The organism is Micromonospora sp. NPDC005172 (assembly GCF_040608555.1).
Classification (GTDB): domain Bacteria; phylum Actinomycetota; class Actinomycetes; order Mycobacteriales; family Micromonosporaceae; genus Micromonospora.
The window spans coordinates 120726-176686 of the sequence record NZ_JBEXIL010000005.1 but is presented as its reverse complement, the minus strand read 5'-3'; the positions used below and the strand labels follow the sequence as shown (position 1 = coordinate 176686).

Here is a 55961-nt window from a genome sequence, read left to right as displayed (position 1 = left end):
CCAGTTTTCCCTGGTCGTCACCCCGCTCGGGGTAACGCAAAGTGAACGGATAAGCACCGAACACGTGCGTTATCATGCTCGCGATCAAGTGCAGATGCAATAGCAGATGCACGTGCAGCACGGCCCAATGTTGATACCGCACCCCTCGCCGTCACCGCTCCTCCCACGGCCACCGGCGGGCTCGTGAGCAGAAAGACGCCTCCCATGCAGCAGCCACCCAATGGCGTTCCGATTACTCAGTTGCCCCCGTTGAGCTGGCAGAAGAGCCGCCGCAGCAACCCGAGCGGCAACTGTGTCGAACTCGCCGAACTGCCCGGGGGCGCCGGCATCGCCGTCCGCAACTCGCGTCACCCGGAGGGGCCGGCGCTGATCTACACAGTGGACGAAATCGCCGCCTTCGTCCTCGGGGCCCGGGACGGGGACTTCGATCACCTGATCGACTGACCGGTCGCGCAGGGATGTCCCGGCGATGGGACTGAATCGCCGGTCCGGAGGAGTTCACCTCACTGTCGGTCCATGGCATGCTTACACGTCGGTCGGGCTCGGTGCCCGATCGCGTCGTCGGTATCCGGAGGTCCGCACGTGACGATGGTTCCCGCCGAGGGCGGCCCGACAACCGGGCCCACGGTGCTGCGCATCCTGCTCGGCGCCCAGCTACGTCGGCTGCGGGAGTCCAGCGGTGTGACCCGGGAGGGCGCCGGGTGGGAGATCCGCTCCTCCGAGTCGAAGATCAGTCGCATGGAGCTGGGCCGGGTCGGCTTCAAGGAACGCGACGTCGCCGACCTGCTCACCCTCTACGGCGTCAGCGACGAAAAAGAGCGCGAGGCGCTGCTCAAGCTCGCGCGGGACGCCAACAGCCCCGGCTGGTGGCACCGGTACGGCGACGTGCTGCCGAGCTGGTTCCAGTCGTACCTGGGCCTGGAAGCCGCAGCGGCGTTGATCCGCAGCTACGAGGTGCAGTTCGTCCCCGGCCTGTTGCAGACCCGGGAGTACGCCCGGGCGGTCGTGCTGCTCGGGCACGGCGCGGCCGGCGCCGCCGAGATCGACCGCCGGGTGGCATTGCGGATGCAGCGCCAGCAACTGCTGCACCGGGACAACCCTCCGCTGCTCTGGGCCGTGGTGGACGAGGCGGCGCTGCGCCGTCCGATCGGCGGGTCCGAGGTGATGCGGGGCCAGCTCACCGCACTCATCGAGGCGACCAAGTCGCCCACCATCCGACTCCAGGTCATCCCCTTCGCCGCCGGTGGTCACGCGGCGGCGGGCGGCGCCTTCACCATCCTGCGCTTCGGTGACCAGGAGCTGCCCGACATCGTCTACATCGAGCAGTTGACCAGCGCCCTCTACCTGGACAAGCGCGACGACCTCGACAACTACGCCGTGGCCATGGAGCGGCTGTGCGTCGAGGCCGAGCCGCCGGAGCGTACGCCGGAGATCCTGGGTCGGCTGCTGGAGGAGACCTACCCGCACTGAGCATGGCCGGAGGCTCGCGGGTTCGTCGCGGAGGGGATCACCGCCCATTCCGGCACTTCGGGGACGAACAGTGCTGGTCCGGGCACGCAGAGTGGTCGAGTTGCTTCTGACCAGGCAGACTGGTCTGGCCATGTCACCCTTCACGCCCACCCTCCGCCTCCACGACCGCTACGTCCTGCACGAGCGGATCGGTCTCGGCGGCATGTCCGAGGTGTGGCGGGCCGACGACGAGGTCCTGGGCCGTCCGGTGGCGATCAAGGTGCTCGCCGGACAGCTCGCCGCCGACCCGCACCTGCGGGCCACCATCCAGCGCGAGGCCCGCGCGGCCGCCCGGCTGACCCACCCACACGTCACCCAGGTGTACGACTACGCCGAGGCGACCCTGGCCGATGGCGTCGTCGTCCCGTACCTGGTGATGGAGCTGGTCGAGGGCCACAACCTGGCCGACCGGCTGCGCTCCGGCCCGCTGCCCTGGCCGGAGGCGGTGCGTGTGGCCGGGCACATCGCCGCCGCGCTGGCCGCCGCGCACCGCATCGGGGTGGTGCACCGCGACGTGAAACCGGGCAACGTCATGCTCACCGACACCGGTGCCAAGGTGCTCGACTTCGGCATCGCCGCGCTCGGTGGGCTCGACAGCCAGTCCGGCGAGCCGCTGATGGGCACACCCGCCTACTTCGCCCCGGAACGTCTCGCCGCCGGCCCGCCCGACCCGGCCAGCGACGTGTACGCCCTCGGCGCGCTGCTCTACCGCACGCTCACCGGGGCGGCGCCGCTGCCCGTGCAGAGCTGGGAGGACGCCCTCGAGGTGCACCGGCGCGGCACACCGGTGCCGCCGCTGCGCGTGACCGGCCTGCCCGCCGACATCGCCGAGCTGACCCTCGCCTGCCTTGCCGCCGACCCGGGCAGACGGCCCAGCGCGGCGCAACTCGCCCGCCGGTTCGGCGCGGGTCAGCCCGTCGAGCCACCCACCGAGCTGCTGCGAATCGTCCCGCCGACACCGGCGTTCCATCCGCCCACCCTGATCGACCGCTCGGCCGCCCGCCCGGCACCGGTAGCGGCCACGCCGGCCCGACGCCGCTCGCGCCGGCCCCTGGCGCTCGTCGTGGCGGCCGGCCTCGCCGTGCTGGTGGGCCTCGGCGCGCTGCTCACGCAGGGCTTCGGGGCGCCCGACACCCCCGGCCCCGGGTCCGTCGCGGCGTCGCCGTCGCGCTCCACACCGGCGCCACCGCCCCGCACGCAGTCACCGAAGCCGACGCCGCCGGCCTCCCCGTCGCCCAGGGTCAGCAGCGCCGCCCCGTCCACCGTCGGCCAGCAGGTACCGGTCAGCTTCCAGCAGGTCAGCGACGAGTTCACGCAGGTGCTCGCCGCGGCGGTGGCCCGCGGCGACGTCGACCGCAGGACCGCCGAGGACCTTCGCGACGATCTCGCCGACGTGAACCGACGGTCCCGGGACCGCGAGCGGCGTATCGCCGACCTGCGGCGCACGATCACCGAACTGGTGGACCGTAACCGGCTGCCGCAGCAGATCGGGGCCCAGCTCGACGCGCTGCTATACCAGACCCGTGGGCTGTCCGCCGGACACGCCGACGACTGAGGGCATCTGTCGTGGTCCCACCCGTCGTAGTCTCACCCGAATGACGACGAAGCAGACGCACCACCTTGCCGTACCCGGCGTCGACCTGGTCTACGACGTCCGCGGTCCGCTGCCCCCGGCCGACGGGCGTCCCGCGCTGCTCATGATCGGTCAGCCGATGACGGCGGAGGGCTTCGACGCGCTCGCCCCGCACTTCACGGACCGGACCGTCGTCACGTACGACCCGCGCGGTCTCGGCCGCAGCGTCCGCACCGACGGCCGGTCCGACCACACGCCGCAGCAGCAGGCGGCAGACCTGCACCTGCTCATCGAGACGCTCGACGCCGGCCCGGTGGACGTGCTCGCCAGCAGCGGCGGCGCGGTGACCGCACTCGAACTCGTCGCGACCCACCCCGCTGACGTCGTCACGCTGGTGGCGCACGAGCCGCCGATCAACGCGGTGCTCCCGGACGCGACGGCGGCCGAACGCGCTCGTGCCGGCTTCTACGACGCGTACCAGGCGAAGGGTTTCGGCCACGGCATGGCCGCGTTCATCGCGATGACGTCGTGGCAGGGCGAGTTCACCGACGCCTACTTCGCCCAGCCCGCGCCCGACCCCGCCATGGTCGGCATGCCCACCGACGACGACGGCAGCCGCGACAATCCACTGCTGTCCAAGAGTTCGTGGGCGATCACCGACTACCGCCCCGACGCGGGCGTTCTCACGGCGGCGTCGACCCGGATCGTGATCGCGGTCGGCGTGGAGTCGACGGGCACCTACACCGCGCGTACGGCTCTTGGCACGGCGGCGCTGCTCGGCCAGGAGGCCGTGGTGTTCCCGAGTCACCACGGCGGCTTCCTCGGCGGGGAGTTCGGGTACGCGGGCCAGCCCGAGCAGTTCGCCGCACGACTGCGCGAGGTCCTGGCCGCCGGTTGAGGGCCGTCGTCTCGTCCGGACGGCTGATCTGTCCGCGGGCGTCGCTGGCATGATGGGCCGATGCGAACACGGCTGATCTTCGTGCGTCACGGTGAGTCGGTCCACCAGGTCGACGGGATCGTGGGCGGCCCGCACGGGTGCCGCGGGCTGACGTCGCTCGGCTACGACCAGGCCGACCGGCTGGCCAAGCGGCTCGTCGACGACTATGCCGTCGAGGGGCCGGTGGCGGTGTACTCGTCCGTGCTGCGCCGGGCCGTCGAGACGGCGCAGCCCATCGCCGCGGCGTTCGGCGTCCGGCCGCTGGCCGACTGCGGCCTCTGCACCTGGCACACCCCGCCCTACGCCGACGGGCTGCCGGTCGCCCGCTTCCGTACCGAGCACGCGGTGCCCGGTGGGGGAGTGTTCCGCCCGTTCGAGGACGGCAACGAGAGCTGGGCCGAACTGGTCGTACGCGTCAGCCGCGCGATCATGGAGATCGCGCATCGGCACCGGGGCGGCACCGTGGTCCTGGTCGGCCACAGCGAGACCGTGGAGAGCGCCTTCCACGCGCTGGCCGCGCAGCCGATCTTCCGGGCGTTCGACCTGGACGTGCCCCCGGCGTCGATAAGCGAGTGGGTCACCGACCACGACACCGGCGGCTGGCCGCCGGCCCGCTGGACCCTGCGCCGCTTCGGCGACACCGTCCAGGGTCGGCTGGCGCTCTGATCCGTCCAGTTCGGACCGTCGGCGCCGCACCGCCGCCGCACCGACCTGCGCGGGAGCGCGTCAGTCGCGCAGGATCTGCTCGCGCAGGATCTCCGCGTGCCCACAGTGCTGTGCCAGCTCCCGCAGCACGTGCAGGTAGACCCAGCGCAGCGGCAGCGGGCCGCGTCGGTTGCCGCGCAGCACGTCGTCCAGGCCCAACGACGCCGTCGCGCGGCGCGACGCCTCGCACGCCTCGCGGTGGGCTTGCTGGACGCCGGCGATCGTGTCGCCGTCGTCGAGGATGAACGACTCGTCCGGCGTCGCCGGGATGCCGATCTCGGCGCGCGACCGGCACGTGACGGCCTCGTCGAACCAGACCTTCTCCACGAAGGCCGCGTGCTTCACCAGACCCAGCAGCGTCGTCCGCGACGGCACCAGGGAGCGGCGTGCCTGCTCCTCGGTCAGCCCGTCCAGGGCCTCGTCCAGAACGCGGCGGTGCTCGTCGATGAAGGCCTCGAACTGCTCCTTGGCTGGCTGATCGACGACGTCGTCGGCGAAGGTCGGCGGGAAGATGGTCATGGACCGAAGCATGCCAAGGCCCTCGCCCGGGGGCAACCACGGCACGGCTCACCCGCCGAAGGAGACCAGGGCGCCCCGTTCGTCGAAGACAGCCGTGCCCGCCCAGGCGATCTCCCACCGGTTGCCCTCCGGGTCGGCGATGTACGCCGAGCGGCCACCCCACGAACGATCGGTCGGCTCCGCCACGACCGCCGCACCCACCGCGACGGCCGCCGCGAAAGCCGCGTCGACCTCCGCGCGGCCGTCGACGTTGCAGGCCAGCGTCACACCGGACCAGCCGCCGGCCGGATCGGTGACGCCAGGTGCCGCCTCGGCCGCCAGGTCCGTCAGCGGATAGAGGGCGAGCAGGACGCCGCCGAGCAGGAACGCCGACCAGCCGTCGTCGCTGGCCGGCAGTTCGGGCCAGCCCAGGGAGCGGTAGAAGGACCGCAGCCGGCCCAGGTCACGGGCACCCAGGGTGACCACCGACAGTCGAGGGGGGATCGCGCTCATGGCCCGATCCTGCCGCACCGGTACGACAAGACGTCCCGGTGTCCTCAGGAGATCGTCGTCGCCGCCCACTCGCCCGGCGTGGTGCCCGCCCGGGCGGCCACGTCACCTCCCGGCGTCCACACGGCCGACCCCCCCGCCGCCTCGGTGTAGCCGCCGCCGGTGGACCCGGCGAAGCTCGCCACCGCCACCCAGACCCGGTGCGTCGTGGCGATCCGGTGTGCCCGCTCGTCCGGCACGGAGGCGTCCCGGGCCGACTCCAGCACGCCTGCGGCGTACACGTCGATTCCGAGCGCCGCCGTCGACGCCGCGTGCGCGGCGACGCCGGTGTCCCTGCAGACGGCCAACCCGATCCGCCACCCGTCCACATCGAGCACGCCAGGTGTGTCCCCCGGCCGGAACCGCTGGGCCTCCACGCCGCCCAGCCACATCTTTCGGTACGCCACGGTCACCCCGTCGCCGGTCACCGCCAGCACCCCGATGTGGTCCCCGGCCACCGGCGCGCCGGCCAGCGCCAGCGTGCCCGCCTCGGCGCACGCGTCGACCAGCGGCGTCAACCGCGGGTCGTCCACCGCCACGGTCGGGCCCCGCAACTCGTACCCCGTCAGGGAGAGCTCCGGAAAGACCACCACCCGGGCGCGCGCCGCGCGGACCGCGTCGGCGTGCGCCCGCGCGTTCTGCGCGACATCCAGGGGTACGCACGGCGGCTGCGCCACCGCGAGCCGCAGCGGGGTGCGGTTTTCCACACCCCCGCCGGTGGGGGCGACCCGCGGGGTCGGACGGTCCGCCTCATGGTCGACTCTCAGGATCGGTTCGTAGCGTGGGGACATGATTCGAACGTCGCACGCCGTCCTCGCCACCGGAACCCCCACCGCCGCGGCCGAACCACCGCAGGGCGGAATCGTCGGCTACGTCAGCGATCTGGTGGAACGGCTCGGCGGGCCGGGCGCGGGCCTGGCGGTGGCGCTGGAGAACCTGTTTCCGCCGATCCCCAGCGAGGTCATCCTGCCGCTGGCCGGCTTCGTGGCCGCGCAGGGCCGGATCAGCCTGGCCGGCGCGATCTTCTGGACCACGCTGGGTTCGGTGCTGGGCGCGCTGGCGCTCTACCTGATCGGCGCGTCCCTGGGCCGCGACCGGATGCGCGCCATCGTCTCCCGACTGCCCCTGGTGAAGCTCAGCGACGTCGACCGGACCGAGGCGTGGTTTCTCCGGCACGGCGTGAAGGCGGTGTTCTTCGGCCGGATGATCCCGATCTTCCGGAGCCTGATCTCCATCCCGGCCGGGGTGGAGCGGATGCCGGTGCGGACCTTCCTGCTCTACACGACGCTGGGCAGCCTGATCTGGAACACCACCTTCGTCCTCGCCGGCTACCTGCTCGGTGACAACTGGCACCTCGTCGAGGGCTACGTCGGCACCCTCCAGAACGTCGTGATCGTCGTCTGCGTCGCGGCCGTCGCCTGGTTCGTCGGCTCGCGGGTGCTGAGGGCCCGTCGCGCCGCCCGAAAGCCCGGATCGGACTCGGATTTCTCCCGCCGCGATGCGCCACCGGCGGCAACGCCAGATCCCGATGGTCGGGGCACCCTCTACCGGGGTGCCTCCTGGGCCTCGGACGAGCGCTAGCTAGCCCGCCGCCTGCCATCTTCGACAAGCTCGGCCTCGCCCACACGACGGGCTACAGCCGCCGTATCCTCGCGGTCCTGCGCTACCTGGGCACGCCCTAGGGCCGGAATGTCCCCATCACTCGGGGCCAGGCGGTATCGGCCGGCCCGGGCGGATCGTCACCCTCCGCACCCGGAGGGTGATGGTCGTCGGGCGTGGTGTCCGGTTGTGGGCGGTCTGAGGTGTGACCGGGTGCACCGCAGGGCCGGAATCGTGGCCGCCCCGGGGTCGTTACACACCCTGACGATCGCAGGACCACGGCCACCCCGCCCGCTCGACGGGCATGGGAATGGCCGGCCTGGCCAGGTCGTTGCAGACCCCCGAACGACCGCAGGCCCGCCCCCGGGTCCGCTTCCGGGTCCCGCTGAGGGCTCGGGAATGACCCCGGACCGGCGGTCGTTCCACACGGTCCCGGTGCCCCGAGCGACACCTCCGCCCGTGGGCCGCCGCCCCGAAAGCTTCCCCCGTGTTATGTGCAGCGCCGGACGAGGTGCTCACATCCGCGTCACCGGTTCCCCTGTGGTGAGGCGGGTGTTTCCTACCCCCGAAGGAGCTACCCCCATGAACACGATCTTCCGTAAGAGCATGCTGTCCGTTGCCGGTCTCGCGTTCGCCGGTGGTGTCTTCGCCGGCCCGATCGCCCATGTCGCCGCCCCGAGCACCGATCCTCGGCCGGTCGCCGTGGTGCAGGCCGACAAGCCCGACACGAGCAAGCTGATCCCGCACGGCACCCAGGGCGAGCAGTCGCACATCGACCTGAACGACGAGCAGACCGACAACGCCAAGGCCATCATCGCGGCCACGAAGAAGGCCGGCCTGCCCGAGCGGGCAGCGGTCATCTCCATCGCGACGAGCCTGCAGGAGTCGAAGCTGGAGAACCTGGGCCACCTCGGGGACATGAACGACCACGACTCGCTGGGTCTGTTCCAGCAGCGCCCGTCCAGTGGTTGGGGCACGCCGGAGCAGATCACCGATCCGGAGTACTCGACGACCGCGTTCCTCAAGGGCCTTCGTCAGGTTGACGGCTGGCAGGACATGCCGCTGACCGACGCCGCGCAGACCGTGCAGGTCTCCGCGTACCCCGACGCGTACGCCCAGTGGGAGCAGCAGGCCGCCGACCTGGTTGGCCAGTACTGGAACAGCTGACCCATCGCACGACCCGACCGATGGCCGGCACCCGATGGGGTGCCGGCCATCGGCATCCCCACCCGGGAACACCGGGCGGCGTCGGCTGGTTGTAACCGGTGTCGGTGTGACTCAGTGTCCCCGGGCCTCACCTACATAGCCCTCGCGGAATACCGTTCGGCTGGAGCCGCGTCGCGCCACTCGCCGAGAGGCGACCTGCACACCGACACCGGCGCCGCCCCCGACCCACGTGGTCGGGGGCGGCGCTTTTCTGTGCCCACCGGGCACGACGGCCTGCCCCCGGTCGCGGCACAATGTGCCGGTGACCGCCGCGCAGACCTGGTCGGAGCAGTCGGGGATGCTCGTCCTGCCGAGCGGTACGGTGGTGCGTGGACGCCGCATCGCCGCGACCGCCTCGTCGGCCGACTTCGCGCTGCTGTTGGCGCCCGGCCCGGAGCCGGCCTGGCCGCACCGGCGGATCAGGTGGCCCGACTTCTGGATTCCGCTCGACCGGGCGGACGCACTCGACGCGTTGCGCGCGGCGCTGCGGAGGGCACGCGACGGCGAGCGCGTGGAGGTGGCCTGCCGGGGCGGAGTCGGCCGCACGGGAACGGCGTTGGCCGCGCTGGCGATCCTCGACGGCTTGCCGGCCGAGCGGGCGGTGTCGTGGGTCCGGGCGGGCTACCACCCGAAGGCGGTCGAGACGCCCTGGCAGCGGCGCTGGCTGCGCCACATCGTCTGACCACAGGTGTCGCCCGGCCAGGCGAGAGGGCCGGCACGCGCACCGACCGTAGGGCCGGCCGAACGGGCCGTCGGTCCGTCGCCGGATGGTCCAGCGGCCAACAGCCTCCGCCGGGCGATCTTGTTGTCTAGGGTCGGGCACATGAGAGCTGCGCTGCTGGCGGTCACGGCGTCCGCCATCCTGCTCGCTGCCGCGCCGGTCACGGCCGCCGCGGCGGACCCCACGCCCGTCGCCGCGACGGAAGCCGCCGCCACGGGTGCGGTTGCCGCCGGGCCGGCCGTGCGGTGCCCACGGACGCCGGCGCCGGCGGTGTCCCGGCCGCCGCGGCCGTCACCCCCGCCCGCCGTGCCGGAGGCGCGGGTGGTCGGGGGCGCCGGGCTGGCGACGAGCGGCCTGGTCGTGCCGGCCGGTGTGGGCGCGCCACCGGCGATCACCGCCACGTCGTGGCTGGTCGCGGACCTGGACTCCGGTCAGGTGCTCGGGGGCTGCGGCCCGCACGAGTACGGCACCCCGGCGAGCGTCCAGAAGCTGCTGCTGGTGGCCACGATGATGCCCCGGCTCGACCCGACCGAGACGGTGACGGTCACCGAGGCGGACATGAACATCGAGCCCGGCTCCTCCGCGGTCGGCCTGGTCGAGGGTGGCCGCTACACGATCGAGACGATCTGGCTGGGACTGTTGCTGAACTCCGGCAACGAGGCGGCGAACGCGCTGGCCCGGCTGGGCGGCGGCCCCGATGGAGCCGCCGGGGGAGTGCGCGCCATGAACCAGCGGGCACACGACCTCGGTGCGCTCCAGACGCACGCCGTCACCCCGTCCGGTCTGGACGGCAAGGGACAGTTCACCAGCGCGTACGACCTGGCGCTGATCGCCCGGGCCTGCTTCGTCCAGCCGGCCTTCCGCCGGTACGCGCTCACCGAACTGGCGACGATTCCGGCGCAGCCGGCCCAGCGGACGAAGGGCTTCCAGATCCAGAACGACGATCAGCTCATCTACCGCTACCCGGGCGCGTTGGGTGGCAAGACCGGCTTCACCGATCTGGCCCGGCACACGTACGTCGGCGCGGCGGAACGGAACGGCCGCCGGTTGGTGGTGACGTTGCTGGGTGCCGAGCCGACTCCGATGCGTGGCTGGGAGCAGGGCGCGGCCCTGCTGGACTGGGGCTTCTCGCTGCCTCGCGACGCGGGCGTCGGCCGCCTGGTCGAGCCGGGAGAGCTGACCGCCACACCGTCGGCGACCCCGTCCGCGCTGGCCGCGCCCATTCCACCGCGCCCGGCGGCGGCCAGCGGTCCGGCGCGCACCGGCTCGGGGTGGCTCTGGACGGTGGTAGCGCTCAGCGGCGCGACGGTGCTGGCCCTGCTGGGTGGTCTGCTGTGGCACCGCCGTCGCCGGTTGCCCGGCCAGATCGACAACCAGCCCCGGCATCCATAGACTCCGGTCTTTCTGGCAGCACGAGCTCAGGAGGATCCCTGTGTCGAGTGAACGCGAAACGCCCTCCAGCGCGGCGGCACCCCGCCCGTCGGTGCGCGCGCTGAACCGCCTCGTCGGTGTGACGGCGTTCGCCGCAACGCTGATCGTCGGCGCGTCGGCTACCGCGGTGGCCGCGCCGAGCGCGTCCCACGATCCGGCGAGCGCGCCTGCCGCCGCCGCCCGCCCGCCGCGCACGACGCACGGCCCGTGCGCGTACACCGAGACGCCGGACGAGCCGGCCGCGCGACCGGTGCCGTTGCCGCCCGACCCGCGCCGCACCCCGGACCGGGGCAGCGTCCGGGTGACCCTCGCCACCAACCAGGGGCCGATCGGGCTGACCCTGGACCGGGCGGCCGCGCCGTGCACCGTGCAGAGTTTCCTGCACCTGGTCGGCAAGCGTTTCTACGACCGCACCCCGTGCCACCGACTCACCGCGTACCCCACGCTGAACGTCCTGCAGTGCGGCGACCCGTCCGGCACGGGCGAGGGCGGACCGGGCTACCGCTACCGCGACGAGCTGCCGACCGACCTGCCGCCCGCGCCCACCGACCCGACCGGCGTACGTCGGCTCTACGCGCGGGGCGTGCTGGCGATGGCCAACGCCGGGCCGGACACCAACGGCAGCCAGTTCTTCCTGGTGTACGCCGACTCGGCGCTGCGCCCCAACTACACGATCTTCGGCACGGTCGACACCGTCGGGCTGGACACGCTGGACCGGATCGCCGCGGGCGGCGTGGCGCCGACGGCCGAGGACCCGGCACCGGTCGACGGTGCGCCCGCGCTGCCGGTGACCATCCGTCGGGCCGTCCGGGCACACCACCACTGATCCGCTCGGCGCGGTGGGCGGCCCGAGGTCGCTCACCGCGCCGCCGGTGTCCGCGCTCGCGGGCCGCAATTTTCGGAAGCCGGACCGGTATCGGCGGAACCAGAATCCGACCCGGTTCGGACCGTCGGAACGATGAGGGTCACCCGGTCGGCGGCTCGGTGGTGCTGTCTCGGACGACCAGTTCGGTGGCGAGTTCCACACGGGGTGAGTCGATGCCCTCACCCTGGGCCAGTCGCAGCACCGTCCGCGCCGCGAGCCGGCCCATCTCCACCAGGGGTTGCCGCACGGTGGTCAACGGCGGGGACGCCCACCGGGCCTCCGGCAGGTCGTCGAAGCCCACCACGCTGACGTCGTCCGGGACGCGCAGTCCACGACGGCGGATGGCCTCGTAGACGCCGAACGCCATCTGGTCGCTGGCCGCGAAGATGCCGGTCGGCGGGTCGGGCAGGTCGAGCAGCGCCGTGCCGCCGGCGAAGCCGGAGGCGTGGTAGAAGTCGCCCGGGTAGATCAGCTTGTCGTCCACCGGCACCCCGGCGGCCTCCAGGCCGGCCCGGTAGCCGTCCAGGCGGGCCCGGCTGCACAGCAGATGCGTCGGCCCGGCCACGAACCCGATCCGGCGGTGGCCGACCGCCAGCAGGTGCTCGGTGGCGGCGAGCCCGCCAGCCCAGTTGGTGGCGCCGATCGTCGGGACGTCCATGGCCGGGACGCCGGCCGGGTCGACGACCACCACCGGCACGTTGAGGCGACGCAGTTGGGCGTGCAGCGGTGGGCTCAGGTGCGACGTCACGAAGATGACACCGTCGGTGGCGCGGGTACGCAGGTTCTGCAACCACTGTCGGGCCGCGGTGGGCTGGCGGTGTATCGCGGAGACGACAGTGCCGACGCCGGCGCTGTGGCCGACGTCCTCCACGCCTCGGATGATCTCCACGGCCCAGGGGCTGTCCAGGTCGTTGAAGACCAGGTCGACAAGGCCCGCTCGGCGGACGCTGCGGCTGCTCCGGCGTCGGTAGCCGTGGTGGCGCAACAGCTCCTCGACGCGTTCCCGGGTGTCCGGGGCCACATCGGACCGGCCATTGAGCACCCGTGACACGGTCGGCACCGAGACCCCGGCCTCCCGTGCGATCGCGGTGATGGTCACCCTGCGTCCGTCGTCCGCGTCCACCCGTGTCTCCTTCACCGCTCCGGGAGGGGCGACCGCTTGTGTCCGCCCGTCCCGTGTCCCGGAACGGCACGCCCGCTCCTCGCGTCATCTTGCCTCACGAAGGGGGGTTGACGACACGCCAGGTCGGTCATAGCGTTCGGCGGAGTTGCGGAAATGTTCCGGTAACTTGTCGGACGCGTCTCGGCGTACCGTCCCGCCTCTGCCGCCTGGCTGTCGGCGCCGCGCACGCCGCGGGCGCACCCTGTCCAGCGCCACGCGACAGACAAGGACGCCATGTACACGGATCTGCCCGAGGAGCAGCTACGCGCGTACCGCGGCGTGGTGCGCGAGCCCGCCGACTTCGACGACTTCTGGGCTCACACGCTCGCCCAGGCGCGCGAAGCCGCCTGGCCGGTCCGGCTCGAACCCATCGTGACGAGCCTGACCGCCATCGACGTGTACGACGTGACGTTCCCCGGGTTCGGCGGTCAGCCCGTACGGGCCTGGCTACGGGTGCCCCACGGCACCGGCACCGCGCTGCCGACGGTCGTGCAGTACGTCGGCTACGGCGGCGGGCGTGGGCACCCGCTGGAGAACCTGCTCTGGGCGTCGGCCGGACTCACCCACCTGCAGATGGACACCCGGGGGCAGGGTTCGGGCTGGAGCCGGGGCGACACCGCCGACCTGGGGGCCACCGGCGCACAGGCGCCCGGCGTGGCGACGCGGGGCATCGCCGACCCGCGTACGTACTACTACCGACGGTTGATCACGGACGCGGTGCGGGCGGTGGACGCCGCCCGTACCCTGCCGATGGTCGACCCGACCCGGCTGGCGGTGCTCGGCCACAGCCAGGGCGGCGCGCTGGCGCTCGCGGCCGGCGCCCTGGCGCCCGGTGTGCGGGCGGTGGTGGCCCTCGTGCCGTTCCTGTGCGACATCCCGCGCGCCGTGGTGGTCACCGACGCCCATCCGTACCGGGAGATCCGCGACTACCTGGCGATCCACCGGGACGCGGAGGAGCGGACGTCGACGACCCTGTCGTACGTCGACGGCGTCAACTTCGCGCGGCGCTGCCGCCAGCCCACCCGGTACTCCGTGGCGTTGATGGACGACATCGTGCCGCCCTCGACGGTGTACGCCGCCCACAACTCCCACGCCGGGCCGACGGAGCTTTCGGTGTGGCGGTACAACGGTCACGAGGCCGGTGGGATCGACGACGACGAGGCGGCCCTGCGCTTCCTCGGCGCTCACCTGGTCGAGGGCTCCGCGGCGACGCCGACCGCAGCCCGCCCGGCACCGCTGACGCCCGGCGCGTGAGCGGGTCCGGCGCGCCCGGCTGATCCGGCGCGTCACCGCGGCCGCTTTGGTAGACAGGAGCTGTGCGCAGGTCAGGGCGGGTGGGCGGCGCCGCCGTGCTCGCGCTCGTCGCGGTGCTCGGCGGCTGCTCCGAGCCGCCACGCCCCGGACCCAGCGTCTCCACCCCGACGTCCGCCAGCCCACGACCGACGCCCGAGAGCCCGAGCCCGCCGGCGAGCCCCATTGCGCGGTCGAGTACCGCCCCGCCGACCACCGGCGGGTTACCGGGCTTCGTGGTGCTGACCGATGTCGACAGGCGTATCCACGCCGACATCCGCTACGCCACCGCGCACAACTTCGTGGGCCGGCCGATCGCCGGCTACCGCGAACCGCTGTGCCTGCTCACCCGGCAGGCGGCCGAGGCGCTGCGCCAGGTCCAGGACGCCGCGCTCGCCGGGGGTCACAGCCTCAAGGTGTACGACTGCTACCGCCCACAGCCGGCGGTGGACGACTTCGTCGCCTGGTCCAAGCGCCCCGGTGAGCAGCAGACCAAGGCCGAGTTCTATCCGGACCTGGCGAAGGACCGGCTCTTCGCCGACGGCTACATCGGCGCGCCGACCGCGCACAGCCGGGGCAGCACGCTGGACCTCACGCTCGTCGACGAGCCGCCCGCCGGTCAGCCCGCGTACGTCCCCGGGCAGCGGCTGGTCCCGTGCACCGCGCCGCCGGGGCGGCGCTTCGCCGACAACAGCGTCGACATGGGGACCGGGTTCGACTGTTTCGACGCCCGCGCGCACACCGACGACCCCCGCATCACCGGTGCGGCACGGGACAACCGGCAGTTGCTGCGGCGGCTGATGACCGCCGCCGGGTTCGTCAACTACGACCGGGAGTGGTGGCACTACAGCCTCCGCGACGAGCCGCACCCGCGTACGTACTTCGCCGCGCCGGTGGCCCGTTCCTCGCTCGGCTGACCGTCGGGCGCTCAGGTCCAGTAGAGGACGCGGCAGGCTGGTACCCGTGCGGCCAGCTCGTCGGTGAACCAGGCCCGCAGTTCGGCCATCGTGTCGCGGGGGTAGACGTACTTCACCGCGCCGAACCTGCCGTGCTTGCGGCTGCGGACCTCCTCGTCCATCTCCAGGCGGGTGCGCGGGTACCAGCCCAGCAGCACCTCCTTGCTGCCGGGCGTGAACCGGTGGGTGATCAGCTCGGCGGTCAGGTCCAGCTCCGGGACCCCGTCGACCGCCGCGCGGACCTGGTCCAGCAGTTCGCCGTACGCCTCCCGCCAGTCGGGCAGCGCGATGATCGGCGCGATGGTCAGACCGACGGGGTACCCGTCGAGCGCGAGCCGGCGCAGGGCGGCGAGCCGGTCCGGCACCCGGGCGGTACCGCCCTCGAACCGCCGGCTGACCGGTGCGCAGTTGACGCTGAACCGGACCCGGGTACGGCCGTGGTGCGGCAGTCCGACGAAGGTGTCCACGTCGGCGTACTTGGTGGTCCACCGCAGCTGCACGGGCGCGTCCCAGTCGGCGAAGTGCTGGACCGCGCGCCGCCAACTGCCGGTGAGGTGTTCCAGGGCGAGGGGGTCGGTGTAGCAGGACGCCTCGAACGTGGTGCCCTCGTCGGCGCGACGCGCGTTGCGGCTGGTCACCGTGCCGCGCCCGGCGTACGCGGTCAGCGAGGCCAGGATGTCGTCGAGGTCCGCGTACACCCGGGTCACGGGCGGCCCGGAGAGCGAGCCGGCCAGGTAGCAGTACTGGCAGTGCGCGGGGCAGCCCTCGGCGAGGTCGACGCGCCAGTCGGCGCTGGGCGCGATGGGTTGCAGGTTGCGCCGCGACGGTGGGCTCACCACGATCGCCATGGTCGCCTTGGCCCGGGCGTACGTCTCGGCGTCGGTTCGTCCGCGTACCCCGGTGAGCCGGTTGGATCGTAGGTGTTCCACCTCGATGCCCAACGCCCGCACCCGGTCGACGATCCGCTGTCCGTGTGGGTGGTCCAGGGCGGCGGGGGTGGCCACCACCCGGCCCGGGGTCCAGCGTCGTGCGGGCCGGGCGGCCGGGGCGAGGCCGGCCAGGTCGCGGGTCGGCACCCGCTCGCCGCTGGCGTCGTGCGGCGCGGCGGGTACGTCCACGGCCAGCGGCTGGTCGACGTCGACGGCATCAGAGCTGGTCACCGGGCCGGGATACCCGCTGCCGCAGGAATCCCACCCGATCGCCCGCTCGGCGATTGACGTCACGTATCGGGAACCAATAACCTTTCGTCTATCTGTAAACCTTGTGAACAGATCTACGACGACGACGCGGCGGCGCGCGTCCCCACCGAAGGGACGATCAGGTGATCGCAGAACTCTCCTCCCGTACCAGAAGGCTCCTGTCGCTGTTCGTCGCACTTGTCGTCGCCGTGAGCGCCGGCGTCGGCCTCGGCGTCGCGCGCAGCGCGCAGGCCGCGCCGACGTTCAAGGTCCTGGCCTTCTACAACGGCACCTGGGACGACGCGCACATCGACTTCATCAAGGACGCGCGTGCCTGGTTCCCGCAGGCCGCCGCCCAGTACGGCTTCTCCTGGGAGGCCACCAACAACTGGAGCCTGCTGAACACCTCCAACCTGGCCCAGTACAAGGTCGTCATGTTCCTGGACGACGCGCCGCCCGCCGCCCAGCGCCCCGCCTTCCAGCAGTACATGCAGAACGGCGGCGCGTGGATGGGTTTCCATGTCAGCGCGTGGACCGACAACCCGTCGAGCTGGAGCTGGTACTACAACACCTTCCTCGGCTCCGGCTCGTTCCGGACCAACACCTGGCTGCCGACCCGGGTCACCATGCGCGTCGACAACCGCACCCACGCCGCGACCCGGAACCTGCCGGCGACCTTCGGATCGTCGATCAGCGAGTGGTACTCGTGGAGCAACGACCTGCGGCAGAACTCCAACATCGACATCCTGGCCTCGGTCGACCCGTCGAGCTTCCCGGTCGGCACCGACCCCAACCAGTCCTGGTACAGCGGCTACTATCCGCTGGTCTGGAGTAACCGGCAGTACAAGATGATCTACGCCAACTTCGGGCACAACAAGATGGACTACGCCACCAAGACCGGCCTGTCGTCCACGTTCGACAGCGCGCAGCAGAACAAGCTGCTGATCGACGGGCTGCACTGGCTCGCCGGTGTCGGTACGTCACCCACGCCGACGCCCACCCCGACCGGCAGCGCGGGCCCGATCTCGCCGACGGCCTGGCACACCGTGGTCAACCGGGGCAGCGGCAAGTGCGTGGACGCGCGGGCTGCCGCCAGCGCGAACGGCACCGCCATCCAGCAGTACGCCTGTAACAGCAGCACCGCCCAGCAGTACCAGTTCGTTCTGACCAGCGACGGCTACCTGCGCGTCAACAACCGCAACAACAGCGCCCAGGTGCTCGACGTGACCGACCGGTCGACCGCCGACTCGGCACCCATCCAGCTCTGGTCGTACAGCGGCGGCACCAACCAGCAGTGGCGCGCGGAGTCCGAGGGTGGCGGCTACTACCGGCTGGTCAACCGCAGCAGTGGCAAGTGTCTGGACGTGCCGGGTGCGTCCACGGCGGACAGCGTCCAGCTCGTCCAGTACACCTGCAACGGCACCGCCGCGCAGTCGTTCCGGCTGGTGGCCCTGTCGTAGATCAGACGACTGGTACCGCCACAAACGGTGGTACGCGGTGCTGCACCGGTTCGACGCCGACGGCGTGCACACCGACTCGGACATCTGGTGCGCCGGCACCAGCGAGCACGAGGACGCCTCGATCGACCGGGCGGAGGCGCGCCTCGCCGAGTGGCTGGACGCGCTGCCGTGGGACGGCTGGTTACGACACCTGAGTCGTCCTGTCGAGGAGGGCCCCGGCGCCCCACGCCGGGGGGAGGGCACCGTGCGCCTCGGACCCTTTGCTCTGCTTCAGCGGAGGAAACACGTGGTGTCCGATTATCGGACGTCAGGTGTTGCCTGGATTGAAGCAGAGCAAAGGAAGACTCGACCACCCTTGCCCTCCGACGAGAGACGCGGGCCACGCGGGACACGCGGGACACGCGGGACAACCGGGACACACGGGTGCGGTCCCGTCCTGCGCCGCTCGGGCGGCGGCGATATCTATTGCGGACTCGCCGCCGCCCCTCCTACTCTCATCAGCGCACGGCCAACCGATCAACCCCGGAGGGAGTACGCCATGTCGCGCCGCGTCCGCACCGATGCCCGCCGGTGTCTGCTCCCCGCCGGCACCCCCGCGCTCGACATCACCGCTCCCTGCGCCTATCGCACCTTGCGGCACAACGGGCCGGGGTGGCGCGACTGACGCCGACGCTCACCGTGTCCGCCGGCCGCCCATCCCACCGGGATCGGCGGCCCTTTCGTTTCCGCGTACCACCGCCGCGCCGTCAGCGGCCGGCGCATGATCGATATCGGTCGCCCGCACGACAGAAGGAGACCACCATGGGATTCACCCCGCTCGCCGGCACCCGGGCGCCGGTCCGGGTCTGGACCGACCCGTACGCCATCGAACCGCAGGCCGCGAAGCAGCTGCGCAACATCGGCGCGCTGCCCTGGGTGCAGGGTGTCGCCGTCATGCCGGACGTGCACTTCGGCAAGGGCGCGACCGTCGGCTCGGTGATCGCGATGCGACAGGCCGTCTCGCCGGCAGCCGTCGGCGTCGACATCGGCTGCGGCATGTCGGCGGTGCGCACCTCGCTGACCGCCGCCGACCTGCCGGACGACCTGGGCGGGCTGCGGTCCGCGATCGAGGCCACCATCCCGGTCGGCTTCGCCCAGCGGTCCGAGGCGGTCAACCCGCGTCGGATCCGAGGGCTGGAGCAGGCCGGCTGGGACGACTTCTGGAGCCGCTTCGCCGGCCTCGACCGCGGAGTGGCACAGCTGGAGACCCGGGCGCAGAAGCAGATCGGGACCCTCGGCGGCGGCAACCACTTCATCGAGGTCTGCCTCGAGCAGGGCGGTGACGACGAGGGCCGGGTCTGGCTGATGCTGCACTCCGGGTCGCGCAACATCGGCAAGGAGCTGGCCGAGCGGCACATCGGCGTCGCCCGGAAGCTGCCGCACAACGCCGACCTGCCCGACCGGGACCTGGCCGTGTTCCTCGCCGGCACGCCGGAGATGGACGCGTACCGGCGGGACCTGTGGTGGGCGCAGGAGTACGCGCGGCGCAATCGGGCCGTCATGCTGGCGCTGCTCTGCGGTGTGGTGCGCGAGCACTTCCCGCAGGTCGGCTACGACGAGCCCATCTCGTGCCACCACAACTACGTCTCCGAGGAGAGCTACGACGGCGTGGACGTGCTGGTCACCCGCAAGGGCGCGATCCGGGCCGGCCGGGGCGACCTGGGCATCATTCCCGGGTCGATGGGCACCGGGTCGTACATCGTGCGGGGTCGGGGTAACCCGGACGCGTACTGCTCGGCGTCGCACGGGGCGGGTCGGCGGATGTCGCGGGCGCAGGCGAAGCGGACGTTCAGCACCGCCGACCTGGCCGCGCAGACCGCCGGCGTGGAGTGCCGCAAGGACGCCGGGGTCGTCGACGAGATCCCCGGCGCGTACAAGGACATCACCGCGGTGATGGCCCAGCAGGACGACCTGGTGCAGGTGGTCGCGCACCTCAAGCAGGTCGTCTGCGTGAAGGGCTGAGGGGTACGCGCGGGCCGGAGGTCCCGGCCCGCGCGCAATCCCTCAGAAGCCGACGAAGACCCGGCGCAGGTCGTCGAGGGTCACCGGCCCGCTCACCTGCACGCCGTCCGGGGTGTAGCGCGACCCGAGCCGGCCCACCACCAGGCGCAGCCACGCCTCGGCCGGCAGGGACAGCTCGCCGTCCGGCTGCTCCGGCGCGTCGGTCAGCGTGATCTGCTCGCCCAGCCGCAGCCCGAACGTCCGCTCGGGGTCGCGCAGCCGTACCAGCAGGGTCGCCTCGCGGCCGTCCAGCTCCTTCGGTCGGCTGGTCCAGCCGAGCATGCCGCCGATCTGCTCGATCAGCAGCGGCACCGCCTCCGGCGTCACCGCCGCGAACGGGTTGAACGCCACCTCGGCGTCCCACTGGTGAAAAGCGAACTCGCTGAGCCGGAACCGGGCGGCCGTGGCGACGTCGACCGGTTCGGGCAGGAAGCCGAGGTTGATCCGCAGCGTCTCGCGGGTCTCGGCGTCCAGTGCCTCGTACGCCTCGACCAGCCGCTGGTTGGACTCCAGAAAGCCGGCGGCGTGGTCCTCCGGGGACATGGCGTCCCAGCGCTGCCACACGCCGCGGTTGAAGTCGCCGTCCGGAGCGGGCGTGCCCTCGACGGAGGCCTTCAGACCCGCGAGGCCGATCTCGGCGCCGCTGCCCAGGTGGCTGAGCACCTGGGAGACCTGCCACTCACTGGCGCCCGAGGGCTGGCGCAGGTCGTCCTCCTTGAGGTCGCGCACGAGCGCGGCAAGCTCCTCGTGGCCTGCCCGTAGCGCGTGGATGATCTGGTCGGCAGGCGTGGACATGATGTCTCCTCAACGGATCTTCGACAGTGTTCGGGACGCTACCGGTTCAGCCCATGTGCACGGCGTTGCCGGCCGGGATGTCCTCCTTGCGCACCTTCACCAGGACCAGGGTGACCAGCCCGGCGAGCACGATCAGGACCGCGCCCCAGGCGAACGCGACGCGGTAGCCGTGCACCAGCGCCTCCACCTGGGTGACCGGGCTCGGCGCCCGGCCGACCAGGTACGCGGCGACCGCGCTGGTGTAGAAGGTGTTCAGCAGCGCGGTGCCGAGCGAGCCACCGACCTGCTGGGTGGCGTTGAGGGTCGCGCTGGCCGCGCCGGCGTCGTGCTCCGGCACCCCCACCAGGGCGAGGCTGGACAGCGGCACGAAGGTGAAGCCCAGTCCCAGGCCCAGGATGACCTGCGCGGGCAGCAGGTGGGTCAGGAACGGGGTGTCCACGTCGATCTGGGTCAGCACCAGCATGCCGAGGGCGGCGAGCACCGCTCCGGCGACCATCAGCGGCTTGGCGCCCAGTCGCGGCATGAGCTGGCTGGCGCCACCCGCGGCGATCAGCACACCGGCGGTCACCGGAAGCGAGGCAAGACCGGCCTCCAGGGGCTTGTACTGCAGGACCACCTGGAAGTAGAAGGTCAGGAACAGGAACGCCCCGAACAGGCCCGCGCCGATCAGCGTCGAGGTCAGGTAGGCCCCGCCCCGATTGCGGTCCAGGATGATGCGCAGCGGCAGCAGCGGGTGGTTGGTGCGCAGCTCGATCACCACGAAGGCGGCGAGCAGGACCACACCGGCGGCGATGAACCCGAGCGTCGCGGTGGCGTCCCAACCGTCCTCGGCGGCCTTGGTGAAGCCGTACACGAGGGAGACCAGACCGGCGGTGACGACGACCGCGCCGGGCACGTCGTAGCGGGTGTTGCCCTGGGCCCGGCTCTCCGGCACGAGCGGGAGGGCGAAGGCGATCGCGATGGCGGCGACCGGGATGTTGACCAGCAGGCACCAGCGCCAGTCGGCGTACTCGGTCAGCACGCCGCCGAGCAGCAGCCCCACCGCGGACCCGCCACCGGCGATCGCGCCGTACACGGCGAACGCCTTGGCGCGCTCGGTGGCCTCGGTGAACAGCACGGTGAGCAGCGCCAGCGCGGCCGGCGCGAGCAGCGCGCCGAAGGCCCCCTGCAACGCGCGGGCGGCGAAGAGCATCCCGCCGGTGGTGGCCAGGCCGCCCAGGGCGGAGGCCAGCGCGAAACCGGTCATGCCGACGATGAAGGTGCGCTTGCGCCCCCAGTAGTCGGCGATCCGGCCGCCGAGCAGGAGCAGACCACCGAAGGCGAGCGTGTAGGCGGTGATCACCCACTGTCGGTTCGCGTCGGTGATGCCCAGGTCGGCCTGGGCCTGCGGGAGCGCGATGTTCACGATGGTGGCGTCGAGGACGACCATCAGCTGCGAGACCGCGATGACCGCGAGCGCGATCCAGCGCCGCGGGTGCGGCGCGCCTGTCGACGTCCCGGCGCCGGGTGCGCCGGGGGCGGTCGAGGTGGTTCCGGGCATGGTGAAGCCTTCCGTGGTGCGGATGTTGATGGATCAGGCCTGGGACGGGCGGTCGTGCCGGTAGCGGAGAACCGGGATGAGCACCTGGTCGACGACCTGCGTGAGGAACGCGTCGTCGGCGGGCAGGCCGTGCGCGACCAGTCGGGACAGGAGGAGCGCTGGCGCCAGGTCGTGGAACAGTTCCCGTTCGCCGGCCTCCGGAGGGATCTCCCCGCGGGCGGCGGCGCGGACGAGGACCGCGGTGCTGGCCACCCGGCCGGCGGGCAGCACCTGGTGGCGTACCAGACGTTCCAGCTCCGGGCTGGTCCGCATGGCGAAGGTCAGCGCCTGCATCAGGTCGCAGTCGGCGACGCAGATCGCGGCGGTGGCGCGGAGCAGCTCGATCAGGTCACCCCGCAGCGAGCCGGTGTCGGGTGGGTTGAGCACACCGACCTGGCGGTCGCTCAGGGCGGCGACGACCAGTTCGGCCTTGCCGTCCCACCGCCGGTAGATGGTGGCCTTGCTCACGTGGGCGCGGGCGGCGACGGCGTCGATGGTCATCCGGTCGTAGCCGACCTCGCGGAGCAGGTCGATCACCACCGTGAACAGGTCGGTGGTCGTGCACCGCGCTGCCCGGGCGGCCGGCACCCCGACGCTCGTGCTCACCTGCTGACCCTCCACCACCCGAAAACCCTCCCGTGAAACGATGTCGTACCGACCATAGTTCGCTGGTAGCGGTTCGCGCAGGGTTTTATGAGTTGCGTCGCACCGCAGGAGCGAAACGGTCACGTTTCCCGTCAGCCCGCTTGCGGGCCGAGGAGCACCGGCACGAGCGCGGCGTTGATCCGGGCGCCGTCGCGGGCCGACACCTCGTACACCTCGATCGTGCCGTGCTGCTCCCGGGCCGTGCGCCAGGTGACCACCACCCGATAGGCCCCCCGGCAGCCGCTGCCGCAGCTCGCGACGCCGAAGCCGGCGGCCACCTGACGGCCGTCGGCGTCCAGCACCCGGACGCTCACGGTGGCCTCGAACACGTCCGCCGTGCCGGTGACGGTGAGTGGGGCGGTGACCCGGTCGCCGACGCTCGGGCCGGTGACCACGATCGGCGCGAGCAGGGGATAGTCGGCCCGACCGACCGGTGCGCCGCCGGAAAAGCGGATCTGTCGGACGGTCGGGAACTGGGTGAGGGTCCACACCACCTGCGCCTCGCGCAGCCGTCGGTCCGCCGGGTCGCCGCCGAGTGGAACGGGACCGAGGGCCGCGACGCCGTCGACGATCCGGGTGACCTCGACGCCACCCGTCAGCAGGGTGACCATCCCCGTGGCGGTCTCGGCCGGAGTCGGTCCGGCGGCCAGCTCGTCGAGGGCGAGCCGGGACGTCGCGACGGTGGCCGGCCGGGTGCGCCGGGTGGGCACGAGCCGCCCGGAGCGGACGTACCACAGCTCGATCGTCACCGTGTCCGGCCGCCGCGTCCCGGTGGCCGTCGCCGTCGACGGACGCGGCGCGGTGTCGGTGCCCGACGGCGGCGGCGGAGTCGGCGACGGTGGGGTCGGCACGGGCGTCGGTTCGCCGGTGGGCGCGAGGGTCGGCGGCGGTGCGGTGGGCGCCGCGCCCAGGACCCCGGAGCGGGGGGTGCCGCAGCCGCCGAGGACGAGCAGGCCGACGAGCACCGCGACGGCCGCCCCACGCCACCCGTCACGCCCGTTCCCGCCGAGCTGGCTCATCCCGCACCCCCTGCCGGGCGCTGTCGTCGGGGCGGGGCGCTGGGCCCGGCACCTCGGGGCCGTGCGCGGGCAGTTCCAGGCGGAACCGCGTTTCGACGCCCGGCGCGCTGCGGACACTCAGCACCCCGCCGAGCAGGGCCGCGTGTTCCCGGGCGATCGCCAGGCCGAGGCCGCTGCCCGGCGCGGAGCGCGACACGTCGACCTTGTGGAACCGGTCGAACACGAGCGGCAGGTGCGCGGCCGGGATGCCCGGCCCCCGGTCGGACACCTCGACGATGACCATCCGGCCCGCCGCGGTCACCCTCGCGGAGATCTCCCCGCCGCCGTGCTCGACCGCGTTGGTGACCAGGTTGGCCAGGACGCGCTCCAGGTGGCGAGGGTCCGTGCGCAGCGCTACGGCGTCGCCGTCGACCAGCACACGGTCCGACCAACCGCGTGCCGCGACGATCGCGTGCAGCAGCGCCCGTGCGTCCACCGGCTCGACGCGTGGGCGTTCCTGCCCCGCGTCCAGCCGCGAGATCTCCATCAGGTCCTCTACCAGGCGGCGCAGCCGGACCACGTCCCCGACCAGCAGCCGCGCCGCCGGTCGGGCGTCGTCGGGCAGCCGGTCCAGCTGCTCGCGCAGCAGCGAGGCCGCGGCCACCAGGGCGGTCACCGGGGTACGCAGCTCGTGCGCGACGTCGGCGGTGAACCGCCGCTCCCGCGCCTGGGCGGCCGACAGGGCGGCGATCTTCGCCTCCAGCGCCTCGGCCATCTCGTTGAACGACGCTGCCCAGACGCTGAACTCGTCCCGCCCGCGTACCGGCAGACGGGTGGCGAGCAGACCCTCGGTGAGCGCCCGGGCGGCACGACTGGCCCGACCCACCGGTTCCAGGGTGCGGCGCGCCAGGAGATGACCCACCCCGGCAGCGACGAGGACGACGACAACCCAGCCGGCCAACAGCGCGGCGCGCACCTGATTCAGGTCGGCCGCGATGTCGTCCTCCACGGTGATCACGTACAGCTCGGCCGTCGAGCCGGGGATACGCCCACCGACCACCAGCAGGCGGGGCCGCTGCGCCGGCGTCGAACGCTCGAACGCGAGCTGCCCGTCGGCGACCGCGGCCCGCAGTCGGGTCCCCAGGGTGGGGGCGTACGCGGGGTGGGAGGGGCGGATCGTGCCGTCGACGAGGACGACGTGCCGGCCGCTGCCCTCGAAGCTGGTGAGCAGCTCGGCGCCGCGCTGCTCGGTCAACGGCAGGAACTGTCCGGCGAGCACGAGCTGGTAGCGGGCGTCGGCGGTGGCCTGGCGCAGCGAGGCGTCCAACCAGGACTGCCGCAGCAGCAGCCCGGTCCCTCCGGCGAGCAGACCGGCCGACACCCCGGCGACCAGCACGAACGCGATCGTCAGCCGACGCCGCAGCCGGCCGGGCGCCACCGCGCGTGCGGCCATCGCCGACCTCCCGTCAGCCGGTGGACAGTTTGTAGCCCGCGCCGCGCACCGTGCGGATACGCCGGGGATGCGCCGGGTCGTCCTCGACCTTGGCGCGCAACCGCTGCACCGCCACGTCGACCAACCGCGAGTCACCCAGGAAGCGGTGGTTCCACACCAGGTCCAGCAGCAGCTCCCGGGTGAAGACCTGGCCGGGGCGACGGGCCAGCTCCAGCAGGAGCCGGAACTCGGTGGCGGTCAGCTCCACCACCCGGCCGTCCCGGCGTACGGTGAAACCGCCCGGGTCGATCTCCAGGTCGCCGATCGTGATGGTGCGCGACGGCGTCGGCGCGCTCGCCCGCCGCAGCACCGAGCGGACCCGGGCCACCAGCTCCGGCAGGTCGAAGGGCTTGCGCAGGTAGTCGTCCGCGCCGCACTCCAGGCCGACCACCACGTCGAGCGTGTCGGTGCGGGCGGTCAGCATGAGGATCGGCACCTGGCTGGTACGTCGGATCTCCCGGCAGACCTCCAGGCCGTCCAGCCCGGGCAGCATCACGTCCAGCACGATCAGGTCGACCGGGTGGGCTCGCCAGGTCACCAGTGCCTGCCGCCCGTCGGCCGCGGTGTCCACCCGGAAGCCGGCGCGGCGCAGGCCGAGGGCGGTGATCTCCCGGATGGAGACGTCGTCCTCGACCACCAGTACGCGGCCCTCCACCACTCGAGGGTAGACCCGCGGCCACGGTGCGTAACCCTGGCGGAACGGTCGTCATCGCCGGGCCGGTCGGGTCCTCGGCCCGGCACCGTCCACGGGCTACGGTCAGGTGCCCTCGGCACCCCCTCACACGAAAGGGCACGACGTGCAACGTCATGGCTGCGTGATTCGACTCCGCCCCGAGCAGCGGGAAACCTACCTGCGGTTACACGCCGCCGTCTGGCCGAGCGTCGAGCAGACGCTGCGCGAGGCGAACTTCCGTAACTACACCATCTTTCTCCACGACGACCTGCTCTTCGGCTACTACGAGTACGTCGGCGACGACTACGAGGCCGACCTGCGACTGATTGCCGCCGACCCGCAGACCCAGGAGTGGTGGAAGCTGACGGACCCGTGTCAGGAGTCGCTGGCCGAGCCCGGATCGGGGGACTGGTGGGCCCCGATGCGCGAGGTCTGGCACCTCGCGGACGAGGCCCCGCAGGACTCCGCTGGCTAGCCGTTCAACGGTTCGCGCCGGCCGGCAACCGCCCTGCTCGCGGCGGCGGTCGGCCGGCGCTGGTCACCACTGGTGGGCGACGTCGAGCACGATCCGGCTGTGGGTGCCCGGACCGGCCAGCACGAAGGTGCGGAACGGAAGCCGGGCCCGTACCCCGACCGCGAAGGTGGTGTAGCCCTCGAAACCGCCGCCGAAGACCACGTCGCGCAGCGTCGGGTAACGCAGCAGGTTCGTGACGTGCGCGCCGACCGCGTAGGGCACCGTGCCGAGGTGGTCGTCGTCGTACGCCGGGGCCCGCAGGGAGACCCGTAGCAGCGCGCCGCCGGCCGTGTACGGCGAGAGCGCGAGACCCTCGCCCTCGGTCCAGGTCTCGCCGTAGCCGACCGCGTAGCCGTCGACCGGGCCGGCGAACTCGAACACCACCCGGTCGTAGCAGTCCTGCCGGCCCGTCCGCACGTCGACAAGCGGGGCGTCGCTCAGCGCGCCCGCCGACTTGTCCGCGCTGCCCCAGGTGATCCCGCAGTACGCCGCCTCGGCCGCGCTGCCCACGCTGGCCGTGCTGCCCGTGGCGCTGCTGGTGCCGGTCGCGCTGCTGGTGCCGGCGCTGCCGAGCAGTCCGGCGAGGACGACCGCCATCGCGGTCAGAGTGCTCCTGATCCTCATCGTCGTTCTCCGTTCGATGTTCCGGGGTCACGTCGCGGCGGCCCTGCCGGTGACCCTCTGCCGCCACGGTCGTCCCGTCCGGACACGGGCACCTCGCCGTGGCGTAACCGCCGGGTAACAGCCGTCTACCCCGTTGCGATCAGCGTCAGCCGCAGCACAGCGTGGCGCGGCACCCATGCGATCCCACATTGCGATACGGTGCCTCGCATCGGCACATCGGAGGTGGATGTATGCCGGCCGTCGTCGTCCTTGCGCTGACCCTCGCGCTCGCGCCAACGCCCACGCCGTCGGTGTCCGTCACCCCCGGACCGATCGGCGAACTGGTCGGCGGTGTCGGCCGGATCGTCGGCGAATTGCTGGGCGGCGACGGTACGCCAACTCCGACGCCGAGCCCGACGGGCACCCGCGCCCCGACCACCGGGCCGAGCCGACCATCGACGACCGGGCCGTCCAGCCCGTCGACGCCCGCCGCGCCCGCCGGGTCGCAGTCCGGTGGCCGAGCGGTGCTCACCCCCGACCGCCCCGGCAAGGGCGCAGGCGCCGACGACCGCGATGCGGCCGTGCCCCTGCGCGGTGGTGACACCCCGGCTCCGGTCGTGGCGCCGTCGCTCGCCGACCCCGTCCGCGATGGCTGGCCGCCCGTGTCGTACCTGCTGGTCGCGGTGCTCCTGGTGGTGCTGGCAGCGCTGCTGCTGCGGCGCCGCGGTGATGCCGCCGCTCCCGCACCACCGACACCCGACACCGAACCGACTCTCGACCACGATCCCGACCCCGGAGCAGACAACGTCCGCCGTCTGCCGACGAGCCTCAACGCCGTCTACGAACTGGGTCGGCTCGACGAGCGCCTCGAGCAGGAGCGCCGCCGCCGACCCTGACCGGCGGTCTCAGTGCTTCGGGTACGCGCCCTCGCGTCGTGGAATCGCGTCGTCGTACGCCCCGGACGGGCCGCGGTAGCGGACCGTGCCGCTCGGGTAGGGCCACGCGCTGGCTCGGCAGCCGTGCAGGCCCAACGTCTGCTGCTGCATCACCGGCGCCGGCCGGCCCTGCCCCGGGCAGCGTTCGTGGCCGAATCCGAGCCTGTGCCCGACCTCGTGGTTGACCATGTACTGCCGGTAGGTGGCCAGGCTCGCGCCGTAGTTCGGCACGCCCGAGACCCAGCGCGCCACGTTGAGCACCACCTTGGCGCCGTTGCGGCAGGACGTGTAGCCGTCCGGCACGTCCTGGCAGAGGGTGTCGCGGGTGCCGGGGGTCGCCAGGTAGATGGTGAAGTCGGCCGCCTGGTCGGCGCCCACCCGGCGCAGCCGCCAGTTCCCGCCCGCCGTCCACCCGCGGGGGTCGTTCAGCGTCGCGGAGATCGCGGTGGCGATGTCACCCGCTGGAAGGCCATGGATGTCGCGTTCCACGGCGACCCGGTAGCGCAGCAGGGTGCCGCTGTCCCCGCTGCCACCCGTCGTCTCGGCCCCGGCCACCGTCCAGCGGTTGTCACCGGTTGCGGGATAGCTGACCGGGCGACTGGGCGTGCTGCTGGGGCGGAGGATACCGACACCGGTCGGCCGGTTCGAGGCTGCGGCGTGACCACCGGGTCGCGGTCCGGTGGTGGGGTCTCCGGCGCCGGACTGCCCGGCCGTCGGCCCCGTGCACCCGGTGAGCAGCGCCACCACCAGCAGTGACGCCCCAGAGGCAGGAAGCCACCGGCGGGTACCCTTCGTCGACATGTCTCTCCCCTCGCGCGTCGCCCAGTGTGGCGGCGCACAAAGGAGAAGACGGGTGCGGGCGGCGAAAAGTTGAAGTGACCCCGGTCTCAACTTTTTGTCGGCCTGTCCCGTCTGTAGTGGTGTGGCACGGGGGAGGGTTTCGCGGTGGCGCGCGGTGACGCGGAGTTCGTCGAGTTCGCGCGGGCGGCGTCCGCGCGACTGGTGCATGCGGCGTTCCTGATGACCGGCGACCACCACCAGGCCGAGGACGCCGCACAGACCGCGCTGGTGCGCACGTACGTGTCGTGGTCGCGGATCCACGACGACGACGCCTACGGGTACGCGCGCCGCACCCTGGTCAACCACCTCGTGGACCGGTGGCGGCGGCCGATGCGGGAGTACCCGACCGACGTGGTGCCGGAGCAGCGACGTGGGGACGTGGCCGACGACGTGGCCACCCGGCGCTGGCTGGTCGCCATCCTCGGCGCGCTGAGCCCTCGGGAGCGGGCCATCGTCGTGCTGCGGTACTACTTCGACCTGCCGGAGGCGCAGGTGGCTCGGGAACTCGCCGTGTCCGTGGGCACCGTCAAGAGCACCAGCTCGCGAGCCCTGGAGAAGCTGCGGACCGCAGCGCCGCGCGCCGCCGACGAGGAGGCGTGCCGATGAGCGAGCTGGATCGCCTTCGTGCGGCCATGCGGGCGACCGAACGCCCCGACGCCATCCTCGACCTGGCCAGCGTCATGCGCGAGGGACGGCGGCTGCGCGCCCGTCGGCGGATCACCGGGGCTGCGGCGGCCACGTTCGCCGCCGGCCTGGTCGCCGTGACTGCGGTGGTGGTCGACCCGACCGGGTCGCGCGATCCGTTGCCGACCGAGCCCGCGTCCCCGGTCGCCGTGGCCTCGCCCCCGGCCGGTGTCGCGCCGACGACGGCGGCGACGTCGGACGGGCCGACGCCACCGCCCACGCGGGCTCGCGGCGTGCCGAATCCGAAGCCCCTGGGGCAGGTGATCGACTCCGGGATCGGGCACGGCACCGACCGGCGGGTCTACTTCGTCGTCGCGGTGACGGTTCCCGGGGCGCCCAGGGTGACCATCGGGTTGGCCGCCGGTCGCCGAGCCGCGGACGGAACGGTGAGCACGGACATCCTGGTCAACGACGTCGACGGCGCCGACCGCAGCCCCGGTTTCCATCAGATCGGGTACGAGGAGAGCGAGTCGGTCTTTCCGGTGCCGACCTTCGGCTACTTCGTCGGCCCGGCGGCACGGATCATCGGCACCGTCGACGGTCGGCAGGTCGACGCCACGGTGGCGCGATGGAGCCTCGACAAGCAGGTCGTGATCTTCTGGTTCGATCCGACCACGCTCACGCCGGGGGCCCGGCTGGACGGCATCGTCGCCCACGACGGCGCGGGTCGCCGGCTCTGAGGTTGGGCGGCCCTAGACGAGTCAACTTTGCCCTTTAGGGCGGCGGGCGCAGCCGGCGACCGACGTTGATCCTGGGTCACCTTCATGGGAGCGGATGTGCTGGTGAGCGGTATACCTCAGAGCCATATTCATACCTCTGCGGTATACCGCTCACCGGCACATCGACAGGGCGGGCAGCCACAGCGGAAGACCAGCGCCCTTCGCCGCAGGCGGCACCGTCGCCGATGCATCCCCTAGTCAGCCAGCTCAACCAGATGCTGACGGAGACCACCTCGCAGCTTTCCGCTGAGGAGCGGTAGGAGTTGGGAAGTGTCCTACACCGGGTCATGTTGGCGTTCAAGCGAACGCCCGGCAAGGGGTGAGTTTCCTGGCGCGCGATGAGGCCCGACAGTGCGTGGTGGTGCAATCTAGGGGTACGGATGAGTCTCCCAGTGTGCCCTGAGTCGGTCCCGGGCCCAGTCCAGCGACCGGCACCCGTCCGGTCGGCACCGGGGGCAGCGGGCCTCCCGGTGCTCAGCGACGGTCCATGCGGCCAGCCGGGGGACCCAGACCTCCCGAGGGACTTCCCACTCCATCACGACATGGGGGTGGCGGCCAGGCGGTGGGCCTTTACCACGTCGATGGCCCAACTCAGCATGTCGCAACCAGCGTCCCCGCACTGGACGCACATCCCACGGGCGCGGTGAGGGCTGGCCGTTGTCGCGTGCTGGGTAATCACCCGCTTGGCAGTCCAGAGGACCAGCGCCGGAGTGATCGGGCCGTCGTCCATGGGCACAGCTCCACCTCCTGAAATGGCAGGTCCGGGCACGGAGCCCCGCTCACGTACCCGAACCGCTACCCGGTGTGTTGCCCGTCCAGGAGATCCGACTTGGCCATCCCCTGTCAAGTGTGAAAGTGGAATGGCTACCTATACAGATATGCTCTGAGCAGCTCCTATGGAGGAAGCCGCTAGGGATTTCAAGTATGACAGGGGGTGATGTAGCAATGCTGAAGAGATGGCCTGGCAGCGGCGGTTGTACGGGAGCGCAGAGCTTCAGGAGCGTCTGGGCGTCTCGCGCGTCCGCGTCGTCCAGCTCACCACTCGACCCGATTTCCCGGCGCCGTTCGATCACCTGGCCGGCGGAACTGTGTGGCTGGTAGAGGATGTGGAACGCTGGATCACGGAGCACCAGCCCTGGAAGGCCAGGGGAGCGGACGAACCCCCGCCGCCGGAGAGCTGAGCGGGACGCCAGCCGACCCAGGAGGCCAGATACGAAACGGCCTGCCCTCTAGATCGAAGGGCGGCAGTTGTCCGTGCGGAGTCAGGCGCGGCCTGTGAAGCGTTCACCTGACCGGAGAGCGTGGAGCCTGGGCGAAGGCTTGGCGCGCGTGGAACGCTTCTCCGTTCTGGCCCGCATCGTGCCCTCGGCCTCCCGGTCGTTCAGGGCGGCGTCCACCGCGGCCAGGGCGGAGCTAGTCACCCCTCGTGCGAATGACGAGTAGATCAGTCTCGTGGACACCGTACACATGAATGAGGGCGTCAAGGACGTTCTTGGCAATGTCGATGGCGAACGTTGTGCGATCACCACGGAAGTGGAAGTCCTGGTAGAAATTGGGCGCGTACTCATCTGGCGGCTTCCAGCCATGCTCGGACAGCAGGCTTTCCTGAGTCCGAGACAGTCGATGCCATGGGGCGAGGAAGCGCGACGACACCAGCTCGACGTGCACCCCGTCCACTTCGCGCATAAATTGAGCATAGATTCCCTCTATGCCATGGACTTCCAGAATGAAGAATCTGCTATCCTTCCTGCGTCGCCACTTCGGCTTCACCACCAGCCATTCGATCGCTCCTGCAATCAGATCAATGCGCTCACGGATGAGCTGCCGTCGTAAGGCCAGTTCAGCTTGGCCGACATCGTTCGAGTCAAATCCTAAGAATTGTGCACGGGTCGCCCGCATTTCAGGTCGGTCTAAGATGGCAACAATTCGTTCTAAATGATAGATGTCGCACTCGCCGCCTGCGCTAGCCAGCAAATCGGCCCGTTGTGATAGCGAGAGTTCCTGGTTGCATACGAAGGCGATGCCATCAACGCCATTAGCTGCAATGCCTGCCGCGTCGGCAGCGAATTTGCTCTTGATTGTCTTGTATGCCTGCTGGCCGCGAGGGAAATACACGGCCATGATCCAGGTCATTCCATCGCGACGCATGACAGCATCTTTCTTGCCGTCAGGCCCGCCTAAGGGGTGACTTGGATCGAAACGCCCGTACCCTTCGCTGAGCACGACCTGCGCCGCTAGGCGCTCGGATGCCCCTTGGCCTGACGTCCACATGAGCAGCCGGTGCCACGTCTCGTCCCATCGAGTCGCCATCCTGACATTCTGATTGGCGCTTGCTGAGATACAACGGCGGGGTCCGGACAACGTTAGCCCTCCTGATTGACGCTCCGCAGGAGCGGGATCCAACTGATTCCGTGCCGTCAAACAACGACATCACGGGTCGCTGAGTGACGGTGACGTAGGCGAGGGCTCCGAGCTAGCCGGCGACCGGGAAGCTTCTAACGCCGTCTCAAGAGAACTGCTGCCGTCCAACCCACGGGCCTGAGTGTGGCCCGGATCGCCGTCCCTGGGACATCGGTGGAGTCCCGAAACCGATCCGAACGCCAGAGGACCATCGCTAGCGCCCCGGTCCGCCCGGACCCATCAGATCCTGAGGGGAGCCGGTCCGATGACCCAGCTTATGCCGGACCCCAGGGCGGAAGGGAGTAGGAAATCCTAGAGCTGCAACTTCCGTGTATACGTCTTCCCAGCTCAGGTTCCGCTTCCAGTTCTCATCTGGACTGATCGGGCAGAATTTCCCAGGCAGGGCTAGGGTTTTTACCCGCCTGCGTTGCTTCGTAGTCCACGCCGAGCCGGTCGCCCGGTCTCAGGCCAGCCGTCGTTCGATGGTCACGGTCGTCCCCTCGCCGGTGGAGACGAGCCGTACGTCGCCGTAGGCGTTCATCAGTAGCGCGCCACGCCCCCGGTCCATGGCCGGTCGACGGTCCCGCCAGGTGCCGAAGTCGCGTACCGAGATCCGGACCAGCGTGTCGCCCACCTGGAGTCGGACCCGCACCTCGGGGCGGCTGGGTCGTTGCGCGTGCTCGACGGCGTTGTTCATCGCCTCGGAGGCGGCGAGCAGCAGATCCTCCGCCACCTCCCCGTCGACGTCGAGGTCGTCCAACGCCAGCCGGACGTCCTGTCGCATGGCGGCCGCCGAGGTGGGCACCGACGGGTACGTCCATTGCTCGTCCAGCCGGTCGCCGAGCCCGTCGCCGTGCGACGTGCCGGCTGTCGACGTGCTGGCCGGGTCGCCGGTCACGGTATCGACACCACGATCCGCGAGGGGCGCGCTCTGCTCGGGCTGGACCTCGACCGCCGTGGGCCGGGCGGGAGCGCTCGACGCCGGCTCGCCGTCGGCGCTCGGCGCGGTGGCTGCGTCGCCGGCGACCTCGGTGCGGGCGCGGCGGATGGCGGTCCGGATCCGGGCGATCAGCTCGGCGGCGGCGAATGGCTTGACCAGGTAGTCGTCGGCGCCGAGGCTCAGGCCGGCCACGCTGGCCTCCTCGCCCGCCCGCGCGGAGAGCACCACGATTGGCAGCGCCCGGGTTGCGGGGTCGGCCCGCAACCGGCGGACGAGGTCGGAGCCGTCCAGCACCGGCATCATGACGTCGGTGAGCACCAGGTCCGGTGGCTCCCGGTGGATCGCGTCGAGCGCCTGGAGCCCGTCGGTGACCGACCGCACCCGCCAGCCCTGGGCGGCGAGCAGCCGGCTCAGGTATGCGCGCATGTCGCTGTTGTCGTCGGCCACCAGGATGCGTGCCCCGACCAGCTCGTCGGCGGCCGGGCCCGGCGCCGTGGCGGGCTCGGCGACGTCGCCGGTGGGGTCGGTCAACCAGCTCACCGCCTCCTGGACGGCGGCGCGTGCCGCGTCGCCCCGCCCCTCGCCGGGCGGTGCGGTCGTGGCCGGGCGTCGCGTCGCCGACCAGGGCAGGGCCACGGTGAAGGTGGTGCCGCCGCCCACCCGGCTGGTCACCCGGACCTCACCGCCCTCCAGACGGGCCAGCTCGTGGACCAGGGCCAGGCCGATCCCGGTGCCCTCGTGGCTGCGGGACCGTGCGCCCTGCACCCGGTGGAAGCGCTCGAAGAGCTTCGGCAGGTCGGCCTCGGCGATCCCGATGCCGGTGTCGGCGACGGTGAGGCGTACCTCGTCGTGGTCCGCGTCCACGGCGATGCGGATGCGACCGATGAAGGTGTACTTGAGGGCGTTCGACAGCAGGTTGGTGACGATCCGCTCCCAGTTGACCGGGTCGACGGTGACCGGGCGGGGCAGGGGCGGGCAGTCGACCTCCAACGTCAGGCCGGCCCGCTCGACGGCGGCGCGGAAGACGCTGGCCAGCTCGGCGGTGAGCGCGGGCAGGTCCACCTCGTGGGCGTCGCTGCGAGCCCGCCCGGCCTCCAGGCTGGAGAAGGTGAGCAGGCTGTTGACCAGGGTCAACAGCCGGGTCGCGTTGCGCCAGGCGGTCTCCACCCGCTCTCGCTGCGCGGGTGCCAGCGGCGCGGCGGTGTCGGCGAGAGCGTCGGCGAGCGGTCCGAGCATGAGGGTCAACGGGGTACGGAATTCGTGGCTGACGTTGGTGAAGAAGGTGGTCTTCACCCGGTCCAGCTCGGCCAGCGTCTCGGCCCGGCGTCGCTCCCGCTCGTACTCCTGGGCGTTGTGCACCGCCGCGGACACCTGCTGTGTCAGCAGTTGGTAGAAGGAGCGGTAGGCCTCGTCCAGGTCCCGGTTGGGGCTGACGCCGACCAGCAGGACGCCGAGCGGCTGGTCCTCGGCGGCCGAGGGCAGCGGCAGGGCCAGCGCGGCGCGGGCCGGGTCGCCCCACGGGCCGGCGGGCAGCGACAGCCGGTCGGCGACGCCGGTCAGGTCGGTGGGTCGACCCGACGCCGCCTCCGGTAGCGCCCAGGCGCGGGCCGTCGGGCTCGGGTCGGCCAGGTCGACGACGGACGGCAGCGCACCGGTGACGGTGGCATGGTGTGGGCCGCCGCCCGCGCAGGCGATCCGGCGCAGGGCCGCGCCGTCGCGCAGGTAGATCGCGGCGAAGGGTACGTCCATGGGATCGCCGTGGATCGCGTCGATCAGCCGCGCGCACGTCGCGTCGACGTCGACGGTGCGCCCGTCGCCGGGTAGCGACAGGTCGCGGAGCAGCCGCAGCCGCCGTTCGCCGACGACCTGCTCGGTGACCTCGCTGCACACCGTCAGCACGCCGACCGTGCGGCCGTCGTCGTCGCGGGCCGGGGCGTGCGAGACGCTGAAGTACGCCTCCTCGCGGTAGCCGGCGCGCTCCAGCAGGAGTTGGAGGGCGGGTACCCAACTGGCCACGCCGGTCGCCATCGCCTGCTCGATCAGGGGGGCGAGGACGTCCCAGCCCTCGGCCAGGGTCACCCGCACGTCGCCACCCAGGGCGGCGGGGTGCTTGTCGCCGATCAGCGCGGAGTACGCGTCGTTGTAGAGCTGGGAGAAGCGCTCGCCCCAGAGCAGCAGCATGGGGTAGCGGGAGGAGAGCACCACCCGTACGGCGGATCGCAGGCTCTGTGGCCAGTCGGACACCGCGCCGAGCGGTGTGTCGGCCCAGTCCAGCTCCGCCATCAGCCGGCCGGTGTCACCACCATCGTCGAACAGGTCGGTGCGGGGTCGTGTCACGCTCGACCCGGCCTCATCGCTAGCCCCCCGTTCCGGGCCCGACGACCCCTGCTGGCGTTACCTACCCATCCTGACACCTCTACTCACCTGTGCCGACGCCGGTACCCACCGTCTAACGGGCGGGGGTTCGGGACGAACGTCCGATGTCACAGAGATAGATATCTGTAAGTGTCTCGGATATCTCTCCGACCCCGAGGAGCCCCCATGAGAGGTAGAACGCTGAGCGCGGGAATCGCGCTCGCCGTGTTCACCGGGATGACGGTGACGCTGGCCGCCCAGCCGGCGACCGCGTCATCCTCCGCCACGACGACAGCGGCCCGGCCGATCGCCGCGTCCGCCGCCGTCCTGGCGGCGCCGGACATCTCCGTCAGCAACGTCCAGGCGCACCTGACCCAGTTCAACTCCATCGCCAGCAGCAACGGCGGCAACCGGCGGGCCGGCTCGGCCGGCTACACCGCCTCGCTCAGCTACGTCAAGACGAAGCTCCAGGCGGCCGGCTACACCGTCACTGAGCAGTACTGCTCCAGCTGCACGTACCCCTCGAACAACCTCATCGCCGAGTGGCCCGGCGGCCCGTCCGACCAGGTGGTCATGTTCGGCGCGCACCTGGACAGCGTCTCGGCCGGTCCGGGCATCAACGACAACGGGTCCGGCTCGGCCACCCTGCTGGAGAACGCCCTGGTCCTCGCCGCGCAGAACCCGACCGTGACGAAGAAGGTCCGGTTCGCCTGGTGGACCGACGAGGAGCAGGGCCTCAACGGCTCCCGCTTCTACGTCAACTCGCTCAACTCCACCCAGCGCGGCTACATCAAGGGCTACTACAACTTCGACATGGTCGGCTCCACCAACGGCGGTTACTTCATCAACCGGGTCAGCTCGACCACGGCGGCGCCGCTGAAGGCGTACTGGGACTCGCTGGGGCTGCAACCCGAGGAGAACGTCGAGGGTCAGGGCCGCTCCGACGACTACTACTTCCAGCAGGCCGGCATCCCCACCTCCGGGTACGCGGCGGGCGCGAGCGCCCGCAAGACCAGCAGCCAGGCGGCCAAGTGGGGCGGCACGGCCAATTCCGCCTACGACTCGTGCTACCACCGTTCCTGCGACACCACCGCCAACGTCAGCGCCACCGTGCTGAACCGGGCCGCGGACGGCGTCGCGTACGCGCTGTGGCAGCTCGCCGTGGGCAGTGGCACCCCGACCAACGACTTCTCGCTCGCGGTCAGCCCCACGGCGCTCACCGTCGCCCGGGGCGCCAGCGCCAGCGCGACGGTCAGCACCGCGACCACCTCCGGCTCCGCGCAGACGGTCAGCCTCAGCGCGTCCGGAGCGCCCAGCGGGGTGAGCGTCTCCTTCAGCCCGTCGTCGGTGACCTCCGGCGGGTCGGCCACGGTGACGCTGACCGCGTCGTCCAGCGCCACCACGGGCACGGTGACCGTCACGGTCACCGGCACCGGCTCGGTCACCCGGACCGCCAGCCTCACCCTCACGGTCACCGGCACCGGTGGCTGCGCCGGCGGCCAGGTGATCGGCAACGGTGGCTTCGAGAGCGGCACCACGCCGTGGACCGCCTCCTCCGGCGTGATCACCAACTCCGGTAGCCAGCCGGCCCGGACCGGGTCGTACAAGGCGTGGCTCGACGGGTACGGCAGCAGCCACACCGACACCCTGTCCCAGTCGGTGACCGTGCCGGCCGGCTGTTCCAGCTACACGCTGTCGTTCTGGCTGCACGTGGACACCGCCGAGACCACCGGCTCCACCGCGTACGACAAGCTGACCGTGCAGGTGGGCTCGACCACGCTGGCGACGTACTCGAACCTGAACGCCGCCTCCGGCTACGCCCAGCGCACGTTCAGCGTGGCCGGGTTCGCGGGCCAGACGGTGACGTTGAAGTTCACCGGCACCGAGGACTCGTCGTTGCAGACCAGCTTCGTGATCGACGACGTGACGCTTCAGGCCAGCTGAGGGAGGTCGGGTGGGGGTGGCGGTCACACCGCTCCCACCCGACATCTGGTCATGACCATCGATCTCTGGTAGAAATCTTTCAAGGCCGGCCCCTGATTCGCAGAATTCCGCCCCTCACGCGAACGGGAGTGCCATGTCACCCGACCGATCCACCCTGCGCCGCCGCGTGCTCACGCTGCTGGTGGCCACCCTGGCGACGCTCTGTGCCGCGTTCGGCCTGGCCGCGCCGGCCTTCGCCATCAGCCACTCCAGCGCCACCTCGCAGCTGCGCGCCGCCGGCATCTCCTGGACCTCTAGCGGCAACTGCAGCGACCGCAACGTCTCCACCTGCACCTCGTTCGACGGGGTCCGGCAGGCCACCATCGACGGCATCATCACCTTCAAGCGGGCCAGCGGCTGCGCGGTCACCGTCACCGCCGGCACCGAGGTCGGGCACGCCGGGGGCACGTACAGCCACTGGAACGGCTACAAGCTCGACATCGCGCTGAGCACCTGCATCCAGAACTACATCTCGGCGAACTACACCTATGTCGGTTACATCTCCGGCTTCGGTTACCAGTACCGGGCCGCCTCGGGCAACCTCTACACCAAGGAGGGCAGCCACTGGGACATCCTCTTCTACAGCTGCGGCGGCTGCTGAGCGACGGATGTCGAGCCGGTGCGTGGGTGGAGCTGGCCGCGTAACCGAGGACGGGCCGCCGCCGGATGCTCCCGGCGGCGGCCCGTGGCGTCCACGGTCAGGGGAGTTGCGGGTAGAGCGCGGCGACCCCGCCGGCGAGCCCGCCCTGCACCTGTCGGCTGATGTCGTCGGAGACGATCTCGTACGCGTCGGCCTCGATGCCGTCGACGGCGAGCCGGGCGATCACCGCCGGGTCCGACTTGGCGCCCGTGACGGTCGCGGCCATGTCGGTGTCCATGTAACCGACGTGCAGGCCGGCGACCCGGACGCCCCGCTCGGCGAGCTGGAGGCGCAGCGCGTTGGTCATCGCCCACTCGGCGGACTTCGCGGCGCCGTACGCCCCGTGCAGGGGGAAATTCACCCAGGACAGCACGGAGAGCACGTTGAGGACCGTGCCGCCGCCGTTGCCGGCGATGACGGGGGCGAAGGACCGGATCATCGACAGGTTGCCGAGGTAGTGGGTCTCCAGCTCCAGCCGGATCAGGTCCAGGTCGCCGTCGAGGAGGTCCGCCCGGCTGTCGATGCCGGCGTTGTTGACCAGGAGGTTCACGTCACCGGCCAGCTCGGCGGCGGCGGCCACCGACGCGGGGTCGGTGATGTCCAACCGGACCGGCGTCACGCCGGGCAGGTCGACGCTGTCGGGGTTGCGGGCGCCGGCGTAGACGGTCGCGCCCCGGGAGACGAGTTCGGCGGCCAGGTGCCGGCCGAAGCCCCGGTTGGCGCCGGTGACGAGGGCGGTGCTTCCAGCGATCTTCATGGGGTTGCTCCAGGTTCGTGGCGGGGCTTGTCGCACCGAACGCTATCCGGCTGGCTTCTGTTGAGCAAAGTCAGCTAGGTCACGCGCCGGGCGCACGGGAATCGGGAATACGACCCGGAGGCGCACACGTGTACGCCGGTGACGGCTCGTATCCTTTGCGCGAACCTCCGCACGAGCCGAGAAGGGGAGACGGTGTGAGCAACCAGGCCGAGACGTTGGAGTTCCAGGCCGAGGCGCGTCAGCTTCTGCAACTGGTCGTCCACTCGATCTACTCGAACAAGGACGTCTTCCTGCGGGAACTCATCTCGAACGCGTCCGACGCCCTGGACAAGCTGCGGCTGGCGACGCTCGTCGACAAGGATCTCGTCGCCGACACCGACGACCTGCACGTCGCCATCGAGGTCGACCGGGACGCCCGCACGCTGACCGTCCGGGACAACGGCATCGGGATGAACCGCGACGAGGTGGTCCGGCTGATCGGCACCATCGCCAAGTCCGGCACCGCCGAGCTGCTGCGCCAGCTGCGCGAGTCCGCCGACGCCCGCGCCTCGCAGGAGCTGATCGGGCAGTTCGGCGTCGGCTTCTACGCCGCGTTCATGGTCGCCGACCGGGTCACCCTGCTGACCCGCAAGGCCGGCGAGACCGGCGGCACCCGCTGGGAGTCCGCCGGCGAGGGCACCTATTCCGTCGAGGCCGTCGACGACGCGCCGCAGGGCACCTCGGTGACCCTGCACCTCAAGCCGGTCGACACCGAGGACAACCTGCACGACTACACCGCCGAGTGGACGGTCCGCGAGATCGTCAAGCGCTACTCCGACTTCATCGCGTGGCCGATCCGGATGACCGTCGAGCGTCCGGGCGCCGAGGGCGAGGCGGCCACCAGCGAGGTGCAGACCCTCAACTCGATGAAGGCGCTCTGGGCGCGCTCCCGCGACGAGGTCGACGCCGCCGAGTACAACGAGTTCTACAAGCACGTCAGCCACGACTGGGCGGACCCGCTCGAGGTCGTGCACATGAAGGGCGAGGGCACCTTCGAGTACGAGGCGCTGCTGTTCCTGCCCAGCCACGCCCCGCTGGACATGTTCTCCCCGCAGGGCCGCCGCGGCGTCCAGCTCTACGTCAAGCGCGTGTTCATCATGGACGACTGCGAGGCGCTGGTCCCGACATACCTGCGCTTCGTCAAGGGTGTCGTCGACGCGCACGACCTGTCGCTGAACATCTCCCGCGAGATCCTCCAGCAGGACCGGCAGATCCAGATCGTCCGCCGCCGCCTGGTCCGCAAGGTGCTCGCCACGGTCAAGGACCTGAAGGCCAACCACCCCGAGCGCTACCGCACCTTCTGGACCGAGTTCGGCGCGGTGGTCAAGGAGGGGTTGATCGACGACACCGACAACCGCGACACCCTGCTGGAGATCCTGTCGGTCGCCTCCACCCACGACGCGGCGGAGCCCACCGACCTGGCCGGCTACGTCTCGCGGATGAAGGACGGCCAGACCGACATCTGGTACGCCACCGGCGAGTCCCGGGCCACCATCGAGAACTCCCCGCACCTGGAGGCGTTCCGGGCCAAGGGTCACGAGGTGCTGCTGCTCACCGACCCGGTCGACGAGGTGTGGATCGAGCGGGTCGGCGAGTACGACGGCCGGCCGCTGCGCTCGATCGCCAAGGGCCAGGTCGACCTCGACACCGACGAGGAGAAGCAGCAGGCCGAGGCCGAGCGCGAGCAGCAGCGGCAGGAGTTCGGCGCGCTGGTGCAGTGGCTCGGCACGACCCTCGCCGACAGTGTCCGGGAGGTCCGGCTGTCGTCGCGGCTGACCACCTCGCCGGCCTGCGTGGTGGGCGACGCGCACGACCTCACGCCGACGCTGGAGAAGATGTACCGGGCGATGGGGCACGAGGTCCCCACGACCAAGCGGATCCTGGAGATCAATCCTGGTCACCCGCTGGTCGCCGGGCTGCGCAAGGCCCACGAGCAGGGCGACTCCTCGGAGGCGCTGACCGAGACCGCCGAGCTGCTGTACGGCCTGGCGGTCCTCGCCGAGGGCGGTGAGCTGGCCGATCCGGCACGCTTCACCCGTACGCTCGCGGACCGGCTGGCGCGCACTCTCTGATCACCCCCGGCCGGCGGACCCGATCCGGGGGTCCGCCGGCCGGTTGGCAGGTGGACGTCGACCCTGATCGGAAACGGTCCATCATGGTCGGTGCACAGGTGGACGTCGTCCGCAACCGCTGGCCGGAGCGCCCCGCGTGGGCCGGTGAACAACTTCACAAGCGGTGGGCGACCGTCACCGACCGTGCCTACCGTCGGTCGGGTCCACCACCGTGGACGCCGCGACCGGCAACGCCAAATCCTGCCCCCGGTCGTCGGAAACAGAACCCGGGCAGGAGCGGGGGACCCAACGTTCCTCGGTGCATGTCACCTCGGGGTGAAGCCGCCACCGTGCGGCCGGGCTCCTCGGCCCGAACCCGACAGCTCACCTCGCCGGCGTGGAGGAACGAACCATGACGTCTGCGTACACACCCCGTCATCGACGGGTCACCACCCGCCGCGTCGCCGTCGGCACCCTGGCCGTCGGCGCGGTCACCGGCGCCGTCGCCCTCTTCGGCCCGGCGGCTCCGGCCCAGGCCGGCGTCAACTGGGACGCGGTCGCCCAGTGCGAGTCCGGCGGCAACTGGAAGATCAACACCGGTAACGGCTACTACGGCGGGTTGCAGTTCTCCCAGGGCACCTGGGCCGGCTACGGCGGCACGAAGTACGCCGCCCGCGCCGACCTGGCCAGCCGCGGGGAGCAGATCGCGATCGCCGAGAAGGTGCTCGACGGGCAGGGCATCGGCGCGTGGCCGACCTGCGGCCGCAAGGGCGGCTCGTCGGGCGGCTCCGCCACGACGTCGACCAAGTCCACCGCGAAGCCCTCGACGAAGTCGTCCACCGGCTCGTCGAAGTCCACCGCCGGCAAGGAGCGGTCGTCGCGGGGCGACCAGCCGGCGACCCGTAATCACGAGCGGACCGCCCCGGCGGCCAGCGGCGACACGTACGTGGTCAAGCCGGGCGACACCCTGTCGGAGATCGCCGAGCGGCACCGCCAGGCCGGCGGTTGGCAGGCCCTGTACGAGCGCAACCGGCAGCTGGTCGGCGCCGACCCGGGGCTGATCCTCCCGGGCCAGCGACTCGCTCTCTGACGCTCGACAGACGAACGCTCGGCCGGGTCACCGGCCGAGCGTTCGTTCGTCTGCTGGTCTCCGCGCGGTACGCGTCACGCCGCCGAGGCGGCCTTCCTCGGCTCGCGGCGCGCTGCCGCCTCGCCGTTCCAGCCCCAGCGCGGTGCCGGCGCGGTCGCCCAGCCGGTGCCGGCGGCGTCACCGTCGACGGTCATCTCGGCCGAGTCGGGGGTGCTGCGGGCCAGCCGCACCGACTGCTCGGCGCTCGTGCGGGCCGCGCACGGCCAGGCCTGGCCGGCGCACTGGAGATTGCGGCAGTGCCCCTCGTCGTCGGGCTCGTGGGCCTCGAGCACGTCGACCGCGAGCTGCCAGAGCAGCGGGTCGGTCACGTCGTGCGGGCGTTCGGCGCGGCGGCTCGATCGGTTGCTGGTGTCGTCGGACATGTGCCCCCCCTCGTCAGGCTGTACCCCACAAGGGTCACCCGTCGGCTGCCGGCTAAACCGCCGACCTGCTGTGATGTGTCTCCTGTCGCAACTGGGCGCGTGGACACCGCACGCAGATCGGTCAATCCGGCAGCAGCGGCATCTCGACACCCGGCTCCCGGCCGAGCAGGACCGCACGGGTGAGCGCCGTCGAGCCGAACCGGTCGCGGACCGCGTCGACCGCTGCGTCCAACTCCGCGCCCGGGTCGCGGTGGAACGGCAACTCCGGCTGGACCGGACTGTCGTCCAGGTTGCCCACCGACACACCGATCAGCGTGACACCACGACCGTCGATCTCGAACCGGGCCGCCCGCAGCAACGCGCGCGCCGCGGCGAGCAGCGGCGTCGTGTCCGCGGTCGCCTTGCCGATGGTGTGCGAGCGGGTCGCCCGGCTGTAGTCGCCGAAGCGCAACCGCAGCACCACGGTGCGACCGGACCGCCCGGCCGCGCGCATCCGGCGGGTGACCCGGTCGACCAGACCGGCGAGGATGGCGTCCAGTTCCGCCGGGGCGTGCGGGGTACGACTCAGCGCGTGTTGGGCACCCATCGAGCCGCGTCGGCGACCGACCTGCACCGCGCGTGGGTCACGGTTGTGCGCCAGCGCGTGCAGGTGCCGACCGGCACCGGACCCGAGCAGCGACACCAGCGCGGCCTCACCGAGCCGGGCCACGTCGCCGACGGTACGGATCCGGTGCTCCCGCAGCTTCGCGGAGGTGACCGGGCCGACGCCCCACAACCGTTCGACCGGGAGGGGGTGCAGGAACGCCGCCTCGGCGTCCGGTGCGACCACCAGCAGGCCGTCTGGTTTCGCCACCCCGCTGGCCACCTTCGCCAGGAACTTCGTGCGGGCCACACCCACCGTGATCGGAAGGTGGACCCGTTCACGGACCTCCCGGCGCAGCCGCGCCGCGATGTCGGCCGGTGACCCGACCAGCCGCCGCAGGCCGCCCACGTCCAGGAACGCCTCGTCGATGGAGATCCCCTCGACCAGCGGAGTGGTCTGCCGGAAGACCTCGAAGACCGCGCGGCTCGCCGCCGTGTACGCCGACATCCGAGGCGGCACCACGATCGCGTCCGGACACAGCCGGCGTGCCTGCTGGCCGCCCATCGCGCTGCGGACGCCCCGCGCCTTCGCCTCGTAGCTGGCCGCGAGGACCACGCCCCCGCCGACGATCACCGGCCGGCCGCGCAGGCGTGGATCGTCGCGCTGCTCGACCGACGCGTAGAAGGCGTCCAGGTCGGCGTGCAGGATGTTGGCACCGGGCGACACGTACACATGTTCGCACGGCATCCGGTGGTCGCGGCAGTGACCTGCGCGGACGTGGCGTCAGTCGAGACAGAACTCGTTGCCCTCCGGGTCGGCCATGACGAGGTGACCGGCACCCAGCGGGGGAGCGGGCTCGTGGCGGCTGAGCCGGGTGGCGCCGTGCGCGGCGAGCCGCTCGGCCTCCTTCTCCAGGGCCGCCATCCGCTCGTCACCCTCCAGTCCGGGTGCGGCCCGCACATCGATGTGTACGCGATTCTTGACCTGCTTGGGCTCGGGGACCCGTTGGAAGAACAGCCGTGGTCGCGAACCCTCGGGGTCGACCACCGCCGACGCGTCGTTGCGGTGCTCCGGCGGCACCCCCATCGCGTCGAGCGCCTGCTCCCAGGACTCGAAGTTCCCGGGCGGGTCCTGCACCTGGTAGCCGAGTGCCTCGGCCCAGAACGCCGCCAACGCGGCAGGGTCGGCGCAGTCGAGGGTGATCTGGATGTCGCGGGCCATGTCAGCTCCCTGTCTCGTGATCCTGGTCGGTCATGGGTCCAGCCTCTCGTGGATAGCGGACAGAAGCGTTCCGCAATTCGTGTAACGATCGGTGCGTGACCGTCGAGGCGACGACCGAGCGGGTGTTGCGGTTGCTGGCGCTGCTCCAGCAGCGGCCATCCTGGACGGCTCGGGACCTCGCCGCCGAACTCGGTGTCACCGACCGTTGCGTACGCCGTGACGTGCAGCGACTGCGCGCGCTGGGCTATCCCGTGCATGCGGCGCCGGGCGTCGGTGGTGGCTACCAGCTCGGTGCGGGCACCCGCCTGCCACCGTTGCTCCTCGACGACGAGGAGGCGATCGCGACGGCGGTCTCGCTGCGCCTCGCCTCGGGCGGCACGATCGCCGGCGCGGGCGAGGCGGCCCTTCGGGCCCTCACGAAGCTCGACCAGGTCATGCCGGCACGGTTGCGCGCCGAGGTACGGGCGGTGCACGGTTCCACGGAGACGCTCATGGGTCCGGTGGCCGAAGTCGACGCCGAGGTGCTGGTGACGCTGGCCCGGGCCTGCCGCGATGCCGTACGGGTGCGCTTCACCTACGAGACACGCAACGGTGGGCGACACGAGCGGACGGTCGAGCCGGTCCGGATGGTCACGACAGGTCGCCGCTGGTACCTGATGGCCTGGGACGTGGACCGCGACGACTGGCGGACGTTCCGCCTGGACCGGATGGCTGCCGCTGTCGCGACGACCTGGCGTTTCCGGACGCGCGAGCATCCGGACCCGGTCGCCTTCGTGCAGCGGGCCGTGACCGAGGCGTCGTACCGCTATCTCGCCCGGGCACGCGTGCGTGCGACGGTCGACCAGGTGCGCAAGCTGGTGCCGCCCCAGGTGGGGCGGGTCGAGGAAGACCGCGACGGGTGGTGCGTGCTGATCGTCGGCGGGGAGCGCCTGGACTGGCTCGCCGCGCACCTCGCCCGTCTGAGTTACGAGGTGGAGGTGGTGGAGCCGCCGGAGTTGCGCGACGCGGCAGCCCTGCTCGCCCGTCGGCTCGCGGCGATGGCCGGCACGGCGTCACAGGACAGCGTGTAGTGACGCAGCGACACCGCGCTGCCGTCCGGTGCTGTCCACGGCGCGGTGCTGCTCCCGGTGTACCGCCACCCGGTGCGCTCGTAGAGGGCCACCGCCGCGGCGTCGTCAGACGTCACCTCCAGCACCAGGTCGGTCCCACGCGCGCTCGCCCACTGGCGAACCCGGTCCAGCAGCGCACCGCCCAGCGCCAACCCTCGGGCGCTCGGCACCACGAAGAGACGCGCCACCTCGGCCGTCGGTGGAGCCGACGGCGTGTCCGCCCGGTTGGGCACCCGATGCACCGCGACGTGCCCGACAACCGCCGCGTCGTCGACGGCGACCCAGGCGTCCGCCGGGCGCGGCTCGCGTAGCCAACGGTGCGGGTCGGCGGGCCAGTTCACCGGGTAACGGTCGACCCGGTGAACCTCGGCGAGCGCCGCGACGCACCCGTCGAGGTCGGCGGCACGTCGGCGGCGGAGGCGCGGTGTGGTCACAGGTCGTCGAACGGGCGTGCGTAGCGGAACTCGCCCCGGATCGAGTCGCGCCACCCGGTCATCGGACGGGCCATGAAGTACTGCGGCCCCCACGGCTGCGGCGGGGTGACGCCCAGGTCGACGGCAGGCCCGAACCCGAAGCGCGGGTAGTAGTCGGGATGCCCGAGCAGCACCACGAGAGGCTCGTCCCGCGCATCGGCCGCGCCGAGCACCGCGTGCATCAGCGCGCTCCCGACGCCGCGCCGCTGCCAGTCGGGGAGCACGCCGAGCGGGCCGAGGCCCAACGCCACCGGCTCACCGCCCACCCGGCCCCGCGTGGCCACCACGTGCCCCACCACCTGGCCGTCCGAATCGACAGCCACCAGAGAGTACGCGGGCAGCCATCCCTCGTCGGCGCGCAGCGCGTCGACCAGGGTCGCCTCCACCGGTACGCGGTCGCCGTTCCCATCGTCGCCGGCCTTGGCGAACGCGGCGGCGTGCACCGCCCGGATGGCGTCGACGTCAGCGGGGGTCTCACGTCTGATCAGCATCGCGCCACGATACGGGCGGCCCGCCCAGGTCTCCACGTGTACCAGACGAGCCAGGGGTGGTGCGGCCTGTTCGTCAAACCACGGCGGTTGCCGACGGCGGGGCGCTGCCGCCTCGGGGCGCCTCCAAGGTCATCAGCCGGATGATCTCCTTCTGGTCGGCGGGGGAGGGCAACCCCCACTCCGGCCGGTACCCGTACACCTCGTGCAGTGGGCTGGAGCCGGTGCGGCCGTCCAGGATCTCCACGGCATCCGTGTCGATGAGGCTGGGGTGTTCGACGCCGCAGGCCTCGGCGACCTTGGTCAGGTCCCGGCGCAACGTCGCCAGGTAGTTGGCTGCCCGGACGGACTTGAGCGTCGGGTCGAGGCCCCGGGCCAGCCAGGCGTTCTGTGTCGCCACCCCGGTGGGGCAGGTGTCGGTGTGGCACTTCTGCGCCTGGATGCAGCCGATCGACAGCATCGCCTCCCGGCCCACGTTGACCATGTCGCAGCCGAGGGCGAAGGCGACGATGGCGTTGTCCGGCAGACCGAGCTTGCCGCTGCCGACGAACACCACCTGTTCGTGCAGGTCGTGCTCGGCGAAGACCTTGTAGACCCGGGAGAAGCCCTGCTGGAACGGTAGTGACACCGAGTCGGTGAAGATCAGCGGCGCGGCGCCGGTGCCGCCCTCGCCGCCGTCGACAGTCACGAAGTCGACGCCCCGACCCGTGTCCCGCATCAGGCCGGCCAGTTCCTGCCAGAAGCTCAGGTCGCCGACCGCCGACTTGATGCCGACCGGCAGGCCCGTCTCGGCGGCCAGCAGCTCCACCCAGTCCAGCAGACTGTCGCAGTCGGAGAACTCGGCGTGCCGCGACGGGCTCACGCAGTCCTGCCCGGCCGGGATGCCCCGGGTGGCGGCGATCTCGGCGGAGACCTTCACCCCGGGCAGCAGTCCACCGAGGCTCGGCTTCGCGCCCTGGCTCAGCTTGATCTCCAACGCGCGTACGGGGGCCTCGGCGACCAGCTCCTTCAACCGGTCGAGGCTGAACCGGCCGTGTTCGTCGCGGCAGCCGAAGTACGCCGTCCCGAGTTGGAAGACCAGCTCACCGCCGTTGCGGTGGTACGGCGACAGGCCGCCCTCGCCGGTGTTCTGAAGGCACCCGGCGAGGGCCGCGCCCTTGTTCAACGCGCTGATGGCGTTGCCCGAGAGCGAGCCGAAGCTCATCCCGGAGATGTTGACCACCGACTCCGGCCGGAAGGCGCGCGCCCGCCCCCGGGCGGCGCCGAGCACCTTCGCGCACGGCAGCCGTACGTCGTGCCCGGCCGTCGGGGACGACGGTGGCACGGCCCGGCCGAACGTCCGGTGCTTGATGATCGGGTATCCGGGCGTGTACTCGATGTCGTTGTCCGTACCGAAGCCGAAGTAGTTGTTCTCCTGCTTGGCCGAGGCGTAGACCCAGCGGCGCTGGTCCCGGGTGAACGGGCGTTCCTCGTTGTTGCCGGCCACGATGTACTGCCGCAGCTCCGGCCCGATCGCCTCCAGCAGGTACCGCGCCCGGCCGAGCACCGGGAAGTTGCGCAGCAGCGCGTGGTCGCGCTGGATCAGGTCGCGCGCGGCGAGAGCCGCGACGGCGGCGGCGACGGCAGGTACGGCTCGACGGGCCCAAGTCATGCCGGGCAACCTTTCCGCCGGGGCCCCCTGCCAAACCGGCCAGCCGGCGACATCGCGCTGCTCAGGCCGCCGGCTGGGTGATGTTGACGAGCCAGGCGATGCCGTACGCGTCGACACACATGCCGTACTCGTCGCCCCACATCTGCTTCTCCAGAGGCGTCGTCACCGAACCCGTAGCGGACAGTTGCTCCCAGTACCCGCGCAGCTCGGCCGCGTCGTCGCCGCTCAGGCTGATCGCGATGTTGGTGCCGGGAACGTGGTCCATGCCGGGCGCGGTGTCCGAGGCCATCAGGACGAAGCCGCTCGTGCTCTCGATCATCGCATGCATGATCTGGTCGGCCAGATCAGGCTCGGCGGCGCCGAACTCGCCGAACGTCATCATCGTCAGCTTGCCGCCGAACACGCGATGGTAGAACTCCATCGCCTCCCGGGCCGTGCCTGGGAAGTTGAGGTACGGGTTGAGTCGTGACTGCACAGCACCCTCCTTCGCCCTGGTCGGCATCATCGTGGCAGGCCGGAAGGGGGTGGACAACGAGGCGCGCTGGTGCCGCGTCGGAGGCGGCGCGGAACAACCCTGGCCGCCTCCGACCGAAGGTCAGTGGCGCTTGAACGACTGGCGGACCATGCCGCCGACGATCACACACCAGGTGCTCGTGCTGAGCTTGCCGTCGCGGGGCAGCCCGTGCAGCGCCTGCACGTCCTGCACGGCCCGGCGGGTGGCGTGGTCGTACAGCCCGGTGGCGGTGACCGCGTACCCCTTGGTGGCGAGGATTTCCTGGACGGCCGTGACCGGCGCGCCGGCGGCGTGCTGGTCCAACTCCGGCGCCAGGGTCTCCCAGGTGGGCGTGGTGAGCGTGGCGTCCACGTCGACCGCGATGCCGTTGCGGGCCTGCCAGTCCTGCACGGCGGCCACGGTCGCGGCGTCGAACGTCCCGCTGACCGTCACCGCGTAGCCCCGGAAGACGAGCAGGTGCTGCACCACCCGGACCGACGGCGAGTTGACGAACCGCCACAGGTCCGGCCAGCGGCGCGCCGGCACATCACCGAGCGGGGTGCCCAGGGCGGTGTGCACCCGCCGCCGCAGCTCGGGGAACTGCCGGTAGAAGGCCGCGCCCGGGCACTCGGTGGTGCGGAAGTCCCAGTGGCCGAAGATGTCGTACGCGTGCAGGCCGTACTGCCGGCAGATCGCGACGCAGAGGTCGACCAGCGAGTCGGTCAGCGCCTGCGGCGGGGTCTCGGTGACGTAGGTGCCCTCGTTCTCGATGCCGATGGCCCGGCCGTTCTCGCCCGGACAGTGCGCCGCGATCATCTGGCGGTCGCCGGCTTCGAGGCGTTCCAGGCTGCCCCTGCGGCCCTCCAGCACGTAGCCGCCCCGGCTCACCGTGAAGTGCTGGCCGGTGTCGGACCAGCCGTTGCCGTCCATGTGCAGGTCCTGGCAGTCGTGGGCCAGCTTGACCGCCTGCTCGCGGGAGTAGTCGGTGACATTCGGGAACGCCATGTGGTGCACGATGATCTTGTTGGTGGCGATGGCGCTGACCGACAGCGGGTCCGCCGGTGGGCGGGCGCCCCACTCGTCGCAGCTGATGATCCAGTCCAGGTCCGTGCCGGGGGCGGCCTGCGCCGCGCCGGAGAAGGCGAGTTCGCTTCCGACGACGGCGACCGTGGCCGCGCCGAGACCGGCGCGCAGCAGCGTCCGGCGGTCCACTTCGGAATGGTCGACGTGCATGACATCTCCTCCTGCGGCCGACGGCGGGGGGATGAAAAGTAGCTCCAGTGGCCGCGCGCACAACGGAGAATATTGCCAAGAGTCGCCGCCGCGCTAGGGCCGCTCGGAGTTTCCTGGGGCGCTGGTGGGGGTAGGTCGGGGCGGACTGTCCGCGCTGCCCCTAAGGAATGACCATATGAGTGACAACGTCAGCGATGCGGTGGGCGACGCCCTTCGCTCGGTGATGCTCTTCCTGCCCAAGGCCGTCGCCTTCCTGGCGATCCTGGTGGCCGGATGGCTGATCGCCAAGGCCGTGCTGAAGATCGTGGAGAAGGTCCTCGAACGGGTGGGCTTCGACCGCGCCGTCGAGCGCGGCGGCATCCGCCGGGCCCTCAACCGCTCCCGATACGACGCCAGCGACATCGTCGCGAAGCTCGTCTACTACGCGGTGTTGCTGCTCACCCTCCAGCTCGCCTTCGGCATCTGGGGGCCCAACCCGATCTCCGACCTGATCACCGCGGTCGTCGCGTGGTTGCCCCGCGCCTTCGTCGCGATCGTCATCGTCGTGGTCGCCGCCGCCATCGCCAACGCCGTCAAGGACATCATCGGTGGCGCGCTCGGCGGCCTGTCCTACGGCCGCGTGCTGGCCGGTACCGCCTCGGTGTTCATCCTCGGCCTGGGCGTCATCGCCGCGCTGAACCAGATCGGCGTGGCCACCGCCGTCACCACGCCGGTGCTGATCGCCGTGCTGGCCACGATCGGCGGCATCCTCGTCGTCGGGGTCGGCGGTGGTCTCATCCGGCCGATGCAGAACCGCTGGGAGTCGTGGCTGACCCGCGCCGAGCAGGAGTCGCAGCTCATCGCCACGCACACCCGCGCCTACCGGGCCGCCCGCGCCGACGCCGAAGCCGAAGCCGCCCGTGCCGAGACCGAAGCGGCCCGCGCCAAGGCCGAGACCGAGGCGGCCCGCGCGACCGCCGCCCGCGCCGACGCGGACAGCCCGTCGGTCACGACCCACCCCTCCGACGCGGATGCCACGCAGGTGACGACCTGGCCGTCCGAGGCGGACGCCACGCAGGTGACGACCCGTCCGTCCGACCCCGACGTGACGCAGGTGGTCACCCGCCCGTCCGACCCGGAGGCCACCCAGGTCGTGACCCGGCCGTCCGACCCGGACGCCACGCAGGTGGTGCGGTCGTCGACCGACGACACCACCCAGTTCGTCGTCCGGGAGACGCCCGTCGACGCCGCTCCGGCCCGGGAGGCCACCGACGACACGACGCAGGTGGTGGGCCCCCACCGGGACGCCGACACGACCCAGGTGATCAGCGGTGGCACCGGCGGGGTTCCCGCTCAGCGCAGCAGCGACGACAGCGAGACCACGACTGTCATCCCGCCGGCGGACCCCGACCGGCGCTGAGTCGCTGCGGAACGAGCGGGGGCGTGCTCCACCTGGATCACGCCCCCGCTCCCGTCCCACCGAAAGCGCTGGCCGGCGTCGACGCGGCCGGTCTACCATCGCCGACATGACCTGGCGACATTGATCCAGCGCCGTAGGCCCGACCCGTGGACCGCCACGGGCACCGCACGTCCGGTGTCCGTCTCCACGTCCACGGGAAGGCCTCATGACCCACCTCGCCGCACGCGTGCCCGACCCGGCGGTGCGCCGCCTCTCGGCGACCCTCTACGGGTACGCGTTCCTCAGTGACCTCGTCCTGCTCTATCCGCTCTACGTGGTGCTCTTCGCCGACACCGGCCTGTCGGTGGGGCAGATCTCGTCGTTGTTCGTCATCTGGTCGGCCGCCGGAATCCTGTTCGAGGTGCCGTCCGGGGCGTGGGCCGACGTGGTGTCCCGCCGGCTGCTGCTGTGCCTCGCCCCGCTGGTGACCGCCGCCGGGTACGCGCTCTGGGTGCTGCTCCCGTCGTATCCGGCCTTCGCCGTCGGGTTCCTGCTCTGGGGCGCGGGCGGCGCGTTGGTCTCCGGCGCGCTGGAGGCGCTGGTCTGGACCGAGCTGGCCCGGCTCGACGCCGTCGACAGGTACGCCCGGGTGCTCGGCCGCGCGCGGACCGCGGGTGTTCTGGGCGTGGTGGTCACCGGAGTGCTGGCCGGTCCGGTGTTCGCCGCCGGCGGCTACCCGGCGGTCGGCGCGGGCAGCGTGCTCGCCTGCCTGCTCGCCGCGCTCGTCGCGACCCGATTCCCCGAACACCGCCCGCCGTCCGGCGACCACCTGCCCGATTCGGCAGGCCCCGACGACGGCGGCGACCTGACCTGGTGGGACACGCTGCGGGCCGGCGTGACGCAGGTCCGGACGCGACCACCCGTGCGGGCCGCCGTGCTGCTGGTCGCCGTGGTGGCCGCCGACTGGGGGGCGCTGGACGAGTACACGCCGCTGCTGGCCCTGGACACCGGCGCCGGCGCGCAGGCTGTGCCGCTGCTGCTCCTGCTGCTGTGGGCCGGCGTCACCGTCGGCGGGCTGCTCGCCCCTGCGGGGGAACGGCTCGGCCGTCGCGGCTACGCCGCGCTGCTGGCACTGGTCGCCGTGGCGCTGGCCGGGGGCGCGCTGGTCCGGCATCCGGCCGGCTTCGTGCTGCTCGCGGTGGCGTTCGGCGCGGCGCAACTGGCGGCCGTCCTGGCCGACGCGCGACTCCAGGCGAGGATCACCGGCGGGAGCCGTGCCACCGTCACCTCACTGGCCGGGATGCTGACCGACGTGCTGATCATCGGGACGTACGCCGGTTACGGGCTCGTTGCCACGGCGGCGGGCAACGCGGTGGCGTTCGCGGCGGCGGCCGGGGCGTACCTGGTCGTGGCGCTGGTGCTGCTGGGTCGCCGCTGACGCTGGTGCGGGCCAGCTCTTCCGCCGTCCTCAACACTGCGCCGGCCGAGGAACGTCCGCGGGAAATATGGTGCGCTCATCTGTCCTGGCGCACGTCAGGTGCGCTTGCGTCAGGTCTGCGCCGGTCAGGTCCGCGTGGTTCAGGTTCGCGTCGAACAGGCCCGCACCGGATAGCTTCGCTCCGGCCAGGTTCGCCCCGGTCAGGTTCGCGCGGGTCAGGTTCGCGGCGGTCAGGTTCGCGCCGGTCAGGTTCGCGCCGGCCAGGTTCGCGTTGCTCAGATCCACGTGGTCCAAGTCCGCGAAGCGGAGGTGCGTGTCGGTCAGGTTCGCGTAGCTCAGGTTCGCGGAGGTCAGGTTGGCTCCGGTCAGGTTCGCCCGGGCCAGGTTCGCGAGGCTCAGGTTCACCCCGGCCAGGTCAGTCTCGGTGAGGTCCGGCGTGGTGATGCGGGCGGTCAGCCCGTCTAAACTGCTGCCGTCACGGGTGACATCACGTCGACCCAGGACGGTGAGCGCGGCCTGGATATCAACCGTTGGAGAGTCCAGAACGGGCGGCTTCGTTGGGAGCGCGGTGGCCCGCTCGATGGGGGCGTGGATCCGGACAAACGCGGCGAGGATGTCGATGACGGCGGCTTGGTCCACGGTCGAGTCGCGCATAATGCGCTCCAGGGCGTAGATCGCGCCCAGACGTACGTCTAACTTCTCCATGCCGGGCTGGCCGAGCTGCTCGACAGCCTTGGTGAACCGGTCGGTTATCTGCCCCTGGGCGGTGAGCCGCTGCTGCTCCCGGTTGGCCTCGTTGGTGATGTACAGGCCGATGGCCACGAACAGCACCGACAGGATGCTGCCGACGGCGGTCACCAGGCCACCGATGGCCACGAACTTTTGCCACCGGTCCGGCTCGGTGTCGGTCGACCCTGTCGGAGCGAGCCTCAACCGAACTGACGCCGCTCGAGCCCGATGTAGCGTGCGGGGCATGCCGGCAGAATGCCCTGCGGCTTTCCAGTACCGCCTTGGAGCGGGCACCCCACCACGTTCACGAGCTTCGGCGTGAGACCGGTTACGATGCGTCGACGACATAGGTCCATTGGAGCCGACGTGGGCCAGCGGGCACTAGGTCGCCCGGGCCGGCTTCCTACGCAGCCGTCAGAGCTGCTCGCCGTCGACGTAGACCCAGCGGCCGTCCTCGCGGACGAACCGGCTGCGCTCGGTGAGCGTGCCCGGCCGACCGGCGTCGCGGTAGTGGGCGTGGAACGTCACGGTGCCGGTGGCGTCGAGCAGGCCCCCGCGTTCGGTGTCGACGATCTCCAGCCGGGTCCAGCGCTGACCCCGGTCCAGCTCCAGCCGCTCCGGCCGGGTCGAGGAGTGCCAACTGTGCAGCAGGTATGCGGTGTCGCCGAGGGCGAAGGCGCTGAACCGGGAGCGCATCAGCGCCTCGGCGGTCGACGCCTGGGTGCTGCCGTCGTGGATGGGGGAGCAGCAGCCGTCGTACGCCCGGGCGGAGCCGCACGGACAGGTACGTCCCGTCGTCGCGTTCGCCCGCCGGCGTGCCGAACCCTTGCCCACGCCGTCATCCTGCCGCACCACAGGGAGGTCTCGGCGGCCGGCCGTCACCTTTCCAGCGCCACCGGCAGGGGCACCGGCCGTTTGGCGACCCGGTCGTCCCCCGACGACCGACCGCGCAGATGCCGGGCCAGCCAGGGCAGCAGATGGCGACGCGTCCACGCCAGCTCCGCGCCGAGCACCTCGGCGCGGCGTCGTAGCGGCGCCGCCGGCAACGGGACCGTCCAGGAGTCGTCGAACCCGGGCAGACCCGCGCTGTACGCCAGCGCGGCGGCGATTCGCGCGTGCCCGGCGCTGTTGGCGTGCAGCCGGTCGTCGCTCCACAGCCGGGGATCCGACGAGACCGGGTGCGCACCCAGGTCGAGCAGTGTGGCCCCGGTCCGCGCGGTGGCCGCGCGCAGCGCCGCGTTGAGCGCCAGCATCCGGCCCCGCAGCGGCCGGGCCAGCGGCATCACCGGCGCCGGGTCCGGCATCGTGAAGGTCAACACGGTGGCGCCCTGGCCGACCAGCGCCCGCTGCATCGCCGCGACGTCCTCGGCGACCTGGTCCGCATCGAAGGAGGGACGCAGGACGTCGTTCATGCCGGCGACAACTGTGGCGAGGTCGGGGGCGAGATCGAGGGCGGGTTGGAGCTGCTCGGCGCGGATCTGCGCGGTGGTCCGGCCGCGGATGGCCAGGTTGGCGTACTCCAGGCCGCCCTGGGCGCGGGCCACCGCCACCGCGAACCGGTCGGCCCAGCCCCGGTAGCCGCCCGAGCCGTCCGGATCGTCGAGCCCTTCGGTGGTGCTGTCACCGATTGCCACGTACCGCTGCCACATCACGCGGGCGAGGTTAGTCCCTGCTCCTCGGACCGCCGAGCGGTGGTCGGCGGACAGTTACGGCCGTCCTGGCCGGTCAGAGCCAGTTGGAGCGGCGGAACAGGCGGTACAGGGCGAGCGCGGCCACCGCCATCAGGGCCAGCGCCCCGGCGTACCCGTAGCGCCAGGCCAGTTCGGGCATGTGGTCGAAGTTCATGCCGTAGACGCCGGCGATGCCGGTCTGGGTCGCGGCGATGGCCGCCCACGCGGCGATCTTGCGCATGTCGTTGTTCTGCTCGACGCCGAGCTGCGCCAGGCGGGACTGGACGATCGAGGTGAGCAGATCGTCGTATGCGGCCACCTTGTCCACGGCCCGACCCAGTCGACCATCCACGTCCACGAACCAGCGGTGCAGGGCGCGCGGCGGTCCGTCGCCGGTCGGGTCGAGCAGCGTGCGCAGGGGCGTCTGGAGGGGGAGCACCGCCCGCTTGAACTCCACCACCTCGCGTTTGAGCTGGTAGATGTGCTGGATGTCGGCCGATCGGTCCCGGGCGAAGACCGCCTCCTCGACGCGCTCCAGGTCGCGCTCCACGTGCCCGGCCACCTCCAGGTACGTGTCGACCATGCGGGCGCAGACCGCGTACGCCACCGCCCAGGGACCGGCGGCCAGCAGCGCGGGCCGACGCTCGATGTCGGCGCGGACG

52 protein-coding genes, 1 pseudogene and 1 riboswitch (1 of these 54 only partly in view) are annotated in these 55961 nt (G+C 71.7%); of the genes and pseudogenes, 25 read left to right on the top strand and 28 right to left on the bottom strand.

Annotation, left to right across the window (positions count from 1 at the left end; translation table 11 throughout):
• Positions 1–204: 204 nt before the first annotated feature.
• The 5 genes from ABZV06_RS05720 (at position 205) to ABZV06_RS05700 (ending at position 4685) form a co-directional block, all read left to right on the top strand.
• Positions 205–444: a DUF397 domain-containing protein gene (locus ABZV06_RS05720; protein WP_355233113.1), complete on the top strand. Its 240-nt coding sequence runs from the start codon at positions 205–207 to the stop codon at positions 442–444.
• Between the two features lie 138 nt (positions 445–582).
• Complete coding sequence (locus ABZV06_RS05715; protein ID WP_355233114.1) at positions 583–1470, top strand: helix-turn-helix transcriptional regulator; 888 nt, start codon at positions 583–585, stop codon at positions 1468–1470.
• A gap of 130 nt (positions 1471–1600) precedes the next feature.
• Positions 1601–3064, top strand: a complete 1464-nt coding sequence (locus tag ABZV06_RS05710; RefSeq protein WP_355618953.1) for a protein kinase — start codon at positions 1601–1603, stop codon at positions 3062–3064.
• 40 nt (positions 3065–3104) lie between these two features.
• Positions 3105–3980: an alpha/beta hydrolase gene (locus ABZV06_RS05705; RefSeq protein ID WP_355618950.1), complete on the top strand. Its 876-nt coding sequence runs from the start codon at positions 3105–3107 to the stop codon at positions 3978–3980.
• 60 nt (positions 3981–4040) lie between these two features.
• Complete coding sequence (locus tag ABZV06_RS05700; protein WP_355233117.1) at positions 4041–4685, top strand: histidine phosphatase family protein; 645 nt, start codon at positions 4041–4043, stop codon at positions 4683–4685.
• A gap of 60 nt (positions 4686–4745) precedes the next feature.
• Here the strand turns inward: ABZV06_RS05700 and ABZV06_RS05695 are convergent, their stop codons facing one another.
• The 3 genes from ABZV06_RS05695 to ABZV06_RS05685 are packed head-to-tail and all read right to left on the bottom strand — an operon-like array spanning position 4746 to position 6478.
• Positions 4746–5243, bottom strand: coding sequence for a DinB family protein (locus ABZV06_RS05695; protein ID WP_355233118.1), 498 nt, complete (start codon positions 5241–5243; stop codon positions 4746–4748).
• A gap of 48 nt (positions 5244–5291) precedes the next feature.
• Positions 5292–5735, bottom strand: a complete 444-nt coding sequence (locus ABZV06_RS05690; RefSeq protein WP_355233119.1) for a VOC family protein — start codon at positions 5733–5735, stop codon at positions 5292–5294.
• Between the two features lie 44 nt (positions 5736–5779).
• Entirely contained in the window at positions 5780–6478 is a 699-nt protein-coding gene (locus ABZV06_RS05685) for a carbon-nitrogen hydrolase family protein (RefSeq protein WP_355618979.1), read from the bottom strand.
• Positions 6479–6560: 82 nt separating this feature from the next.
• Here ABZV06_RS05685 and ABZV06_RS05680 point away from each other — a divergent pair, with 82 nt between their 5' ends.
• From ABZV06_RS05680 to ABZV06_RS05660, 5 genes are all read left to right on the top strand, one after another.
• Positions 6561–7352 carry a DedA family protein gene (locus ABZV06_RS05680; RefSeq protein WP_355618947.1) on the top strand — a complete coding sequence of 264 codons (792 nt, stop codon included), beginning with the start codon at positions 6561–6563 and terminating at the stop codon, positions 7350–7352.
• Positions 7353–7952: 600 nt separating this feature from the next.
• Positions 7953–8537 carry a hypothetical protein gene (locus tag ABZV06_RS05675; protein ID WP_355618944.1) on the top strand — a complete coding sequence of 195 codons (585 nt, stop codon included), beginning with the start codon at positions 7953–7955 and terminating at the stop codon, positions 8535–8537.
• Between the two features lie 337 nt (positions 8538–8874).
• Positions 8875–9258 carry a protein-tyrosine phosphatase family protein gene (locus ABZV06_RS05670; RefSeq protein ID WP_355233670.1) on the top strand — a complete coding sequence of 128 codons (384 nt, stop codon included), beginning with the start codon at positions 8875–8877 and terminating at the stop codon, positions 9256–9258.
• A 141-nt stretch (positions 9259–9399) separates the two neighbouring features.
• Complete coding sequence (locus ABZV06_RS05665; RefSeq protein ID WP_355233122.1) at positions 9400–10689, top strand: D-alanyl-D-alanine carboxypeptidase; 1290 nt, start codon at positions 9400–9402, stop codon at positions 10687–10689.
• Between the two features lie 40 nt (positions 10690–10729).
• Complete coding sequence (locus tag ABZV06_RS05660) at positions 10730–11554, top strand: peptidylprolyl isomerase (protein WP_355618941.1); 825 nt, start codon at positions 10730–10732, stop codon at positions 11552–11554.
• A gap of 139 nt (positions 11555–11693) precedes the next feature.
• On the opposite strand, the gene ABZV06_RS05655 is transcribed toward ABZV06_RS05660, so the two are convergent.
• Positions 11694–12716 (bottom strand): LacI family DNA-binding transcriptional regulator, encoded by a 1023-nt coding sequence (locus tag ABZV06_RS05655; RefSeq protein WP_355233124.1) that lies wholly within the window; start codon positions 12714–12716, stop codon positions 11694–11696.
• Positions 12717–12989: 273 nt separating this feature from the next.
• Between ABZV06_RS05655 and ABZV06_RS05650 the strand changes: the two genes are divergently transcribed.
• Positions 12990–14009, top strand: coding sequence for an acetylxylan esterase (locus ABZV06_RS05650; protein WP_355618938.1), 1020 nt, complete (start codon positions 12990–12992; stop codon positions 14007–14009).
• Between the two features lie 62 nt (positions 14010–14071).
• Entirely contained in the window at positions 14072–14962 is an 891-nt protein-coding gene (locus ABZV06_RS05645) for a M15 family metallopeptidase (protein WP_355618935.1), read from the top strand.
• Positions 14963–14973: 11 nt separating this feature from the next.
• Here ABZV06_RS05645 and ABZV06_RS05640 read toward each other — a convergent pair whose 3' ends face one another.
• A complete protein-coding gene (locus tag ABZV06_RS05640) occupies positions 14974–16161 on the bottom strand; it encodes a spore photoproduct lyase family protein (RefSeq protein ID WP_355618932.1) in 1188 nt (395 codons plus the stop codon).
• Between the two features lie 161 nt (positions 16162–16322).
• On the opposite strand from ABZV06_RS05640, the gene ABZV06_RS05635 reads away from it, so the two are divergent.
• Positions 16323–17639 (top strand): RICIN domain-containing protein, encoded by a 1317-nt coding sequence (locus ABZV06_RS05635; RefSeq protein ID WP_355618929.1) that lies wholly within the window; start codon positions 16323–16325, stop codon positions 17637–17639.
• A gap of 801 nt (positions 17640–18440) precedes the next feature.
• The gene (locus ABZV06_RS05630) at positions 18441–19640 is read left to right on the top strand and encodes an RtcB family protein (RefSeq protein ID WP_355618926.1); all 1200 of its coding nucleotides are present in this window, start codon (positions 18441–18443) and stop codon (positions 19638–19640) included.
• Between the two features lie 42 nt (positions 19641–19682).
• Here the strand turns inward: ABZV06_RS05630 and ABZV06_RS05625 are convergent, their stop codons facing one another.
• The 6 genes from ABZV06_RS05625 to ABZV06_RS05600 form a co-directional block, all read right to left on the bottom strand.
• The gene (locus ABZV06_RS05625; RefSeq protein ID WP_355233131.1) at positions 19683–20474 is read right to left on the bottom strand and encodes a maleylpyruvate isomerase family mycothiol-dependent enzyme; all 792 of its coding nucleotides are present in this window, start codon (positions 20472–20474) and stop codon (positions 19683–19685) included.
• Positions 20475–20520: 46 nt separating this feature from the next.
• Positions 20521–22014 carry an MFS transporter gene (locus ABZV06_RS05620; RefSeq protein ID WP_355233132.1) on the bottom strand — a complete coding sequence of 498 codons (1494 nt, stop codon included), beginning with the start codon at positions 22012–22014 and terminating at the stop codon, positions 20521–20523.
• A gap of 33 nt (positions 22015–22047) precedes the next feature.
• The gene (locus tag ABZV06_RS05615; RefSeq protein ID WP_355618923.1) at positions 22048–22659 is read right to left on the bottom strand and encodes a TetR/AcrR family transcriptional regulator; all 612 of its coding nucleotides are present in this window, start codon (positions 22657–22659) and stop codon (positions 22048–22050) included.
• Positions 22660–22790: 131 nt separating this feature from the next.
• Positions 22791–23717: a Gmad2 immunoglobulin-like domain-containing protein gene (locus ABZV06_RS05610; RefSeq protein ID WP_355618920.1), complete on the bottom strand. Its 927-nt coding sequence runs from the start codon at positions 23715–23717 to the stop codon at positions 22791–22793.
• Positions 23689–25149 (bottom strand): HAMP domain-containing sensor histidine kinase, encoded by a 1461-nt coding sequence (locus tag ABZV06_RS05605; protein ID WP_355618917.1) that lies wholly within the window; start codon positions 25147–25149, stop codon positions 23689–23691. Before ABZV06_RS05605 ends, ABZV06_RS05610 begins: the two co-directional genes overlap by 29 nt.
• Before the next feature lie 13 nt (positions 25150–25162).
• The gene (locus ABZV06_RS05600) at positions 25163–25843 is read right to left on the bottom strand and encodes a response regulator transcription factor (RefSeq protein WP_355618914.1); all 681 of its coding nucleotides are present in this window, start codon (positions 25841–25843) and stop codon (positions 25163–25165) included.
• Positions 25844–26003: 160 nt separating this feature from the next.
• Between ABZV06_RS05600 and ABZV06_RS05595 the strand changes: the two genes are divergently transcribed.
• On the top strand, positions 26004–26336 hold the full coding sequence (locus ABZV06_RS05595; RefSeq protein ID WP_355233137.1) for an L-rhamnose mutarotase: 333 nt from the start codon (positions 26004–26006) through the stop codon (positions 26334–26336).
• A gap of 63 nt (positions 26337–26399) precedes the next feature.
• On the opposite strand, the gene ABZV06_RS05590 is transcribed toward ABZV06_RS05595, so the two are convergent.
• Complete coding sequence (locus ABZV06_RS05590) at positions 26400–26999, bottom strand: hypothetical protein (protein WP_355618911.1); 600 nt, start codon at positions 26997–26999, stop codon at positions 26400–26402.
• A 230-nt stretch (positions 27000–27229) separates the two neighbouring features.
• Here ABZV06_RS05590 and ABZV06_RS05585 point away from each other — a divergent pair, with 230 nt between their 5' ends.
• The gene (locus ABZV06_RS05585) at positions 27230–27874 is read left to right on the top strand and encodes a hypothetical protein (RefSeq protein WP_355233139.1); all 645 of its coding nucleotides are present in this window, start codon (positions 27230–27232) and stop codon (positions 27872–27874) included.
• Between the two features lie 9 nt (positions 27875–27883).
• Here the strand turns inward: ABZV06_RS05585 and ABZV06_RS05580 are convergent, their stop codons facing one another.
• A complete protein-coding gene (locus ABZV06_RS05580; protein ID WP_355233140.1) occupies positions 27884–28714 on the bottom strand; it encodes a DUF3152 domain-containing protein in 831 nt (276 codons plus the stop codon).
• A gap of 144 nt (positions 28715–28858) precedes the next feature.
• Here ABZV06_RS05580 and ABZV06_RS05575 point away from each other — a divergent pair, with 144 nt between their 5' ends.
• Both ABZV06_RS05575 and ABZV06_RS05570 read left to right on the top strand, forming a co-directional pair.
• Positions 28859–29359, top strand: a complete 501-nt coding sequence (locus tag ABZV06_RS05575; protein WP_355233141.1) for a SigE family RNA polymerase sigma factor — start codon at positions 28859–28861, stop codon at positions 29357–29359.
• Positions 29356–30117 (top strand): hypothetical protein, encoded by a 762-nt coding sequence (locus tag ABZV06_RS05570; protein ID WP_355233142.1) that lies wholly within the window; start codon positions 29356–29358, stop codon positions 30115–30117. The genes ABZV06_RS05575 and ABZV06_RS05570 overlap by 4 nt, the downstream gene beginning before the upstream one ends.
• A gap of 1452 nt (positions 30118–31569) precedes the next feature.
• On the opposite strand, the gene ABZV06_RS05565 is transcribed toward ABZV06_RS05570, so the two are convergent.
• Together ABZV06_RS05565 and ABZV06_RS05560 are read right to left on the bottom strand one after the other, a co-directional pair.
• Positions 31570–32466 (bottom strand): hypothetical protein, encoded by an 897-nt coding sequence (locus tag ABZV06_RS05565; protein ID WP_355618908.1) that lies wholly within the window; start codon positions 32464–32466, stop codon positions 31570–31572.
• 553 nt (positions 32467–33019) lie between these two features.
• Complete coding sequence (locus ABZV06_RS05560; protein WP_355618905.1) at positions 33020–35833, bottom strand: ATP-binding protein; 2814 nt, start codon at positions 35831–35833, stop codon at positions 33020–33022.
• A gap of 204 nt (positions 35834–36037) precedes the next feature.
• On the opposite strand from ABZV06_RS05560, the gene ABZV06_RS05555 reads away from it, so the two are divergent.
• Together ABZV06_RS05555 and ABZV06_RS05550 are read left to right on the top strand one after the other, a co-directional pair.
• On the top strand, positions 36038–37795 hold the full coding sequence (locus ABZV06_RS05555) for a M28 family peptidase (protein ID WP_355233148.1): 1758 nt from the start codon (positions 36038–36040) through the stop codon (positions 37793–37795).
• Between the two features lie 133 nt (positions 37796–37928).
• On the top strand, positions 37929–38435 hold the full coding sequence (locus tag ABZV06_RS05550; RefSeq protein WP_355618902.1) for a hypothetical protein: 507 nt from the start codon (positions 37929–37931) through the stop codon (positions 38433–38435).
• A 97-nt stretch (positions 38436–38532) separates the two neighbouring features.
• On the opposite strand, the gene ABZV06_RS05545 is transcribed toward ABZV06_RS05550, so the two are convergent.
• Positions 38533–39231: an SDR family oxidoreductase gene (locus ABZV06_RS05545; RefSeq protein ID WP_355618899.1), complete on the bottom strand. Its 699-nt coding sequence runs from the start codon at positions 39229–39231 to the stop codon at positions 38533–38535.
• Between the two features lie 194 nt (positions 39232–39425).
• On the opposite strand from ABZV06_RS05545, the gene htpG reads away from it, so the two are divergent.
• Both htpG and ABZV06_RS05535 read left to right on the top strand, forming a co-directional pair.
• A complete protein-coding gene (htpG, locus tag ABZV06_RS05540; protein WP_355618896.1) occupies positions 39426–41342 on the top strand; it encodes a molecular chaperone HtpG in 1917 nt (638 codons plus the stop codon).
• Between the two features lie 221 nt (positions 41343–41563).
• A riboswitch (cyclic di-AMP (ydaO/yuaA leader) is annotated at positions 41564–41734 on the top strand.
• Complete coding sequence (locus ABZV06_RS05535; RefSeq protein WP_355233152.1) at positions 41734–42411, top strand: transglycosylase family protein; 678 nt, start codon at positions 41734–41736, stop codon at positions 42409–42411. It overlaps the preceding riboswitch by 1 nt.
• A gap of 74 nt (positions 42412–42485) precedes the next feature.
• Here ABZV06_RS05535 and ABZV06_RS05530 read toward each other — a convergent pair whose 3' ends face one another.
• The 3 genes from ABZV06_RS05530 to ABZV06_RS05520 form a co-directional block, all read right to left on the bottom strand.
• Positions 42486–42833, bottom strand: coding sequence for a hypothetical protein (locus tag ABZV06_RS05530; protein WP_355233153.1), 348 nt, complete (start codon positions 42831–42833; stop codon positions 42486–42488).
• 121 nt (positions 42834–42954) lie between these two features.
• The gene (gene dinB / locus ABZV06_RS05525; RefSeq protein WP_355618893.1) at positions 42955–44142 is read right to left on the bottom strand and encodes a DNA polymerase IV; all 1188 of its coding nucleotides are present in this window, start codon (positions 44140–44142) and stop codon (positions 42955–42957) included.
• 57 nt (positions 44143–44199) lie between these two features.
• Complete coding sequence (locus tag ABZV06_RS05520; RefSeq protein WP_355233155.1) at positions 44200–44637, bottom strand: VOC family protein; 438 nt, start codon at positions 44635–44637, stop codon at positions 44200–44202.
• Between the two features lie 95 nt (positions 44638–44732).
• Between ABZV06_RS05520 and ABZV06_RS05515 the strand changes: the two genes are divergently transcribed.
• Positions 44733–45707 (top strand): YafY family protein, encoded by a 975-nt coding sequence (locus ABZV06_RS05515; protein ID WP_355233156.1) that lies wholly within the window; start codon positions 44733–44735, stop codon positions 45705–45707.
• Here ABZV06_RS05515 and ABZV06_RS05510 read toward each other — a convergent pair.
• The 5 genes from ABZV06_RS05510 to ABZV06_RS05490 form a co-directional block, all read right to left on the bottom strand.
• Positions 45602–46180, bottom strand: a complete 579-nt coding sequence (locus ABZV06_RS05510) for a GNAT family N-acetyltransferase (RefSeq protein ID WP_355618890.1) — start codon at positions 46178–46180, stop codon at positions 45602–45604. The genes ABZV06_RS05515 and ABZV06_RS05510 overlap by 106 nt on opposite strands.
• On the bottom strand, positions 46177–46710 hold the full coding sequence (locus ABZV06_RS05505; RefSeq protein WP_355233158.1) for an N-acetyltransferase: 534 nt from the start codon (positions 46708–46710) through the stop codon (positions 46177–46179). Before ABZV06_RS05505 ends, ABZV06_RS05510 begins: the two co-directional genes overlap by 4 nt.
• A 73-nt stretch (positions 46711–46783) precedes the next feature.
• Entirely contained in the window at positions 46784–48358 is a 1575-nt protein-coding gene (locus ABZV06_RS05500) for an FMN-binding glutamate synthase family protein (protein ID WP_355618887.1), read from the bottom strand.
• 61 nt (positions 48359–48419) lie between these two features.
• Positions 48420–48833 carry a VOC family protein gene (locus tag ABZV06_RS05495; RefSeq protein WP_355233160.1) on the bottom strand — a complete coding sequence of 138 codons (414 nt, stop codon included), beginning with the start codon at positions 48831–48833 and terminating at the stop codon, positions 48420–48422.
• 120 nt (positions 48834–48953) lie between these two features.
• Complete coding sequence (locus tag ABZV06_RS05490) at positions 48954–50084, bottom strand: N-acetylmuramoyl-L-alanine amidase (protein ID WP_355233161.1); 1131 nt, start codon at positions 50082–50084, stop codon at positions 48954–48956.
• A 175-nt stretch (positions 50085–50259) separates the two neighbouring features.
• Between ABZV06_RS05490 and ABZV06_RS05485 the strand changes: the two are divergent.
• Together ABZV06_RS05485 and ABZV06_RS05480 are read left to right on the top strand one after the other, a co-directional pair.
• Positions 50260–51036, top strand: a pseudogene (locus ABZV06_RS05485) (hypothetical protein); the annotation flags it as partial.
• Positions 51037–51688: 652 nt separating this feature from the next.
• The gene (locus ABZV06_RS05480) at positions 51689–52900 is read left to right on the top strand and encodes an MFS transporter (RefSeq protein ID WP_355618884.1); all 1212 of its coding nucleotides are present in this window, start codon (positions 51689–51691) and stop codon (positions 52898–52900) included.
• A 30-nt stretch (positions 52901–52930) separates the two neighbouring features.
• Here the strand turns inward: ABZV06_RS05480 and ABZV06_RS05475 are convergent, their stop codons facing one another.
• From ABZV06_RS05475 to ABZV06_RS05460, 4 genes are all read right to left on the bottom strand, one after another.
• Positions 52931–53758 (bottom strand): pentapeptide repeat-containing protein, encoded by an 828-nt coding sequence (locus ABZV06_RS05475; protein ID WP_355618881.1) that lies wholly within the window; start codon positions 53756–53758, stop codon positions 52931–52933.
• 285 nt (positions 53759–54043) lie between these two features.
• Entirely contained in the window at positions 54044–54463 is a 420-nt protein-coding gene (locus ABZV06_RS05470; protein WP_355618878.1) for a YchJ family protein, read from the bottom strand.
• Between the two features lie 44 nt (positions 54464–54507).
• Positions 54508–55278 carry an SGNH/GDSL hydrolase family protein gene (locus tag ABZV06_RS05465; RefSeq protein WP_355618976.1) on the bottom strand — a complete coding sequence of 257 codons (771 nt, stop codon included), beginning with the start codon at positions 55276–55278 and terminating at the stop codon, positions 54508–54510.
• A gap of 76 nt (positions 55279–55354) precedes the next feature.
• Positions 55355–55961, bottom strand: the 3' portion of a protein-coding gene (locus tag ABZV06_RS05460; protein ID WP_355233164.1) for a magnesium and cobalt transport protein CorA. 500 nt of this gene lie beyond the right edge of the window; the window shows 607 of its 1107 coding nt (coding positions 501–1107); its start codon lies beyond the right edge, outside the window — the gene reads right to left on this strand; it ends in the stop codon at positions 55355–55357.

What these genes read in the sequence shown, in the direction of transcription:
- ABZV06_RS05720 (WP_355233113.1), top strand. Translation starts at nt 205, where the DNA reads ATGCAGCAGCCACCCAATGGCGTTCCGATTACTCAGTTGCCCCCGTTG.
- ABZV06_RS05710 (WP_355618953.1), top strand. Translation starts at nt 1,601, where the DNA reads ATGTCACCCTTCACGCCCACCCTCCGCCTCCACGACCGCTACGTCCTG.
- ABZV06_RS05705 (WP_355618950.1), top strand. Translation starts at nt 3,105, where the DNA reads ATGACGACGAAGCAGACGCACCACCTTGCCGTACCCGGCGTCGACCTG.
- ABZV06_RS05700 (WP_355233117.1), top strand. Translation starts at nt 4,041, where the DNA reads ATGCGAACACGGCTGATCTTCGTGCGTCACGGTGAGTCGGTCCACCAG.
- ABZV06_RS05695 (WP_355233118.1), bottom strand. Translation starts at nt 5,243, where the DNA reads ATGACCATCTTCCCGCCGACCTTCGCCGACGACGTCGTCGATCAGCCA.
- ABZV06_RS05690 (WP_355233119.1), bottom strand. Translation starts at nt 5,735, where the DNA reads ATGAGCGCGATCCCCCCTCGACTGTCGGTGGTCACCCTGGGTGCCCGT.
- ABZV06_RS05680 (WP_355618947.1), top strand. Translation starts at nt 6,561, where the DNA reads ATGATTCGAACGTCGCACGCCGTCCTCGCCACCGGAACCCCCACCGCC.
- ABZV06_RS05675 (WP_355618944.1), top strand. Translation starts at nt 7,953, where the DNA reads ATGAACACGATCTTCCGTAAGAGCATGCTGTCCGTTGCCGGTCTCGCG.
- ABZV06_RS05670 (WP_355233670.1), top strand. Translation starts at nt 8,875, where the DNA reads ATGCTCGTCCTGCCGAGCGGTACGGTGGTGCGTGGACGCCGCATCGCC.
- ABZV06_RS05665 (WP_355233122.1), top strand. Translation starts at nt 9,400, where the DNA reads ATGAGAGCTGCGCTGCTGGCGGTCACGGCGTCCGCCATCCTGCTCGCT.
- ABZV06_RS05650 (WP_355618938.1), top strand. Translation starts at nt 12,990, where the DNA reads ATGTACACGGATCTGCCCGAGGAGCAGCTACGCGCGTACCGCGGCGTG.
- ABZV06_RS05630 (WP_355618926.1), top strand. Translation starts at nt 18,441, where the DNA reads ATGGGATTCACCCCGCTCGCCGGCACCCGGGCGCCGGTCCGGGTCTGG.
- ABZV06_RS05625 (WP_355233131.1), bottom strand. Translation starts at nt 20,474, where the DNA reads ATGTCCACGCCTGCCGACCAGATCATCCACGCGCTACGGGCAGGCCAC.
- ABZV06_RS05620 (WP_355233132.1), bottom strand. Translation starts at nt 22,014, where the DNA reads ATGCCCGGAACCACCTCGACCGCCCCCGGCGCACCCGGCGCCGGGACG.
- ABZV06_RS05610 (WP_355618920.1), bottom strand. Translation starts at nt 23,717, where the DNA reads ATGAGCCAGCTCGGCGGGAACGGGCGTGACGGGTGGCGTGGGGCGGCC.
- ABZV06_RS05605 (WP_355618917.1), bottom strand. Translation starts at nt 25,149, where the DNA reads ATGGCCGCACGCGCGGTGGCGCCCGGCCGGCTGCGGCGTCGGCTGACG.
- ABZV06_RS05590 (WP_355618911.1), bottom strand. Translation starts at nt 26,999, where the DNA reads ATGAGGATCAGGAGCACTCTGACCGCGATGGCGGTCGTCCTCGCCGGA.
- ABZV06_RS05585 (WP_355233139.1), top strand. Translation starts at nt 27,230, where the DNA reads ATGCCGGCCGTCGTCGTCCTTGCGCTGACCCTCGCGCTCGCGCCAACG.
- ABZV06_RS05580 (WP_355233140.1), bottom strand. Translation starts at nt 28,714, where the DNA reads ATGTCGACGAAGGGTACCCGCCGGTGGCTTCCTGCCTCTGGGGCGTCA.
- ABZV06_RS05570 (WP_355233142.1), top strand. Translation starts at nt 29,356, where the DNA reads ATGAGCGAGCTGGATCGCCTTCGTGCGGCCATGCGGGCGACCGAACGC.
- ABZV06_RS05565 (WP_355618908.1), bottom strand. Translation starts at nt 32,466, where the DNA reads ATGGCGACTCGATGGGACGAGACGTGGCACCGGCTGCTCATGTGGACG.
- ABZV06_RS05555 (WP_355233148.1), top strand. Translation starts at nt 36,038, where the DNA reads ATGAGAGGTAGAACGCTGAGCGCGGGAATCGCGCTCGCCGTGTTCACC.
- ABZV06_RS05550 (WP_355618902.1), top strand. Translation starts at nt 37,929, where the DNA reads ATGTCACCCGACCGATCCACCCTGCGCCGCCGCGTGCTCACGCTGCTG.
- ABZV06_RS05545 (WP_355618899.1), bottom strand. Translation starts at nt 39,231, where the DNA reads ATGAAGATCGCTGGAAGCACCGCCCTCGTCACCGGCGCCAACCGGGGC.
- ABZV06_RS05535 (WP_355233152.1), top strand. Translation starts at nt 41,734, where the DNA reads ATGACGTCTGCGTACACACCCCGTCATCGACGGGTCACCACCCGCCGC.
- ABZV06_RS05530 (WP_355233153.1), bottom strand. Translation starts at nt 42,833, where the DNA reads ATGTCCGACGACACCAGCAACCGATCGAGCCGCCGCGCCGAACGCCCG.
- ABZV06_RS05520 (WP_355233155.1), bottom strand. Translation starts at nt 44,637, where the DNA reads ATGGCCCGCGACATCCAGATCACCCTCGACTGCGCCGACCCTGCCGCG.
- ABZV06_RS05505 (WP_355233158.1), bottom strand. Translation starts at nt 46,710, where the DNA reads ATGCTGATCAGACGTGAGACCCCCGCTGACGTCGACGCCATCCGGGCG.
- ABZV06_RS05500 (WP_355618887.1), bottom strand. Translation starts at nt 48,358, where the DNA reads ATGACTTGGGCCCGTCGAGCCGTACCTGCCGTCGCCGCCGCCGTCGCG.
- ABZV06_RS05490 (WP_355233161.1), bottom strand. Translation starts at nt 50,084, where the DNA reads ATGCACGTCGACCATTCCGAAGTGGACCGCCGGACGCTGCTGCGCGCC.
- ABZV06_RS05480 (WP_355618884.1), top strand. Translation starts at nt 51,689, where the DNA reads ATGACCCACCTCGCCGCACGCGTGCCCGACCCGGCGGTGCGCCGCCTC.
- ABZV06_RS05465 (WP_355618976.1), bottom strand. Translation starts at nt 55,278, where the DNA reads ATGTGGCAGCGGTACGTGGCAATCGGTGACAGCACCACCGAAGGGCTC.